This window comes from Curtobacterium sp. 24E2, assembly GCF_016925595.1.
GTDB lineage: Bacteria > Actinomycetota > Actinomycetes > Actinomycetales > Microbacteriaceae > Curtobacterium.
Genome location: NZ_CP068987.1, coordinates 1,417,753 through 1,475,423 on the forward strand (window position 1 = coordinate 1,417,753; position 57,671 = coordinate 1,475,423).

A 57,671-nucleotide genomic window follows, 5' to 3' on the forward strand; every position below is an offset into this window, starting at 1 on the left:
AGCACGTCGTCGTCGACGTCGAAGGCCTCGAGGACGGCAAGCAGATCACGGCCGCCGAGCTGACCCTCCCCGAGGGCGCCGAGCTCGAGACCGACGGCGAGGCGCTCGTCGTGCAGATCGTCACCCCGCGTGGCACCGCCGACGACGACGCTGCGGACGAGGCCTCGGCCGAGGCCGGTGCCGAAGCCGGTGCCGAGGGCGGCTCCGAGCCGGTCGACTCCGAGTAACACCCCCTTCGAAGGCATCTGGTCGACGCTGTGGCGGATCGAACGCTGGTCGTGGTCGGACTCGGGAACCCCGGGCCCGACTACGCCGGCAACCGTCACAACGTCGGCCAGATGGTCCTCGACGAACTCGCCGCCCGCATGGGTGCGCGGTTCAAGAAGCACAAGACGCCGAACCAGGTCGCCGAGGGGCGCCTGGTGCCCGGCGGTCCGCGCCTGGTGCTGGCGAAGCCGGGCTCGTTCATGAACACCTCGGGCGGACCGGTCTCGTCGGTCCTCGGGTTCTACAGCGCCACCCCGGCCGACCTCGTCGTCGTGCACGACGAGCTCGACCTGCCGTTCGACACCGTCCGCCTCAAGGGCAGCGGGGGTCACGGCGGCCACAACGGGCTGCGCGACATCATCAAGGCCACCGGCACGAACGAGTTCACGCGCGTGCGGGTCGGCATCGGTCGTCCGCCCGGTCGTCAGGACCCCGCCGACTACGTGCTGCGTGACTTCTCCGCAGCCGAGAAGAAGTCGCTGCCCATCCTGCTGGCCGACGCCGCGGACGCGGTCGAGGCGATCGCCGAGGTCGGACTCGTCGCCGCGCAGCAGCGGGTACACGCACCGTCCTGACCGGGCCGCCCGTGTTCGCCCGTCGCGCACCACGCGGGCGGTGTCGGTGGGGGCCGGTACCATCTCCTGAGTGACGATCTCGGGCATCATCCCTGCGCTCTCGCGCGCCTCCGCGTTCGATCGCGTGCTCCGCGCCGCGCCTCGTGACGCCGACTTCTCGGTCGTCGACGGCCTGCGGGTCCCGCTGCTCGGAGCACTGATCGCCGAGCGGAACGGGCCCCAGTGCGTGCTCGTGATCACGGCGACGGGGCGCGAGGCCGAAGCCGTCCGCGACGCCCTCGGCAGCTACGTCCCCGATGCCGACGTCCTCGAGTTCCCGGCGTGGGAGACCCTGCCGCACGAGCGGCTCAGCCCCAGTGCCCAGACCGTCGGCACCCGCATCGCGACCCTGCGCCGACTCGCGTCGTGGTCCGCTGCCGACGCCGCCGACCGCCGCACCACCATCGTCGTGGCGAGCGTCCGCGCAGCGCTGCAGCCGATCGCCGCCAACCTGACCTCGCTCGCGCCGGTCGTGCTGCGCACCGACTCGCGCGGCAACGACCTGGCCGCCATCGCCGCGAAGCTCGTCGACATGGCCTACGCCCGCGTCGACCTCGTCACGCGGCGCGGTGAGTTCGCCGTCCGCGGCGGCATCCTCGACGTCTTCCCGCCCACCGCGGACCACCCCGTCCGCGTCGACTTCTTCGGCGACGAGATCGAGGCCGTCAAGGCGTTCTCGGTCGCCGACCAGCGCACGACCGAGGACGACCTCGGCTCGGTCGAACTCACGGCCTCACGCGAACTCCTGCTGAGCGACGACGTCCGGCAGCGGGCGCGCGAGATGCTCCACGAGTTCCCGAACCTGTCGCAGATGCTCGCGAAGATCGCCGAGGGGATCCCGGTCGAGGGCATGGAGTCCCTCGCTCCCGCACTCGTGCAGGACCTCGTCCCGATGACCTCGTACCTGCCCGACGACGCCACCATCGCGGTGTTCTCGCCCGAGCGGGTGAACGGTCGCGCGAACAGCCTGGCCGAGACGAACACCGAGTTCCTGCAGGCCGCGTGGAGCGCCGCGGTCGCCGGGGCCCAGGCACCGATCGACCTCGACGCCGGCAACTTCCTGACGGTGCAGCAGCTCAAGAACACCCGTGGGCAGCGCACCTGGTGGACGGTGTCACCGTTCGACTCCGGTCTCGACGAAGGCGACACCGCGCGCGTGCTCACCGACGCCGAAGCAGCAGCCGAGGCGGGGAGTACATCCGCGTCCGTGCCGAGGCAGTGCCGAGCTTCGCGGGCAGCGCCGACGGCGCGATCGCGCACGTCAAGGCGCTCACCGACGACGGGTGGGCGGTCGTGGTGACCGCCCAGGGTCAGGGGCTGGTCGAGCGGGCGGTGCAGGTCCTCGCCGACGCCGGGGTCGCAGCCCGTGCCGAAGCCCTGCCCGCGCCTCCCGAACCGGGTGTCGCCATCGTCACGACGGCCACCGTCGAGCACGGCTTCGCCATCCCGGATCCGCGCATCGTCGTGCTCAGCGAAGCGGAGTTCTACGGCCGCAGCGTCCAGCAGGGCGCGCGCACCGTCAAGAAGCTCGCGAGCCGTCGCAAGAACGTGGTCGACCCGCTGCAGCTCAAGCCGGGCGACGTCGTCGTGCACGCGACCCACGGCATCGGCAAGTTCGTCGAGCTCGTCAGCCGCGAGGTCAGCTCCGGCGGCCGCAACGCGGTGAAGACGCAGCGCGAGTACCTCGTGCTCGAGTACGCGCCGTCGAAGCGGAACTACCCCGGCGACAAGCTCTTCGTGCCGACCGACCAGCTCGACCAGCTCTCGCGGTACGTCGGTGGCGAGTCCCCGACCCTGTCGAAGATGGGCGGTTCGGACTGGTCCGCCGCCAAGTCGAAGGCCCGCAAGGCCGTCCGTGACATCGCCGTCGACCTGGTGAAGCTGTACTCGGCGCGGATGGCGTCGAAGGGGCACGCGTTCGGCCCGGACACCCCGTGGCAGCGCGAGCTGGAAGAGGCGTTCCCGTTCGCCGAGACGGCCGACCAGCTCACCACCATCGACGAGATCAAGCGCGACATGGAGCGGCCGATCCCGATGGACCGCCTGCTGTCCGGCGACGTCGGCTACGGCAAGACCGAGGTCGCGATCCGTGCCGCGTTCAAGGCGGTGCAGGACGGCAAGCAGGTCGTCATGCTCGTGCCGACGACGCTGCTCGTCCGCCAGCACATGGAGACGTTCCAGGAGCGCTTCGCCGGGTTCCCCGTGCACCTGCGCGCCCTGAGTCGGTTCCAGTCCGAGAAGGAGTCGAAGGAGACCATCGCCGGGCTCGCCGACGGCACCGTCGACATCGTCATCGCGACCCACCGGATCCTGTCGCAGGGCATCACCTTCAAGGACGTCGGACTCGTCATCATCGACGAGGAGCAGCGGTTCGGTGTCGAGCACAAGGACCAGCTGAAGAAGTTCAAGACGAACGTCGACGTCCTGGCGATGTCGGCGACCCCGATCCCGCGCTCGCTCGAGATGGCGGTCACGGGGATCCGCGAGATGTCGACCCTCGCCACCCCGCCCGAGGACCGCCACCCCATCCTGACGTTCGTGGGGCCGCAGTCGGACCTGCAGGTGGCCGCCGCGATCCGCCGCGAGCTCCTGCGCGAGGGTCAGGTGTTCTACGTGCACAACCGTGTGCGGGACATCCAGGGCGTCGCCGCGCACCTTGCCGAGATCGTGCCAGACGCCCGCATCGCCGTGGCACACGGGCAGATGTCCGAGAGCACCCTCGAGCAGGTCATGGTCGACTTCTGGGAGCGCCGGTTCGACGTCCTCGTGTCGACGACGATCATCGAGACCGGTCTCGACATCGCGAACGCGAACACGCTCATCATCGACAAGGCCGACAAGTACGGGCTGTCGCAGCTCCACCAGCTGCGCGGTCGTGTCGGCCGAGGGCGCGAGCGCGGGTACGCGTACTTCCTGTACGACTCCGAGAAGCCCCTGTCCGAGACCGCACAGGACCGCCTCGAGACCATCGCGGCGAACAACGAGCTCGGCGCGGGCATGCAGGTCGCCATGAAGGACCTGGAGATCCGCGGCGCCGGCAACCTGCTCGGTGGCGAGCAGTCCGGGCACATCGCGGGCGTCGGATTCGACCTGTACCTCCGGATGATCGGCGAAGCCGTCTCGCAGTTCCGCGGTGACGTGGCCGAGGGGCAGACCGAGCTGCGGCTCGAGATCCCGGTCGACGCCCACATCCCCGAGGACTACGTCGAGTCCGAGCGGCTCCGGCTCGAGGCGTACCAGAAGCTGTCGGCGGCCTCGGCCCCGACGGCGCAGCGGGACGCCATCGACATGGTGCTCGACGAGCTCACCGACCGCTACGGGCAGCCGCCGCAGGCCGTGCAGACGCTGGTCGAGGTCTCCCGCCTGCGTCGCATGGCGCAGCAGGTCGGGCTGTCCGACGTGGTCGTCATGGGGTCGAACCTGCGCGTGGCGGGCAAGGAGCTCGCCGACTCGTCGCAGGTGCGGCTCAAGCGGATGTTCCCGGGCGCGAAGTGGTTCCCGCAGCAGAACGCGGCGAGCATCCCGATGCCGCGGCCGCACGACCAGGCGCTGCCGGACGACGCCCTGATCCAGTGGGTGGAGAGCATCCTCACCGCGGTGTACGGCGCGACGACGCCGGCGGAGGCCCCGGCCGCGTAGGGGGTGCAGTAGTCGCGAGCGGCGACGGACAGGAGGCACGGTGCGGGCTGGCACCGTGCCTCCCGTCCGCTCGTGGGCGCGTCCACCGCACGCACGCTGTTCGCGACGATCCACACGTCGATCGACGCGTGGATCGTCGCAACGGTGGTGCGCGCCCGGCCCGCGGCCCGCTACTCGGTCGCCTCGGCCTCGGACAGCTCGCGCCGCCCGCGGTACGCCCGCGCCCGCAGCGTGACCACGATCGCCGACGCGACGATGGCGATGCCCGAGCCGACGAGCACGGCGAGCACGCCCTCGTCGAGGACCTCTTCGTTCCGGGCGAACGCGAGCTCGTTCATGAGCAGCGAGACCGTGAAGCCGATCCCACCGAGCCCCCGACGGTGATGATCGAGAAGAACGACAACGACGACCGCCCGGGTGAGCGGAAGAGCCGTGTGGCGACGACGCCGAACAGCGTGATGCCGATGACCTTGCCGACCGGCAGCGCGATGACGACCGCCCAGAACGTGGGAGAGAGCTCGCCGATGCCGACCGACGGGATGACCACCGCGGCCGAGACGAACGCGAACACCGGCAGCACGATCGCGTTCGACCACGGCTCGACGTGCTCGTGCAGGGTGTGGCCCGGACGCCGGGGCAGGACGAGTCCGAGCGCGACGCCGGCGATCGTGGCGTGCACGCCGGAGTGGAAGACGAGCCACCAGGTGCCGAGCCCGACGACGATCATCGCCACGATGAGCAGCGTCTGCCCGTTGCGCCCTGGGCGGAGCATCCGGCCGAGCAGCCAGAACGCCGCGAGCGTGACGACGGCACCGGCGAGGGCCAGGAAGTCGGTGTCGTGCGCGAACACGACGGCGATGATGATGATGGCGATGAGGTCGTCGAGCACCGCGAGTGCGAGCAGGAACACCCGGATCCCGCTCGGCAGCCCGCGACCGAACATCGCCAGGACACCGAGGGCGAACGCGATGTCGGTCGCCGTCGGGATCGGCCAGCCGTGCGTGTACGGGGTACCCGCGGTCACCAGCAGGAACACCCCGGCCGGCACCAGCACGCCGCCGACCGCCGCGATCGCCGGCACGATCGCGGTCTTCGGGTTCGACAGCTCACCGTCGACGAGCTCCTGCTTCAGCTCGATCGCCACGAGCAGGAAGAAGACCGCCAGCAGACCGTCACTGACCCAGTGCGCGATCGACAGGTCGAGGCCGACGGCACCCAGGGGCGGATGCGCGTCGAGCAGTCGTTCGAGGCCGGGGCCGACGGGCGAGTTCGCGACGACCAGGCCGAGCACGGCGGCGGTCAGGAGCGCGACGGCGCTGAAACGGGGGAGCGGACGAGGGACGACATGGATCTCCGTCTCGAGGGGTCGGGTGGTTGTCCGTCGACCAGACTTCCCGACACACCACCGCCAGCATACGTGGGTGAGACGATGGCGCGATGACCGCCGTACCGGACCTCGTGACCGTCGTCGACCGCCTGCTCGCCGAGGACGGAGGCTGCGTCTGGAACCGCGCGCAGACCCACGCCACGCTCGCGCGGTACGCGGTCGAGGAGTCCTACGAACTCGTCGACGCCATCGACGACGGCGACCCGGACGACGTCCGCGAGGAGCTCGGCGACGTCCTGTACCAAGTCGTCCTGCACGCCGGGATCGCCGAACGCGCGGGGCAGTTCACCCTCGAGGACGTCGCCGCCGGGGTCCGCGACAAGATGGTCCGTCGGCACCCGCACGTGTTCGGCGACGAGACCGCGGACACCGTCGACGACGTGGTCCGGGTGTGGCGCGCGGCGAAGGCAGCGGAGAAGTCGGCCCGGACGAGCGCCCTCGACGGCGTCCCGCGCGCGATGCCGCCGCTGGAGCGAGCCGTCAAGCTGCTGGAGCGCCTGGAGGAGCACGGTGCGGCCGTCGCGGCCGTCGCGTCGGTCGTGGCCGCCGACCGGGAGGCCCGCGGCACGTCCGCCACGTCGGCTGCGGCACCCGGGGCGGGGACCGCTCGGGCCTCGGTCGGGTCGCCGGCACCGGCACCGGCCGACGGTGCGGGGGCGGTGGACCCGGCGTGGGGGATCGCGATGCTGGAAGAGGTCGCCGGAGCGGTGCGGGACGGGATCGAGCCGGTCGCGAGTCTCCGTGCTGCGGTCGCTGCGCTCGAGGAAGCCGGCCGCGCCGCGGAGTGAGTGTGCCGGGAGTCGCGGAGTGCGTGCGCAGGGAGTCGCGGAGTGCGTGCGCGGGCCGCCGCGTGCGTGCGTGCGCGGGGAGCCGTCGCGTGCGTGCGTGGGGAGCCGTCGCGTGCGTGCGTGCGCGGGAGAAGAGAAGGGCGCCCTCCTAACCCGAAAAAGGAGGGCGCCCGTGAGCGGGTGGGCACACCCCCAGGGAGAGGTGTGCACGCAGAACCCGCTCGAGTCGCGGGGCACACTGCAGCACGGTGCCCACGCGATCGGTCCGGAGCGTGGATCAGGCACGCTCCGAACCGAGGTACTGAATGCAGTATGCCAGTAGAGCGCATGCCGCGCAACTCGTCGATGCGCATCTGCCAGACTTGACGCCATGGCGACGACCGTGACGGCACCCCGTGGCATGCGCGACTTCCTCCCTGCGGACAAGGCCCGACGCGAGCACGTGCTCGGTGTCGTCCGCGACGTCTACTCGCGCCACGGGTTCGACGAGATCGAGACGCCCGTGGTCGAGGACGCTGCACGGCTGCACTCCGGGCTCGGCGGCGACAACGAGAAGCTGGCGTTCGCGGTCATGAAGCGCGGGCTCAGCACCGAGGACCTGCAGTCGGCCCAGGCACCGCTCGACCTCGCCGACCTCGGCCTCCGGTTCGACCTGACCGTGCCGCTCGCCCGCTTCTACGCCTCGCACCGTGCCGAGCTGCCCTCGGTGTTCCGGTCGGTGCAGATCGCGCCGGTCTGGCGCGCCGAGCGTCCGCAGAAGGGGCGCTACCGCCAGTTCGTGCAGTGCGACATCGACATCCTGGGGAGCCCGGGCAGCTGGCCGAGATCGAGCTGATCCGTGCGACGACCGCAGCGCTCGACGCGCTCGGGGTGACCGGCACCACGATCCGCATCAACGACCGGCGGATCCTGCTGACCCTGCTGGCGTCGTGGGGCATCGCGGAGCCGGCCGCCGACCGCGCGCTCATCACGATCGACAAGCTCGACAAGATCGGCCCGGACGGCGTGGCCGCCGAGCTCCGCAGCACCGTCGGACAGGAGCTGCCGGGGCTCGAGGACACCATCCGTGCGCTCGAGGCCGCGGACTGGACCACGGTCGACGGGGCTGCGTGGCTCGATGCCGAGGCGTTCTCCGACCTGCTGCGTCTGCGGGAAGCGCTGCCCGGGGTCGACCTGCGCTTCGACCCGACGCTCGTGCGCGGCATGGGCTACTACACCGGCACGATCTTCGAGGTCGCGCACCCCGACTTCGGCTACAGCCTGGGCGGCGGCGGTCGGTACGACGGCATGATCGGTCGGTTCCTCGGGCAGGACGTCCCCGCGGTCGGCTTCTCGCTGGGCTTCGAGCGCCTGGTCGACCTCGTGACACTCCCGGAGTCCGCCGAGTCGGACGCCGTGGTGCTCGTGTACGACAAGGACGTCGACCCGGTCCGGCTCGCGGCCCTCAAGACCGAGGCGCTCGGGTCGCACCGGCGCGTGCGGCTCGAACGACGCACCAAGAACACGAAGAACCTGCTCGCCGGTCTGGCCGCACAGGGGTTCTCCGCCTTCGCGACCGTCGGCGCCGACACGACGTCCCTCGAGGGTGTGGAGTTCCGCCCGCTCGACTGAGTCGTCCACACCGGGCGTCACGGTCGACGTCGTGTTCACCTCGGCTCGCTAGGATCGGTCCCGCAAACACCACAACCAATGTGTAGGGAGTACCCCGTGGCCCTGATCGATGCCGTAGGCGCACGCGAAGTCCTCGATTCCCGAGGCAACCCGACGGTCGAGGTCGAGGTCCTCCTCGACGACGGCGTCGTGTCCCGCGCGCTCGTCCCCTCCGGTGCCTCCACCGGCGCGTTCGAGGCGTACGAACTCCGCGACGGCGATGCCTCGCGCTACGGCGGCAAGGGCGTGCTCAAGGCCGTCGACGCCGTCCTCGACGAGATCGGCCCGGCGCTCGAGGGCTTCGACGCCACCGACCAGCGCCTCGTCGACGCTGCGCTCATCGAGCTCGACGGAACCGAGAACAAGTCCCGCCTCGGCGCGAACTCGATCCTCGGTGCCTCGCTCGCCGTGGCCCGTGCCGCCGCAGACTCGGCCGACCTGCCGCTGTTCCGCTACCTCGGTGGCCCGAACGCGCACACGCTGCCCGTTCCGCTGATGAACGTCGTCAACGGCGGTGCCCACGCGGACACCAACGTCGACATCCAGGAGTTCTTCCTCGTGCCCTACGGCGCCGAGTCGTTCTCCGAGGCGCTCCGTTGGGGCGTCGAGACCTACCACGCCCTCAAGGGCGAGCTGAAGAAGCAGGGCCTCGCGACCGGCCTCGGCGACGAGGGCGGCTTCGCGCCGGAGCTCGCGTCGAACCGTGCGGCGCTCGACTTCCTGCTGACCGCGATCGAGAAGGCCGGCTACACCCCGGGCAAGGACATCGCCGTCGGCCTCGACGTCGCGTCCACCGAGTTCTTCCACGACGGCAAGTACTCGTTCGAGGGCAAGCAGCTCTCGAGTCAGGAGTTCACCGCGTACTTCGCCGACCTCGTCGCGAACTACCCGCTCGTCACGATCGAGGACCCGCTGGCCGAGGACGACTGGGAAGGCTGGTCGCACCTGACCGCCGAGCTCGGCGACAAGGTCCAGATCGTCGGCGACGACCTGTTCGTCACCAACCCGAAGCGTCTGCAGCGGGGCATCGACGGGAAGGCCGCGAACTCGATCCTGGTGAAGGTCAACCAGATCGGCACGCTCACCGAGACCCTCGACGCGGTCTCGCTCGCGCACCGTCACGGCCTCACCTCGATCCTGTCGCACCGCTCCGGTGAGACCGAGGACACCACGATCGCGGACATCGCGGTCGCGGTCGACGGTGGTCAGATCAAGACCGGCGCCCCGGCCCGCTCGGACCGCGTCGCGAAGTACAACCAGCTGCTCCGCATCGAGGAAGAGCTCGGCGACGCCGCGGTGTACGCCGGCCGCTCGGCCTTCCCGCGCGCCAAGTCGCTGTAACCAGCTCGGCCAGCAGTACCGGCACCACCGAGACGCCGTCCTCTCCCGAGAGGACGGCGTCTCGTCGTGTGCGGGGCCTCGGCGAGTCGCTGCAAGGCCACCGAACGGCTCCGTGCCGGGTCAGGACCTGCTGCGCGCGCTGCGTCGAGTGGTCACAAGTCGTCGGCTGGCCCGGGCTTGGCCGACAGGACGTGACCGCCGGACGCACGCCGGGCGGTGTGTCGTGACCACTCGGTGTGCAGTCCGGACGGTGCGGACCGAAGCCGCGCCTCCCGGCAGCATCGAGCGGACGACGCGAGTCGCTGAGAGGCCACCGAACGGCCGCGCGCCGGGCGCTCCCACCGCGTCGGTCGGGTTATCGTCGGGACGTGCCCAGCCAGAAGCCCCGCGTCCGCCGCGTCCCCGTGGCGATGCCCGACGGCAGCACGTCGGCGCAGCCGTGGTACCGCTCGATCCACTTCTCCGGGTTCAGCCTGCTGATGCTCGCGATCATCGTGCTCTTCGTCGTGGTGCTCGCACCGTCACTCCGCACGCTCATCCAGCAGCAGGAGCAGATCGCTCAGCAGCAGCGTGAGGTCGCGAGCCAGAAGGCCGACGTCACGCAGAAGAAGAAGGACGTCGCCCGCTGGGACGACCCCGCGTACATCGAGGCGCAGGCGCGCGACCGCCTGCTCTACGTGTACCCGGGTGAGGAGAGCTACCTCGTGATGGGGGCCGAGGACCGTTCGGCCGAGACCACGCCGACCACGGACTCCGGCACGCCCGTCAGCACGAAGGTCCAGACGCCGAAGGTGGACTGGGTGCAGGCGATGCTGTCCTCGGTGCTGCAGTCCGGCCTCACCGACGAGACCGCCGCGGACCTCGTGGCCCCGGACGTCTCGGGTACCGGCGAGAGCAAGTAGCCCCGAGCCGGACCCGTCCGGCACGACGGTGCGCGGGGCACCGGGTCTCCGGTAGGCTCACGTTCCCGTGACGACCCTCCCTTCGACCCGCCCTCCGACCGCGACGTCCAGGTCGTGTCGGCGCAGCTCGGCCGACCGGCACGCGACGTCATCGGGATCGCGGCACGGTGCGTCTGTGGCAACCCCACGGTCGTCTCCACGAAGCCCCGACTGTCGAACGGCACCCCGTTCCCGACGTTCTACTACCTGTGCCACCCCGCGGCCACCGCCGCGGTCAGTACCCTCGAGGCCAACCAGGTGATGCCGGAGCTGGCAGCACTCCTCGAGGACGACACCACCGCGGCCGCGTACCTCGCGGCCCACGAGTCCTACCTGGCCGATCGCGAGTCGATCGAGCACGTCGACGAGATCGTCGGCATCAGCGCCGGTGGCATGCCCACCCGTGTGAAGTGCCTGCACGCCCTCGTCGGTCACGCCCTCGCCGCCGGACCCGGCGTCAACCCCATCGGCGACCTCGCGCTCGAGCGCGCGGACTGGTCGCCCTCCCGGTGTGAGTGCCGGGCGTATGATGACGGTGCAGACGCTGGAGTCGGGGCGGGTGGCGGCGAAGTCTGACTCGACTCCGAAACCCCCATCCAAGGAGATCATCCCCCGTGCCCAAGATCCTCGTCGTCGGCGGCGGTTACGCCGGTTTCTACACCGCATGGAAGCTCGAGAAGCACCTTCGCCCGGGCGAAGCCGAGGTCGTCATGGTGGACCCGCTGCCGTACATGACGTACCAGCCGTTCCTGCCCGAGGTCGCCGCCGGTTCGATCGAGCCGCGGCACGCGGTCGTCTCGCACCGCCGCCACCTCAAGAACACCCGCGTCGTCACCGCGAAGGTCACCAAGGTCGACCACGCGACGAAGACCGCCACGATCACCCCGGCCGAGGGCGAGGCGTGGGAGGAGTCCTACGACCAGATCGTCATGACCGCCGGCGCGGTGTCCCGCACGTTCCCGATCCCGGGTGTGGCTGACGAGGCCATCGGTCTCAAGACGATCGAGGAAGCCGCGGCGATCCGCGACAAGATCCTCACGAACTTCCACAAGGCGGCGAACCTGCCGGCCGGTCCTGAGCGTGACCGTCTGCTGACCGTCGTCGTCGTCGGTGGTGGCTTCGCCGGCATCGAGGTCTTCGCCGAGCTCCGCTCCTTCGTCACCGACCTGCTGAAGAGCTACCCGCAGCTCTCCTTCGACGAGACGCGCTTCCACCTGGTCGAGGCGATGGGCCGCATCATGCCGGAGGTGTCGCTCGAGACCTCGCACTGGGTGCTCAAGAACCTGGCGCAGCGCGGTGCGAACGTGCACCTCGAGACCCAGCTGGCCTCGGCCGTCGGTGGCGTCTGCGAGCTCAAGACGAGCGACGGCGCGATCGAGAAGATCGAGTCCGACCTCATCATCTGGACCGCCGGTGTCATGGCGAACCCGATGGTCAAGGGCACCGACTTCCCGCTCGAGCAGCGCGGTCGCATCCGCGTGCAGCCCGACCTGCGCGTCGTCGACGACAACGGCGTGATCGCGGACGCATGGGCCTGCGGCGACGTCGCAGCCGTGCCGGACCTCACCGGTGGTGGCGTCGGCGGCTTCTGCGTGCCGAACGCCCAGCACGCCGTCCGTCAGGCGAAGCAGCTCGCGAAGAACCTGGTCGCGACCATCCGTGGCGAGGCCACGACCGACTACAAGCACGAGAACCTCGGCGCCGTCGCGGGCCTCGGTCTCGGCATCGGCGTGTTCCAGTCCGGCAAGTTCGCCATGAAGGGCTTCCTGGCGTGGGGCGCGCACCGCGGCTACCACGGCATGGCGATGCCGTCGTGGGAGCGCAAGTGGCGCGTCATCGGCGACTGGGTCGGTGGCTTCTTCCTGGGCCGCGACATCGCGTCGCTCGACGACCGTGAGACCCCGCGCGCTGCGTTCGAGGCCTTCGCGTCCCGTCCGAAGCCCGCGGCCGAGGCCCCGGCAGCTCCGGCCGCTGCGCAGGCCCCGGCGGAGGGTCAGCCCGCCGGCGCCGCTGGCCCGGCGTACGGCGAGCCCGCCAAGGACGTCTCGAACGAGGCCGAGCCCGTGAAGGCCCCGGCCGACGCCAAGTAGTCCCAGCAGCAGTCCACGAGAGGCGGTCACCCTTCGGGGTGGCCGCCTCTCGCGCATCGGTAGGCTGTTGCGGCCCGCCCCCGTGGCCCAATCGGTAGAGGCATGCGACTTAAAATCGCCGAGTTGTGGGTTCGAGTCCCACCGGGGTACCACCGCGCGGCTCGCGAAAGCGACGTCGTGCCGCCAACTGTTCGCGGCACACTGTCGCCATGGCGGGCACGGCGGCGCATCTGTGCGCACATCTGTCGCTTTGACGCGTGCGAACCGCCCCCGCTCGAACCGGTCCGGTGGAACCGGCTTAGGGTTGCCTAACCTAACTCCTGTCCATATGCTCAGTGAGTTAGGTAAGGCTACCCAAACTTGGAGACCACCCGAATGCACCTGTCCTCTCCTCGCGCCCGGCGTCTGGCCGCCGGCGCGACCGCCGTCGCCCTCGGCGCGACGATCGCCGCAGCCGCCGCGCTCGGCGCCGCCCCCGCGAACGCCGCCTCCGCCGACGTCACCGACGCGTCGCTGTCCTGGAGCCTCAGCAACGAGGCCAACGCCGGCGCCTACTTCGGCGGCTGCAACTTCCTGTCCGCCGGGGTCGCCGGCAACTCGGGTGCCTCGGCTCCGTGGACCGCGACCAACCCGTCGCCCGGCTACGCCGCTTCGGCCGGCAACGTCTCGATCGCCTACCCGAAGGCCGCGGGGGTACCTCGACCCCGACCTTCGCCACGAAGTGCCAGACCGGCGACGGCGCCACGGTCCGCCCGGGCACCACGACCGCCGGGGTCCTGACGCTCGCCGCGGGGACCGGCACCGTCGACGCCGCTGGCGGCACCGCGGACATCGCGTGGGACGGCGGCTTCACGGTCGCGTTCTACGGCGGCCTGACCTACTGGTCCGCCGAGGACCCGGAACTGCACGTCGCAGCGGACGGTACGGGTGAGCTCACCGCCACGGTCTCGGGCTACGCGGCCTCGCGCGACGGGGGCAGCTGGGCGCCGCTGACGCCGCGCACGGTGCACCTCGCCACCCTCACCGACGTCGACGTCACGAGCTCGGGCATCACCGTGAGCCCGGACTGGCAGGGCGTCGAGCCCGCGTCGGCGACGAGCCTCAACAAGACGAACGCCGACTGGGGTTCGTGGCCGGCGGACTTCGTCGACTTCCAGAACGAGACCGGTCAGAGCTCGTACTGGTACACGTCCGGCGCGAACGACGCCGCGGCCAAGAAGCCGCAGCCGATCTCGATCGCCTACACGGCGGCCGAGGCACCCACGCCCGAGCCGACCACCCCGGTGACGCCGGAGCCGACGACCGAGCCGAGCGAGCCCGGCACCCCGGAGCCGACGACCGAGCCGAGCGAGCCCGGCACCCCCGAGCCCACGACCGGCCCGACCACCCCGGCCCCGTCGATCAGCACCGGTGGCACCACCACCTTCACGGTCGGCGACTCGGTGCCGCTGCGCGCCGAGGGCCTGCCGGCAGCGACGGAGTACTCGATCGTCCTGCACAGCGACCCCGTCGTCCTCGGCAGGGTGACCACGGACGCCGACGGCGCCTTCGCGACCTCGGTCGCGATCCCCGCGGACACCCCGGCCGGCGCACACACCATCGCGGTGGAGTCCTCGGACGGCACCGCCGTGGTCTCGCTCGCCATCACGGTCTCCGCTGACGGCACCGTCGTCGTCGACCCGGTCGACACCACCACGGCCGTCACCACCGGCGCAGCCGTGAACACCGGAGGCACCGTCTCCGGCACCTCGGCCCTGCCGTGGATCGGGCTGTCGGCCGTCGGCGTCGTCGCCCTCGGCTCGGTCGCGTTCATGGCGTACCGCCGCCGCGTCACCCAGCAGGACTGACGCACCGGGATCCGCGGGGCGGTCGACCCCGCCACGCGGATCCCGGCACCCAGGTGTCGGACTGGGCCCACGCCGCCGGTTCCGGAGCGACGCGCCAGCGGCGCTCCGGCCGTGCCGGTGGGGGAGGCGCGCCTCCCGTCCGACACGTCCGTCACCACCCACGGAACCCATCGTGACCACCCCACGCACCACGCCCCGCAGGCGGCGGCCCCGCCGTCGCGGCACCGCGCTGCTCTGGACGATCGCCGTGCTCGCCGCGGCGGCCCTCGTCGTCGGCGTGGTCGGTGTGGTCACGGCGACCACCGGAGCGGCCTCGCCGACGGCGATCACCGGCACGTCGCTCGACGGCAAGCAGGTAACGCTCGACCCGGGCGAGTCGGGGACGGCGGCTTCCGCGTCGAACGCCGTCGCCGACACCGGCGTACAGCTCGTGGTGCCGTCGGTCGGGCTCGACGTGCCGCTCGGCGAACTGGACGCCGTCGACGGGCAGATCACGCCGCCGGGGTTCAGCGAGGCCTACCGGGTCCGCAACCTGGGGGTACCGCTGGCGGACCGCGCCGACGGCACCGTGTTCGTCGTCATGCACTCGCTGCGGAACGGTGCGATCGGCCCGGGCAACCTGCTCATCGACATCGACGGGCAACGCTCCGAGGTCGCGGTCGGCAGCAGCGTCCGGATCGGCGACGCGCGGTGGACGGTGACCGGTTCCGAGCGGATCACGAAGGCGACCGTGGCCGCCGATGCCGACGTCTGGGCGGACGAGCCCGGCCGGCTCCTGCTCATCACGTGCCTGCAGCGGCCGGACGGCTCCGCCTCGGTCGACAACGTGGTCATCGAGGCCACGCTCGATCGCTAACATCGCCTGCGTGGTCGGACTCGGAAGCGCACTCGCGAACCTGCAGAACGCCCTCCGTCGGCCCGAGGCCCACGTCGAGGTCGTCGACGGCGAGACCGTTCCGGTCGGCATGCTCCTCGGCACGCTCGGTGCACTGCTGCTCGACGCGGGCAGCTCCGTCACCGACGTCCGCTCGGCGCTCGAGAAGGCCCGCGACGCCGCCGGAGTCGGTCCGACCCTGGCGATCGGGGTGCTGCCGGCGCTCGTGATGGTGAGCGAGGTCTCGACCGGTGCGGCGACGATCGTGAACGCCGAGGGCGTCGAGCTGTCGTCGCGACAGGCTGCACGGGCGAACCGGGTCGTGCTCGGGTTGGAGAGCGGCTCCATCGCCCTCGCCGAGATCCCCGCGCGGGTCCGGGCCATCCGTGCCGGCACCGTCCCGCCGCCCGCACTGCCGTGGATCCTCGGCAACGCGCTGACCTCCGCCGGGCTCGCGGTCGTCTTCCGGTGCCCGTGGTGGGCGATCCTGCTCGCGCTCCTGGTCGGTGCGCTCGTCGGGGTCATCGGCCTGCTGCTCCGGCGCTTCCGCGAGGCCGTCGCGATCATCCCGTTCCTGGCCGCCTTCGTGTCGACGGCCATCGTCGGACTCGTCGCCGCGGGTGCCGGGTTCGAGCAGGTCCCGCTGTTCGCCGTGTGCGCCCCGGTGGCGGTGTTCGTCCCCGGTGCCCTCATCACCAACGCCCTGCTCGAGCTGACCGCCGCCGACATCGTGACCGGGTCCTCGCGGCTGGTCCAGGGGCTCATCATGCTCGGCTTCATGGCGGCCGGCATCGCCTCGGGCAGCGCGCTGACCGGGCTGCACGTCGACCCGTCCTCAGCGGCGCTCGTCGGCGAGGTCGCCGGCATCGGCACGGACCTCGCCGGGTGGGAGTCCGTGCCGTCCTACTGGGTGTCGTGGGTCGCCGTGGTGGTCCTGGCGGTCGGCCTCGGCCTGGTGTTCCGCTCGGGCTGGCGGCTGACGCTCGTGTCGGTGGCGGTCATGGTCACCGCCTACGCCCTGGTGAGCGGGACGACGCCGGTGTGGGGGAGCGTCGTCGCGACCGGTGCGACGGCGGCGCTGCTGTTCGTCGCGACCCGGTTGCTCGAGCGGCTCGTGCCGGCGATCCCGGCGACGGTGTCGTTCTTCCCGGCGTTCCTGCTGCTCGTCCCCGGGACCGTCGGGCTGGTGGCGGTGGCCACGTTCGACGCCGAGTCCCTCGCGACACCCCTGGCGACCTTCGTCAGCCTGTGCATCGGGACGAAGATCGGCGGGCTGCTGCCGGGCCTGTTCGCCCGGAACGCGCCGAGCCACTCGTAGCGCCGGGTGACCGGGGAGTACCTGGCCGGATCGGGCGTACCTGGTCGGAAGTTTCGACCAGGTACGCCCGATCCCGCAAAGCACCGCGCGCGGGGTGGACGCGACCGGCTGACGGACAGGAGGCCCGTGGCCGACGCCGCCACGGGCCTCCCGTCAGACGCCGCGCACGTGCCGGGCCCGCTACGGCTCGAGCAGTCGGCCCGCCGCCTGGTCCTCCGCTGCCGTCGCCTTGGCGAGGTAGTGCACCTTCTTGCCCGTCGCGTTGTACGGCAGCTCGTCGACGAACCGGTACCGCCGCGGCCGCTTGTAGCGCGCGAGCCCCGGGTGCGAGCTCGTCCACTCCTCGAGCACGGCGGCGGCTGCGGCGTCGTCGTCGTCCGGCAGTCGTCCCGCGGTACGGACCACGTACGCCGTGACGACCTCGCCCCAGCGCTCGTCCGGGATCCCGACGACGATCGAGTCGGCGACGCCCGGGTGCTCCTGCAGGGCGGCCTCGACCTGGACGGGGTGCACGTTCTCGCCGCCGGAGATGATCATGTCGTCCTTGCGGCCGACGATCGTCACGCGTTCGTGCTCGTCCCACGTCGCGAGGTCGCCGGGGTAGAACCAGCCGTTCGCGAACTTCTCCGCCTCGAGCCCCGGGTTGCGGTACGAGTAGCCGGACTTCACGGTCCGGACCGCGAACTCGCCGATCTCGGAGCCGTCCTTCGGCACGGTGTCGCTCGGGTCGGCCAGGCGGTCCTCGTACACGCGCACCACGGCGACGTCGTCGTCCGTCGATGCACGGCCGGTGGAGCCGGCGCCGTCGGGGAAGTCCTCGGGACGCAGGAACGTGTTCCAGAAGGTCTCGGTCGTGCCGTAGCCGTTGAAGATCCGCGGGGACAGGAGCTCCTGGTAGCGGAGTGCGGCGGCGCGGTCGAGCGGTGCACCCATCGTGACGATGCCGTGCAGCGACGACAGGTCGCGGGGCCGCCCCTCCTGCGCGTTCGCGAGCTGCACCAGGTTCGGCGGCGCGCCGATCAGGAACGTCAGCCGCTCGGACTCGACCAGGTCGAGCACCCGCTCGGCGTCGAAGTGCCGCAGGGTGGTGAGCTCGGCCCCGACGTAGAACACCGGGTTCGGGCCGCCCGAGTACAGGCCGCCGCGGTGGAACAGCGGCGACATGTTGAGCGTCTTGTCGAAGGGGCTGAGCGGGAAGTGCATCACGACGTCGTGGGCGCTGAGCACCTCGACCAGGCTCGGCAGGGGCACCGGCTTCGGGCGCCCGGTGGTGCCGGAGGTGTAGAGCCGGGTGGTCTCGTCGTAGGTGCTGCGGGGTTCGGTCGCCGCGAGTTCAGCGGGTGTGACGCGGTCGGCGGCGAGGAGCGCGGTGAACGCGACGCGCGCGTCGTGTGCTGCGTGGTCGTCGTGCGCGTCGCGGTCCGGGTGCGCGGCATGACTGTCGCCACCGACGACGACCACGTGGTCGGGACGGTGCGGCGCGGTCTCGAGCGCTCGGACGATGTCGTCGCCGCGCGCGGCGTCGTGCACCAGCACCACCGGCGCGGAGTCCTCGATGACGAAGGCGACCTCGTCGGGCGCGAGCCGGAAGTTCGTCGGCGAGAACACCGCGCCGATGCGGTGGCACGCCAGGTAGAGCATCGCGAACTCCGGCGAGTTGAACAGCTCGACCATCACGACCGAACCCCGCCCGGCACCGTGCCGGACGAGCCAGCCGCCGATGCGGTCGACGACGTCCCCGAGTTCCGCGTAGGTCCACGACCGACCCGTGTCCGGGTCACGCAGCGCGGGCCGGTCCGCGAAGCGGTGGGTGTTCCGCGCGAAGCCGTTCGCGTACGTGTAGCTGCCCTCGAACACCTCGCGGAACCGCGTCGGGTCGTAGTCGGATCGGGTCTCGGTCATCATCGCTCCCTGGGGCGGTCGAACGGCGCGTCACGCACCGATCGTCACTGTATCCGCCGCGCGGGGACGGCGGACGGGAGGCCCGGTGCGGGTCAGACGGCGGTGTCCGGTCGCGTGGTGCGCGCCCAGAACCAGGCCCCGATCGCGCCCGCCACGCAGGCCGCGCCGACCGCGCCGAGCAACACCGGCGACGCGTGGGTCCCCGAGGGACCCGAGTAGACCGCGGCGGTGAGCGCGACCGCGACGACCGCCAGTGCCACGTACCGGCCACGCGAGGCCGCGAGGAGCGCACTGCCGGCGGAACCCGCGAAGGGCAGCAGCGTCGCCACGACGGCACCGACCCCGCCGACGCACAGGGTGATGGCGAACTCCGACGTCAACGCGGACCAGAAGCCCCCGCCCGCGGTCAGGCTGTGGAGCACCCACCCCGCGGTCGCGAGTCCGAGCAGCGCGACCGTCCGCCAGGTCGCGTTCCGGGCACCGGCAGCGATCCCGGAGCCGAGGCGCAGTGCGGCGGTGTCCAGGTCGGGGCGTGCCGACGGCACGAGCACCACCCCGACGATCAGGGCGGGGAGAGGTCTGCGGCCCGTGTGATCCCGCACGCCACGAGCGCCGCGAGCACCAGCCACGGGGACACCCGGAAGCCCACCGCACGGTGGTCGGGCCCCGCTGCCCACCGGGTCACGAGCACCACGGCTCCCGTGAGCACCGCGGTGCCGAGCAGCACGGCGATGGCGAGGCGGACGTAGCGGGCCTCGAGCGAGACGCCCACGCCGAGCAGCGTGCACAGCGCGGCGACGGTCACTGCGACCGTGATCGACACCCACGTCGGCAGCACGTCGTCGGACCCGGAGCGGTCCGAGCGCGAGCGGTTCCGCCCGAGCAGTCCGGCGAAGGGGGAGCGGATGCGCCCGCGGGCAGCGGCGGCGACGAGCGCGAGGGTGCGGCGATCAGCAGGAGGAACCCAGCGGCGACGGCCGTGGCGAGCAGGACGGTCCGCCACGAGAACGCGGCCTGGATCGTCGGAACGGTGCGGTCGTAGGCGGTCGCGGCGGTCCAGTCGCCCGCGGGGCCCGACCAGTCGATGTGGCTGCCGCCGGAGCCCGCGGCCCCGGGGGTGCTCGTGCCGGTCGGCTCGGTGCCGTCACCGGGCGCTGCCGCTGATCCCGGTCCGTCGTCGCCGGTGCCGCCTGCGTTCCCGGTTCCGGTGCCGGCCGGGGTCCCCGTGTCGCCGGGGCTCTGGCCGTCACCAGGTGCGGTCGTGGTGCCGTTGGTGCCGGCGCCGGTGCCGGTGCCGTTGGTGCCGGTGCCGTTGGTCGGCGCGTCCCCGCCGGTGCCGGGGGTGCCGTTCGGCGTGCCCGAGGTCGACCACGCTGTGACCTGCACGGCGGCGGACGACCGCGAGTAGTTGCCGGCGGCGTCGTGCTGCGTCGCGGTGAGGTCGTGTGCACCGGCCCGCAACTGCGAACCCGCGGTGGAACAGGACCAGGAACCGTTCGCAGCGACCTCGGCCCGGCAGACGGGTGCGCGGTCGACGTAGACGGTCACGTCGGCTCCGGGCTCGCCGGTGCCGCGGACGACCGTGGCGCGCGGACCGACGCGGTCGCCGTCGTCCGGCGAAGTGATCCGCGGGGCTGCCGGCGCGGTGCGGTCGACCGTGATGCGGACCGGGGCCGAGGACGCGCTGCGCAGGTCGGAGCGGTAGCCGCGCGCGGTGCTCGCGGTCTGCGACGCGGTCACCGTGACGGTCGCGTCGGACCGCAGCACGAGCGAGGTCGTCCACCGCCCGTCCGGACCGACCGGCGCGGACTGCTGCGTCGACGAGCCGGAGACCGACAGCACCACGGTGGAACCGGGGAAGCCCGTGCCGGAGAGCGCGCCGCTGGTGGGGTGGTCGGACGCGACGGTCGGCGGCACGATGACGTCGGACGCCGGGGCGCTCGCGGGCGGCTGGCTCGGTGCGGTGACGTCCCGCACCGTGAAGACCTGCTGCGGACCCGACCGCACCGTACCGAGGCACGCCCACGAACCGTTCGCCTGCACCTGGGCCGAGCACCCGGCCGAGCCGGTCGTCGCGGGCCCCGCGACGCCGACGACGTGCCCCGGGGTGCCGGTGCCGTGGAACCGGGCGGTGCTGCTCGTCACGTCCCCCGGGTCGGCGATGGTCGGTGCGACGGGCGGTCGCCCGGTGGACGCGGGCGGGGGCGTGGGAGTCCCGGGGCGGCCGCTGCTCGGCGGTCCCACGAGTTCGCCCGGTGCGGGGGTCGCGGTGCTGGCAGCACTGACGCGTTCGGTGCTCGCGGTGTTCGACTGCTCTGGGCTCGCGGCACCGGCGAACGCGGGTCCGGCTGCCGCCGCCAGCAGCGCCGCGGCGAGGACCGCGGTGGCCGAAGCGAGCGCGACGAACCGGGTACGACGTCGGGGGCCGTCGCCCCCGACGGCCCGGTCCTCCACGTTGTCCCCTCGCGTGCTCACCGACTCCATCCCACGTGATGTGGGCCGCTGGGTCAATACACCTCGCGGATGATGTCCCGCATCCGGTCGTCTTCCCCCTGCAGCCCGAACGCCCGGTGTGCGGGACTCGGGAATCGCCCGTGAACCCTGACGGTCGACGCGAGCACTGCGGACGCGTCGGTAGACTTCACGACGGCCGTTCAGGCCACGCAGCACCGCGGATCCGAACGCGAGAAGGAGCACCCACGCATGGACACCGGACTCGTCACGACGCTGATCGTCGTCGGAGTGGTGGTGGTGATCCTGGTCATCATCGGGATCTACCTCTGGGTGACGTACAACTCGCTCGTCACGCTCAAGGTCCGCGTGGACGAGGCCTGGAGCGACATCTCGGTGCAGCTGAAGCGGCGTGCCGACCTGATCCCGACCATCGTCGACACGGTCAAGGGGTACGCCACGCACGAGAAGGCCGTCTTCGACGACGTCACCAAGGCGCGCTCCGAGACCCTGACGGCCGGTGACGCCGGCACGGCCTCCGCGGCCGAGGGGCACATGCAGAAGGCGCTGAAGAGCGTGTTCGCGGTCGCCGAGGGTACCCGCAGCTGCAGTCGAGCCAGAACTTCCTGCAGCTGCAGACGGAGCTCGTCGACACCGAGGACAAGATCCAGTCCGCCCGGCGCTTCTACAACGGCGGCGTGCGCGAGCTGAACACGAAGATCCGGGTCTTCCCGAACTCCACGTTCGCCAAGCGACGGGGCTTCGCCGAGGCGACGTTCTTCGAGACCGCCGAGCCGGCAGCCATCGCCGAGCCGCCGCGCGTCCAGTTCTGACCCCAGCCTCGCAGCTGCCGTGTACAGCGCCATCGCGCGGAACAAGCGCAACACCGTCGTCATCGTCCTGGTCTTCCTGCTGATCATCGGCGCGCTCGGGTTCCTGGGCGGCTACCTTGCCGGGAACGTCTCGATCGGCGTCATCGTGCTCGCGGTCGCCCTGGGCTACGCGGTGCTGCAGTACTTCTTCGCCGCTCGCCAGGCGACCGCCATCGCCGGTGGCATCGAGATCGACCGCACCTCCGAACCACGGCTCTGGCGGACGGTCGAGAACCTCGCGATCTCGACCGGCATGCCGATGCCCCGGGTCTACGTCATCCAGGACCCGTCGCCGAACGCCTTCGCCACCGGGCGCGACCCGGAGCACGCCGTGGTCGCGGCGACGACCGGGCTGCTGCAGATCATGGACGACCAGGAACTCCAGGGGGTGATGGCCCACGAACTCGGGCACGTCCGCAACTACGACATCCGGGTGTCGACGATGGTGTTCGGGCTGGTGGTCGCCGTCGGCCTGATCGCCGACGTGCTCCTGCGCATCTCGGTCTTCAGCGGCCTGTCCGGCGGTCGGAACCGCAATTCGGACAACGGCGGCGGCGCGAACCCGGTGCTGCTCATCGCCGGCATCGTGGCCGTCGTCGTGGCGCCGATCGCCGCGGCGGGCGTGCAGGCCGCGGTGTCCCGGCAGCGCGAGTACCTCGCCGACGCCACCGGTGCGATGACGACCCGCCACCCCGAGGGCCTCGCCCGGGCGCTCGAGAAGCTCGGCGCGTACGGCCGACCGATGCAGACGCAGAACTCGTCGATGGCCCACCTGTGGATCGCCGACCCGATGCGCCCCGGTGTGATGGACCGGCTGTTCTCGACGCACCCGCCGCTGCCGGACCGCATCGCACGGTTGCGGGCGAACGCCGACCGTTTCTGACGCCCGGTCAGGCCTCGACGGCGTCGAGTTGCTCCGTGGATTCCGGGGCATCGGCGTCGTCAACGGCTTCGTGCGGGACCAGCGAGAGGCCGAGCGCCCCGGCGACAGCGGCCGCAGCCGTGCCCCGATCGGTGACCTCGAGCTCGTCGAGTCCCTGCCAGGCGGCGGTGCGTCGGAGGGTCTCGGCCAGCCGCTCGGCATCGAGGTGCTCGCCGGGCTCCTGCCACGCGGTCCGGACCCGCAGCACGCCGCGCTGCCGATCGCTCTTCAGGTCGACCCGGCCGACGAGGCGGTCGTCCTGCAGCACGGGCAGCACGTAGTACCCGAACACCCGCTTCGGCGCCGGTGTGTAGATCTCGATCCGGTAGTGGAACCCGTACATCCGCTCCGCCCGCCGGCGGAACCACACGACCGGGTCGAACGGGCTGAGCACTGCGTCGGCGGTCAGCTGTCGGGGCACCCGGGCATCAGGATGGAGCCAGGCCCGCTCACCCCAGCCCTCGACCCGCACGGGCAGGAGCTCGCCGGCAGCGGTGAGCTCCGCGATGGCGCCGGCGGTGTCGTCCGATCGCAGTCGGTAGTAGTCGGCGATGTCCGCCCGGGTGCCGACGCCGAGGGCGCGGGTTGCGTGCCGGACGAGTTCGAGCACTGCGGCGGCGCGCGGTGGGGCCGTCTCGAGGAACCCGGCCGGCAGGACCTGCTCGGGCAGGGCGTACACGCGCTCGAAGCCCGACCGTCCGGCGCTCACGGCCTCGCCCCAACGGAACATCTGCTCGAGCCCGAGTTTCACGTCGCTCCAGCCCCACCACGGTCCCCGGCGCACGTTCGACTCGTGCTCGACCGCGCTGGCCCGCATCGGCCCCTCGGCCCGCAGGAGCGCGTGCAGCTCGCGTCGGACCCCGGCGGTGCGGGTGACGCCGTCGATCCGGGTCGGACCGGCGTCGCGCTCCCGCAGGGCGTCCATCCGCCAGCGGAACAGCCGCAGGTCGTCGCGCGGGATGAGGGCGGCCTCGTGCGCCCAGTACTCGGTGTACGGCCCGGACCGGCCGAGGGTCAGACGGTCGAGCGTGGACCGGTCGTACGCCCCCAGCCGTGCGAAGAGCGGCAGGTAGTGGCTGCGCTCGAACACGTTCACCGAGTCGATCTGCAGCAGCCCGAGTCGGGCGAACGCAGCGTTCACCGCACGCGTCGAGACCTCCGTCGCCGGTGGCCGACCGAACCCCTGCGCGGCGAGGGCGACGCGGCGGGCTTCGGCGGCGGAGAGCGAGGACCTGACCATGCGGCGACGCTACCGAACCCCGCCGACAGCGCGGCGTCGGAACGTATGCCGTATCTGGAACGCGACGACGAGCGGATCGCTAGGATCGGCCCATGGCCTGGGGAAAGAAGACACCACACACGGATCCTGTCGTCGTCGATGACGCGGTGCCGCCCGGCATGCGGATCGCCGGTGCGTGGTCGTGGCGGATCCTCGTCGTGGTCGGCGTCGTCGCGGTGGTCATCTACCTGGTGACGCTGTTCAGCGAGATCCTCATCCCGTTCCTCATCGGCATCGTCGTCGCCGCGCTCCTGGTGCCGCTGTCGAACTGGATGCAGCGCCACCACGTGCCGAAGTGGCTCGCGGTCATCGTCAGCCTGGTCGGTGGGCTCGCCGCCGTCGGGGCGCTCATCTGGCTCGTCGTCGACCAGATCGCCGCCGCGTACCCATCGCTCCGCGACCGCACCCTGTCGCAGTACGACAACATCCGCGACTTCGTGCTCGGGTCCGGGCTCGGGATCAGCCAGAAGGACCTGAACTCCTACCTCAACCAGGCGACGGACTGGCTGCAGAGCAACTCCGGCTCGATCCTGTCCGGTGTGGCCAGTGCGGGGTCGTCGCTGACGCACATCCTCACGGGCCTGTTCATCGTCATCTTCACGGTGATCTTCCTGCTCATCGACGGCAAGAACGTCTGGCGCTGGACGGTCCGGCTCTTCCCGAAGAACGCCCGCAGCGCGATCGACGGCGCCGGGGTCGCCGGTTGGACGACGTTGACGAGCTTCATCCGGGTGCAGATCTTCGTCGCGTTCGTCGACGCGGTCGGCATCGGCCTCGGTGCGTTCTTCCTGCAGCTGCCGCTCGTCGTACCGATCGCGGTCTTCGTGTTCCTCGGGTCGTTCATCCCGGTCGTCGGTGCGATCGTCACCGGGTTCCTGGCGGTGTTCGTCGCCCTGGTCTTCAACGGCCCGGTCGCGGCGGTCGTCATGCTCGGTGTGATCCTCGTCGTGCAGCAGGTCGAGGGGCACATCCTGCAGCCGCTCGTCATGGGCAGCGCCGTCAAGGTGCACCCGCTCGCCGTCGTCCTCGGGGTCACTGCGGCGTCGGGGCTCGCGGGCATCGCGGGCGCGTTCTTCGCCGTCCCGCTCATCGCCACCGTCAACTCCATGGTCACGACCATCTCGAGCGGCCGGTGGAAGACGATGGACTCCGACCACGTGCGCGAGGCCAAGCAGGACGCGCACGACGAGAACGTCCGGACCAAGCGTCGGCGCAAGATCCTCAAGCTGCGCGCGCGCGCGGTGACGTCCCGAAGCCCGGCACCGACGAGCAGCCGACCGCGGTCAAGGGAACGGCAGGCTGACGCTGAACGATCCCTCGTGTCACGGGTTCGCCGCGGACGCCCGGAACGACGATGATGGGGGAGTGACCGACACCAGCGCCTCCCAGCACACGCTCGCCGCGATCCCCACCCTCGCGGACATCGAGACGGCGCGGGAGACCATCTCGGGCGTCGCGCGCGTCACCCCGATGGAGACCTCGCAGTTCCTGGCCGAACTGCTCGGGTCGCCCGTGCACCTGAAGTGCGAGAACCTGCAGCGCACCGGTGCCTATAAGGTCCGCGGCGCGTACAACCGTCTGTCGACCCTGTCCGAGGAACAGCGCGCCAAGGGCGTCGTCGCGGCCAGCGCCGGCAACCACGCCCAGGGCGTCGCCCTGGCCGCCCGCGAGCTCGGCATCCCGGCGACGATCTTCACCCCGGTCGGCGTGGCGCTGCCGAAGCTGCAGGCCACCCGCCACTACGGCGCCGAGGTCGTCCTGCGGGGCCACTCGGTGGAAGAAGCCCTGAGCGCCGCCAAGGACTTCGCCGCGCACACCGGAGCGGTCTTCATCCCGCCGTTCGACCACCCCGCCGTCATCGCCGGCCAGGGGACCCTCGGCCTCGAGATCATCGACCAGGTACCCGACCTGGACACCGTCGTCGTGCCGATCGGCGGCGGCGGGGTCATCTCCGGCATCGCCCTCGCCGTCAAGGGCATGGCCGAGCGGCTCGGACGACCGATCAAGGTCATCGGGGTGCAGGCCGAGAACGCCGCTGCCTACCCGTCGTCGATCCGCGCCGGCGAGCCCGTCACGATCACGACCACACCGACGATCGCCGACGGCATCGCGGTCGCCCGCCCCGGCGACCTGAACTTCCCGATCATCCGCGACCTGGTCGACGACATCGTCACGGTCTCCGACGACGACACCGCCCGCGCCCTGCTCGTGCTGCTCGAGCGCGCGAAGCTCGTGGTCGAGGCCGCCGGCGCCGTCGGCGTCGCCGCGATCATGTCGGGCGCCGTCCGCGACACCGGGCGCACCGTCGTGCTGCTGAGCGGCGGCAACATCGACCCGCTCATGATGGAGCGCGTGATCACCCGCGGTCTGGTCGCCGCGTCGCGCTACATCGGCATCCGCATCATGCTGCCGGACCGTCCGGGCCAGCTCGCCCGGGTCGCCCAGGTGATCTCGGACGCCGGCGCGAACGTGGTCGAGGTCCTGCACACCCGCCACGGACAGGGCCTGGTCATCAACGAGGTGGCCCTCGACCTGTCGATCGAGGCGCGCGGCCCCGAGCACGCGCAGGAGGTCATCCAGCGCCTGCACGAGGTCGGCTTCCGCCCGGAGCTCCTCGAGCACTAGCCCCGCGACGATCCACGAGTTCTTCGACGCGTGTCCCGTCGCATCCGTGGTGCGCCCCGGCGAGCGGGGCCGTGGACGCGACCGACAGACGGACAGGAGGCCCGTGGCGGTGTCGCCCCGGGCCTCCTGTCCGACTGAGGTGCTGCCTACGGCTCGTAGCGCTCGATCTTGACGACCTCGACCGCGATCTCCTTGCCGTTCGGCGCCGTGTAGGTGGCTTCGTCGCCGGCCTTGAGGCCGACGATCGCCGCGCCGACGGGGCTGACCGGGCTGTAGACCGTCAGGTCGGAGCCCTCGGCGACGATCTCGCGGCTGCCGACCAGGAACGTCGACTCGTCGCCCGCGATGACCGCGGTGACGACGGTGCCGGGCTCGACCGTGCCGTCGAAGACGGCTTCGCTGACGGTCGCGTGCTTGAGGAGGTTCGTGAGGACGCGGATGCGCGCCTCGATCTTGCCCTGCTCGTCCTTGGCGGCGTGGTAGCCGCCGTTCTCCTTGAGGTCGCCCTCTTCGCGAGCGGCCTCGATGCGGCGCGCGATCTCGGCACGGCCCTCGCCGCTCAGCTCGTCGAGCTCCGCCTGGAGACGGTCGTGCGCCTCCTGGGTCAGCCAGGTGACCTGCGTGTCGTTGCTCATCTTCTGTCCCTTCGACCATGAAAAACGAGACCGGCCGAGTGGTCGGTCTCGAGAGGCGAATCAGGACAGTCTAGGGAATCCAGCAGTCGTGGATCAAGCCGGTGACGCCACGGGTCGTGGTCGTCACCTCGGTGCTGACACTGCGGGTGCGCTGCTCGGACGGAGCGAGGGTGATCTCCTTCCAGCCCACGATCGAGTAGCTCTTGTCGAGGACCTGGACGGCGCACTTCGCGCGGACCCCGGGTCGACGGAGACCTGCGAGTGCACGACCGTGCTGTGCTGGGAGAGGACCTCGTACCCCACGACGTCGTCGGTCAGGCCGCGGTCGGACTGGTCGAGACCCGCCCAGATCACCCAGGCGGCGAAGACCACGACCACGGCGATGGCGGCGGTGATCGCGACGGCCTTGCTGCGGCGCGCGCGGGCCGGGGTGCGGCCGTAGCGGTCGTCGAGGGTGGCGGTGTGGTGCTGTTCGGACAGTTCGGGGCTCCCGGGGTGATTATCCTGATCCCAGGGTAGTTCACGCGTCGCTGTGCACTTCCCGTCCCCGCTCGTCCTCCGCTCGCCCACGCTCACCCACGTGAGGAAGTCCCGTGCCGTACCGCTTGCTGGCCGTCCACGCCCACCCCGACGACGAGTCGAGCAAGGGGGCGGCGACCGCGGCGAAGTACGTGGCCGAAGGGCACGAGGTGCTGGTCGTGTCCTGCACCGGGGGCGAGGCCGGCGACATCCTCAACGACCAGCTCGGCGAGCCCGCGACGAGCCGCGCGCACCGCGACATGGCCGGGTACCGCCGCGGAGAGATGGCCGCCGCACAGGCGGCCCTCGGCATCGACCACCTGTGGCTCGGCTACCACGACTCCGGGCTGCCCGACGCCGAGAAGGGCGAGACCGTCCGACCCGGCACGTTCTCGACCGTGCCGCTCGAGTACAGCACCGAGGCGCTCGTCCGGGTGATCCGCCGGTTCCGTCCGCACGTGCTCGTCACCTACGACGAGAACGGTGGCTACCCGCACCCCGACCACATCCGCACGCACGAGGTGTCCGTCGCCGCGTGGAGCGCCGCGGCCGACCCCGCTGCGTACCCCGCGGCCGGCGAACCGTGGTCGATCGCGAAGCTCTACTACGAGCGCACGATGAACCCGCGCCGCTTCCGGACGATCTTCGAGGCGCTGCAGGACCGCGACCCGGACAGCCCCGCGATCGAGCAGCTGCGCGAATGGGTCGAGCGGTTCGCCGACCGGCCCGACCTCGCCACCACGCACGTCGACGTGCACGAGTACTTCGACCAGCGCGATGCCGCGCTCCGTGCCCATGCCAGCCAGGTGGCTCCGGACAGTGCGTTCTTCTACTGGCCGAACGACCTCCTGGCCACGGTGTGGCCGACTGAGGACTACCAGCTCGTGGAGGCCCGCGTGCCGACCGAGCTCCCGGAGACCGATCTGTTCGCCGGGATCCCTGCCGACAAGGAACCGACCCCGTGAGCTCCATCGCGGCGGCACTCGCCGCCACCCCCAGTCCCAGCCCCAGCGTCGTGCCGGACGTGAACGTCACCCCCGGTGTCGTCGGGTTCATCGCCATCGCGCTCGTGGCCGTCGCGACGATCGTCCTGGTCGTCGACATGACCCGGCGCATCCGGCGGACGCGCTACCGGTCGGAGATCCGCGAGCGTCTCGAGGCAGAGGCGAACGGCACCGCCGTCGACGGTCCGGCGACGGACGAGTCGGAGCGGCGTGCGGCCGAGGACGGCCGAGCCGACGTCGGGGACGACACCGAACGCGGTTGACCCGCACCCGCGCGCCTGCCGGATCCGGGCGTACCTGATCGGATCGGGCGTACCTGGTCGGAAGTTTCGGGTGAGTACGCCCGGAACGACCAGGCATCGCAACCGTTCTGGGAAGGAACGTGCGACGGACGGTCAGCGCACCGGGTCCAGGGCGACGATGAGCACGCCGACCCACTGCGCGCCGAAGGCCACGACCGTCAGGGCGTGGAACACCTCGTGGAAGCCGAACTGGGTGGGCACCGGGTTCGGCCGCTTGAAGCCGTAGACGAGCGCGCCGATGATGTACGCGACGCCCCCGGACAGGATGAGCACGGTCATCGGGACGCTCGCCGCGAAGAACTGCGGCAGCAGCCCGAGCGCCGCGCACCCGAGCACCAGGTAGATCGGCACGTAGAGCCACCGGGGCGCGTTGATCCACAGCACCCGGAACGCGATGCCGAGGGCGGCGCCGGACCACATCACCCAGAGCACGACCACCATCAGGGTGTGCGGCAGGGCGCAGATCGCGATCGGTGTGTAGGTGCCGGCGATGAGCAGCAGGATGTTCGTATGGTCGATGCGCTTGAGCACCGCCTTGACGGTCGGCCCCCACGGGAACCGGTGGTACGTCGCGGAGACCCCGAACATGGCGAGCGACGTGGCCATGAACACCGCGCTGCCGACCTTCGCCGCGGTGCTGTCCGCCAGGGCGATGAGGACGATGCCCATCGCGATGGCGAACGGGAACGCGCCGAGGTGGATCCACCCGCGCCAGGCGGGGCGGGTGTCCTCCGTGGTCGTCGCGGCTTCTTCGGTGAACGGGACGTGGGGGAGGGTGGCGGTCTCGTGCTCGTCCTGCATGTGCCGACTGTAAGCCCCGCGCCCGAACGGATGCCACGAGTCCTGGGGGAGCCGCACTCGGGACGCTCCGACCGACGGTGCACTACGCTCGGTGCGTGACCGGCAGGGTGGGATGGGCAGGACGAGGGATCCTCTACCGCGCCTACCAGAGCCGCATCCGCCGCCAGATCGAGGGCAGCGCGAAGCCGAAGCACGTCGCCATGATCGTCGACGGCAACCGTCGGTGGGCGAAGCAGCTCGGGCTCGAGTCCGCCGCGCACGGCCACCGCGCAGGCGCCGCGAAGATCCCCGAGTTCCTGACCTGGTGCGACGAGCTCGGCATCGAGGTCGTGACGCTCTACCTGCTCTCCGCCGACAACCTGACCGGTCGTGCCGGAGCGGAACTCAGTGAGCTCGTCGGGATCATCGGCGACCTGGCCGGGGTGCTCGCGGACACCACGGACTGGCGCGTCCAGCACGTCGGGTCGAACGAGGGCCTGCCCGACTCGCTCGTGTCCGCGCTCGCGCAGGCCGAGGAGCGCACCGCCGGCCGCACCGGACTCCACATCAACCTGGCCGTCGGGTACGGCGGACGCCGCGAGATCGCCGACGCCATGCGCAGCATCGTGGAGTCGCACGGCGCGGGTGGCGGCACGATCGACACCCTGGCCGAGGTCCTGACCCCCGAGCTCATCGGCGACCACCTGTACACGCAGGGCCAGCCCGACCCCGACCTGGTGATCCGGACCTCGGGCGAGCAGCGACTGTCCGACTTCATGCTCTGGCAGAGCGCGCACAGCGAGTTCTACTTCGTCGAGGCGCTCTACCCCGACCTGCGCGAGGTCGACTTCCTGCGCGCCGTCCGCGACTTCGGGCTCCGGTCGCGACGCTTCGGCGGCTGAGGCGGCTGAGGCGGCTGAGGCGGCTGCCTCCGGGACCCGACTGACGCTGACGAGCTGGCTGGCCAGGTCCCGCGTCGCGTCGGCCGCGGCAGCCCCGTCCCAGTAGGCTCTCAGGGTTCGACACTGTGAAAGGTGCACCCCTGTGAACATCGACGAGTACGCCGCCGGCTTCTCCGAGGACCCCGGCTACCTCGACCACGCTGCGTTCGGCCCCGTGCAGACCGCCGTGCTCGAGGAGCAGCGCGTGCTCGGCACGATCCAGGAGCACATGCGCTTCGGCGCCATGGAGACCCTCGACGAGCAGGACGCCCGCGTCCGAACGGTCGCCGCCCGCTTGGTCGGTCGCCGCGAGGACCAGGTCGTCTCGCAGACCGCGACGACGCCCGGCCTGCTCCACACCGCCTTCGGCCTGACCGGCGGCGTGCTGGTGTCGGCCGACGAGTACCCCTCGCTGCCGCTCGCACTGGCGAGCGCCGCCTCGGCGACCGGCGGCCGCGTCCAGCCGGTCGTCATCGAGTCCGGTGCCGGGTGGATGACGCCCTCGCTCATCCAGGAGCGCCTGACCGACGACGTGACGGCCGTGGCGGTGTCGCTGGTCGACTGGCGCACCGGCTACCTGGCCGACCTCGCCGGCATCCGCGAGGTCATCGGCGACCGCCTGCTGATCCTCGACGCGATCCAGGGCTTCGGGGTCGTCGACGCGCCCTACGAGATCGCGGACGTCGTCGCGACCGGCGGCCAGAAGTGGCTGCACGCCGGCTGGGGCACGGGCTTCACCGCCTTCAGCGACCGTGCCCTGAACCGCCTGCGTCCGGCCCTGTCCGGCCCGCACGGCACCACCGGCTGGCCCGTGGACGTCCCCGCCGTGCGCCCGGGTGCCGCCGGGTACCAGATGACCCGCATCGACCCCATCGCGCAGGCGCGCCTCGCGGTGTCGCTGGACCGGCTGACCGCCGTCGGTGTCGCCGCCGTGCAGGAGCGCGTCACCGAGCGCGTCGAGCGCGTGTTCGCCATCGCGGACGAGTTCGGGCTCGAGGTCGAGTCCAGCCGCGACCCGCGCGAGCGCGCCGGCATCGTCGTGCTGCGGCCGGCCGAGGGGCGCCTGACCGCGCTGTCCGCGGCGCTGCACAACCACGGCGTGACCGCGACGACGCGGCTCGGCGTCGCGCGAGTGTCGGTGTTCGCCTCGACGACGGACGAGACGCTGGACATGTTCCGGGACGCCTGCGTCTCGTACGCCACGCTGCAGTAGCGCGCGCTCCACCGGCGGACGGGAGGCGCGGGGCGGCGCCGCCACGGGCCTCCCCTCCGTCGAGTGGTCACGACCTGTCGGCTCGCGCGGTCGCAGCCGACAGCTGGTGACCACTCGACGCCGTCCGCGCGACGAGTCGCGACCAGCGGGCAGCCTGGAGGCGCGGTGCCAGGCTGCCTCGGGCCTCCCGTCCGCCACCCGCGAGCGGTCACGACGCACCGCGCACGTCCGCCGGCTGGTCGCCGTCTGTCGGGCGGCACGTCCGCAGCCGACAGCTCGTGACCGGTCGACTGCCGGTGTCACGTTGTTCACGTGACCGTAACGCCGGAAACCGCGTGTCGCTGGCGGGGTGTCGGAGGGCGGACGTACGTTGTCCCCATCGGGCACCGCGCCCGATCGAAGCGGCCACAGTCGGTGCTTCGGGACCCGCTCCACGGCCGCGTTCGAGGACATGGACCGGGCTGCTCGCGGCCCGGGGATGGAGTGGTCGTGACCTCTCAGAACGTCTCTCGCGGAACCCAGCACCAGCACACCGCGGACTCGTCCACATCGGTCGCCCAGCGCACGTACGTGCTCGACACATCGGTGCTCCTCAGCGATCCGCGGGCGTTGTTCCGCTTCGCCGAGCACGCGGTGGTCCTGCCCGTGGTGGTCGTCAGCGAACTCGAGTCGAAGCGCAACGACCCGGAGATCGGGTACTTCGCGCGGCAGGCGCTGCGGCTGCTGGACGAGATGCGCATCGAACACGAACGGCTCGACTTCCCGATCGCGCTCGGTGACGGCGGTTCCTTCCGCGTCGAGCTGAACCACTCCAACCAGTCCGTCCTGCCGTCCGGGCTGCAGCTCGGCGACAACGACTCCCGCATCCTCGCCGTCGCCTCGAACCTGCAGAACGACGGGCTCGACGTGGTGGTCGTGTCGAAGGACCTGCCCCTGCGCGTCAAGGCGTCGTCGATCGGCATGGCAGCCGAGGAGTACCGCGCCGAGCTCGCCGTCGACTCCGGCTACACGGGCATCGCCGACCTGCAGGTGTCCGGCGAGCAGATGGCCGACCTGTACGAGAAGGAGGAGATCCGCTCCGTCCAGCTCGACGGCGTGCCGGTCAACACCGGTGTCGTCATCCACTCCGAGCGCGGTTCGGCCCTCGGTCGCGTGCACACCGCCGGTTCCGTCGCCCTGGTCCGCGGCGACCGTGAGGTCTTCGGGCTCCGCGGCCGGTCCGCCGAGCAGCGGCTCGCGATCGACGCCCTGCTCGACTCCGAGATCGGCATCGTGTCCCTGGGTGGCAGCGCCGGTACGGGCAAGTCCGCGTTGGCCCTGTGCGCCGGGCTCGAAGCGGTCCTCGAACGACAGCAGCACAAGAAGATCATGGTGTTCCGGCCGCTGTACGCCGTAGGTGGCCAGGACCTCGGGTTCCTGCCGGGCGACGCCGGCGAGAAGATGAACCCCTGGGCGCAGGCGGTCTACGACACCCTCGGCTCGGTGGTGTCCGACAACGTCCTCGACGAGGTCGTCGAACGCGGCCTGATCGAGGTCCTTCCGCTCACGCACATCCGCGGTCGGTCCCTGCACGACGCGTTCGTGATCGTGGACGAGGCCCAGTCGCTCGAACGGAACGTGCTGCTCACGATGCTCTCCCGCATCGGGCAGAACTCCCGCGTGGTGCTCACCCACGACGTCGCGCAGCGCGACAACCTCCGGGTCGGACGGCACGACGGCATCGCGAGCGTCATCGAGCGGCTGAAGGGCCACCCGCTGTTCGCCCACGTCACACTGACCCGGTCGGAGCGCTCCGCGATCGCCGCCCTCGTGACGGACCTGCTGGACTCGCCCGACCTGGTCTAGCGCCCGGCTGTTCCCCACACGCGAAAGCGACAGATCTCCGCGAACGGTTCGCGGAGATCTGTCGCTTTGCCGAAGGGACAGCGCTGAGGGCTCAGTGCGGAGAGCTCAGTTCGGGTGGGTCATGGACAGGACGTCCAGTGCGGCGTCGAGCTGCTCCTCGGTGACCTCGCCACGCTCGACGTGTCCGAGCGCCACGACGGCCTGGCGGACGGTGATGCCCTCGGCGACGGCGTACTTCGCGACCTTCGCGGCGGCCTCGTAGCCGATGACCCGGTTGAGCGGGGTGACGATCGACGGCGACGACTCGGCGAAGGCCCGGGCCCGCTCGAGGTTCGCCTGCAGCCCGTCGATGGTCTTGTCGGCCAGCACCCGCGAGCTGTTCGCCAGCAGGCGGATCGACTCGAGCAGTGCCGTGCCCATGACCGGGATCGCGACGTTGAGCTCGAACGCACCGGACGCACCTGCCCAGGCGATGGTGGCGTCGTTGCCGATGACCCGCGCGCCCACCATCAGGGTCGCCTCGGGGATGACCGGGTTGACCTTGCCGGGCATGATCGACGAGCCCGGCTGCAGGTCGGGGATGTGCAGTTCGCCGAGCCCGGTGTTCGGGCCCGACCCCATCCAGCGCAGGTCGTTGTTGATCTTCGTCAGGCTGACCGCGAGCACCTTGAGGGCCCCGGAGGCCTCGACCAGTGCGTCGCGCGCGCCCTGGGCCTCGAAGTGGTCGACGGCTTCGGTGATCGGCAGGTCGGTGTCGCTCGCGAGCTGGGCGATGACCCGCTGCGGGAAGCCGTTCGGGGTGTTGATGCCGGTGCCGACGGCGGTGCCGCCGAGCGGGACCTCGGCGACGCGGGGAGCGTCGCGGTGACCCGCTCGATGCCCAGGCGGATCTGGCGTGCGTAGCCGCCGAACTCCTGGCCGAGGGTGACCGGGGTGGCGTCCATGAGGTGCGTGCGGCCGGACTTCACGGCGTCGGCCCACAGCGTCGCCTTGGCCTCGAGGGACTCGGCGAGGTGCTCGAGCGCGGGGACGAGGAGCGCAGCAGGGCTTCGGTGACGGCGATGTGCACCGAGGTCGGGAACACGTCGTTCGACGACTGCGAGGCGTTGACGTGGTCGTTCGGGTGCACCGCGGTGCCGCCGATGTCCGACGCCAGCGTGGCCAGGACCTCGTTCATGTTCATGTTCGACGAGGTGCCGCTGCCGGTCTGGTACACGTCGACCGGGAACTGGTCGTGGTGCTGCCCGCCGATGATCAGGTCTGCTGCGCCGGCGATGGCGTCGGCGACGGCGGGTTCGACGATGCCGAGCTCGCCGTTCACGATCGCCGCGGCGCGCTTGATGCGGGCGAGCGCCACGATCTGGGCCGACTCGAGCCCGGTGCCCGAGATGGGGAAGTTCTCGACCGCGCGCTGGGTCTGGGCGCGGTACAACGCCGACTTCGGCACCCGCACCTCGCCCATGGTGTCGTGCTCGATGCGGAACTCGGTCTCGGTGGTGTCGGTCACGTCGTCGTGGTCCTTCCTGGGGTGCTCGCCGGACGCGGTCGCGTCAGGGGACTGCGCCGCCGCACGAGGTCTCCGTGGGTCACGGAACCGGCGCCGGGCGTCTCGTTCGACTGTACCGGTGCGACGGATGTGGGACGTGTGGGTGCGGCGCCGCGGGGGCGTCAGGCGTTGCCGACCACCGTGTCGATGGTGACCTCGCCCGTGCCGAGGTCGTAGGTCGCGCCGACGACGGCCAGCCGGCCCTCGGCGATCGCGTCGGAGACGGCACCGGAGCGCTCGAGCACCTGGCGGAGCGTGGCCTCGAGGTGGGCGGCGCCGATCGCCTCCTGCGGAGCTCGGCGTCGGTGGCACGGACCTTCTCGACGCTCGGGGCGATGGCGTCGACCAGGGCCTGCAGGTGCGGCGCGGGGACCGGCTCACCCGAGCGGGCGGCAGCGACGGCACCGCACCGGGTGTGGCGCAGGACGACGACGAGCGGAGTGCCCAGCGCGACGACCGCGAACTCGATCGACCCGAGCACGACGTCGTCGACGATCTGCCCGGCGTTGCGGATGGCGAAGAGGTCACCGATGCCCGCATCGAACACGTGCTCGAACGGCACGCGCGAGTCGGAGCAGCCGAGGACGGTCGCGAACGGCGCCTGCGAGCCCTGGAGCTCGGTGCGGCGGTCGGGGTCCGTGCGACCCATGCGGCGCTTGTCGGCGGCGAAGCGGGCGTTGCCGTCGACCAGCAGGCGCAGGGCGTCGGACGGGGTGGAGGCGGCGCGGTCGGGCATGGGGCTCCTCGGATCGGGTCGGATCAGGTCGAGTGGTCGGGCTGCGGGGTGTCCGGCAGGATCCGTCTGGCGGTCGCTACTGCGAGAACTGCTTGGTCACGGCCGTGGCCACGGTGCGGTACGACGAGTCGTCGGCGGTGCCGGAGAGCACGATCGTGTTGGTGCCGAACGTCGACACGAGCGAGTACGCGTGGTTGCCGGCGTCGGAGCCCTCGGCCCGTCGGTCGTAGACGGTCCACTTCGTGCCGTCGATGACGCGCGTGCCGGTCGACGGTCGCTGGTCGAGCTGGTTCGACACCCACGAGCCGTTGGCGGCCACGCCCTGCTGCAGGCTGAGGTACTGCTTGTCCGGCGTCACGAACCCGACGGTCCAGACGTCGACGTCGTCCGAGGTCTTGTCGGAGAAGTCGGCCCGGTTCGACGTGAAGCCACTCGGCAGGTCGGGGGCGGCGAGGGTGATGTCACCGACGTGGGCGTCGGCCGCGATCTGCTGGTAGTCGACGGTGCGGTCGACCGTGGTGTTCGGCCGCACGACCACGGCGACGAGGAACAGCACGATGCCGAGCGACGCGATCAGCGCGATCACGAGGTTGAAGGCCGTCTGGTGCTGGCGGCGAGCGGTGCGTGCGGCGTCCTTGCGCGCCCAGGTCTCCTCTGCCGTCTCGGGGCGGCCGAGCTCGGCGACGATCGGGCGACCGTTCGCGTCGGTCATCGGCTGGAGCCGTCCTCGGCACTGCTGGCCGCACGGGCCGCGTCGAGCCGGGCCCGGGCGCCGACGAGCCACTCTTCGCAGCGGGCGGCCAGGGCTTCGCCGCGTTCCCAGAGCGACAGCGAGCGCTCGAGGGTCGCAGAGCCCTGTTCGAGCTCGCTCACGACGCGCACGAGTTCGTCGCGGGCTGCTTCGTAGCTCAGCGACTGGACGTCGGTCTGCTCGGGTTCCTGCTGGGATGGCACGACTCGATCCTACCGAGCGTCCACCGACTGACCGACGTGCCCGCTGCGCCTGGGGAGAACACCGGCCGGTAGGGTCGCGCCATGACGGATCTCCCCGAGGGCGTGGACTGGTACCCGGCACCGCACGGAACGAGCGCGGATCGCGACGGGCGGCCGGACCGCCCCTCGCTCGCGGTCGTCCTGCCCGGGGGCGGGTACGGCATGCACGCTCCGCACGAGGGTGAGGGGTACGCCCGCTGGCTGAACGGGATCGGTGTCGACGCGGTCGTCTTCGCGTACCCGCTCGCCCCGCACCGCCACCCGGACGCCGTGGTGGCGACCCGAGCGCTCGTCCGCGACCTGCGTGCCGGACGCTGGGCGGGCCTCCCGTCCGATCCGCGGATCGTCGTGATCGGTTCGTCGGCAGGCGGGCACCTGGCGGCCCTCGTGTCGAACGCACCGACGCCGGCCGAGCGCGCCGTGTCGGACGTCGACGACCGACCCGACCTGACGGTGCTCTGCTACCCGGTGACGTCGATGACGGACCACCCGCACGTCGGCAGCGCCGACAACCTGCTCGGACCGGGCGCGAGCGTCCGCGAGCGGTCCGCGGTCGACGCGGACCTGCTCGTCGACGACCGGACTCCGCCGACCTTCCTCTGGCACACGGCCGAGGACGAGCACGTACCGGTGACGCACTCGCTGTCCTACGCACACGCGCTGGCGCGGCACGGGGTGCCGTTCGACCTGCACGTGTTCGAGCGCGGGGTGCACGGCATCGGGCTCGCCGAGGGTCTCGGGCCGGCCGAGGCGTGGAGCACACTGGCGACGGCCTGGCTGCGCGACCGCGGCTGGTGAGCAGACCGTCGGCGACCCCGACGTGTCAGGCGGCCTGACCCGAGCCGGCGGGACCCGACCCGGCCGAACCCGACCCGGCCGAACCCGCACCGTCCGGACCCGGTCCGTCCGGCTCGAGCGTTCCGGTCGCCGTCCCCGCGCCGAGCGTGACGTGTACCGGCGTCTGCCCGGTCAGGTCGTCGGACGACCGCACCACGCCGCCGTCGGCCCGCTGCACGATCGCGTAGCCGCGGCGCAGGGTGTCGCGCGGGGACAGTGCACGGAGCCTGGCGGTCAGGTGCCCGACCTCGGAGTGGCCCCGCTCGAGCCGACGGTCGAGCAGCTCCCGCGATCGGGAGAGGTCGCGGGCGACCTCTTCCGCACGGGTGTCGACGAGCCACGCCGTGGACGCGAGCGCCGGGCGCGACCGGAGCGCGGCGATCCGGTCGGCCTCGACCGCGAGCGTCTGCGACAACCGCAGGCCGATGCGGGCACGGGCCTGCCGGACGTTCGCGAGTTCTTCCGCGACGTCGGGCACGACGCGCTTGGCGGCGTCGGTGGGGGTGGAGGCGCGGAGGTCCGCGACCTCGTCGAGGATGGGACGGTCCGCCTCGTGCCCGATGGCCGACACGATCGGGGTGCTCGCCGCTGCTGCTGCGCGGACGAGCCCTTCGTCGCTGAAGCCGAGCAGGTTCTGGAAGTCGCCGCCGCCACGGGCGATGATGATGACGTCCACCGTCGGGTCGGCGTCGAGCTCGAGGATCGCCGCCGTGACCTCGCCCACGGTGCGCTCGCCCTGCACCGCGGTGTGGACGGTGCGGAACTCGACCTGCGGCCACCGGAGCTGCGCGTTGCGCTTGACGTCCTTCTCGGCGTCGGAGTCCTTGCCCGTGATCAGGCCGATGCGGTGCGGCAGGAACGGCAGCCGCTTCTTGCGTGCGGGGTCGAACAGTCCCTCTTCGCCCAGGGTGCGGCGCAGGCGTTCGAGCCGTTCGAGCAGGTCCCCGAGGCCGACGTGCTTCATCTCGACGACCTGCATGGTGAGCGAGCCGCCCTTGACCCAGTAGTTCGGCTTGACGGCCGCGACGACCCGGTCGCCCTGCTTGATGTCCGCCGGCACCCGGGACCGCACGCTCGACCAGATCGAGAACGACACCGTCGCATCGACCTCGACGTCCTTGAGCTTGCCGTAGACGTTGCCGCCCGCGACGTTCCACTGCGTGATCTCGCCCTCGATCCACGCGGTGCCGAGGCGGTCGATCCAGTCGCGGAGCTTCGCGCCGAGGAGCGCGACCGGCCACGGGTTGTCGGCCGTCGGCGGGCCCTGTTCGATCGCCATGTCGCTCCTTCTCGTGCGGGACGTCCATCGTGCCCGACACCGGTGACAGCGGGCGCGCGGTGGGTTCTCCACCGACGGTGCCCGCGCCCAGGTCGCGCGCGTCCCGCTCACCTATCATCGGGGACGTGACGATCACCAACGGCCACACGGTCCCGCTCGCCCCTCCGCGTGTGCACGCGGCGCGTGGGCGACTGCGTGACGAGCCGGTCGCCGGTCCGAAGAAGGTGCTGCTCGCGGCACCACGCGGCTACTGCGCCGGGGTGGACCGAGCGGTGGTCGCGGTCGAGAAAGCGCTCGAGCAGTACGGCGAGCCCGTCTACGTCCGCAAGCAGATCGTCCACAACGTCCACGTCGTGTCGACGCTCGAGCAGCGCGGTGCGGTGTTCGTCGACGACGTCGCCGAGGTCCCGCGCGGTTCGCACGTCGTCTTCAGCGCCCACGGCGTCTCGCCGGCCGTCGTCGCCGGTGCCGCCGACCGCGACCTGCACGCCATCGACGCCACCTGCCCCCTGGTCACCAAGGTCCACCGCGAGGCCACCCGGTTCGCCAAGGCGGAGCGCACCATCATCCTGATCGGGCACACCGGCCACGAAGAGGTCGAGGGCACGATGGGACACGCCCCCGACCGCACGATCCTCGTCAACGGACCGGACGACGTCGCCGCGCTCGACGTCCCCGACCCCGACAACCTCGTCTGGCTGTCGCAGACCACGCTGAGCGTCGACGAGACGATGGAGACCGTCCGCCTGCTGCGCGAGAAGTACCCCACGATCGCGAACCCGCCGTCCGACGACATCTGCTACGCCACCCAGAACCGCCAGGTCGCGATCAAGAAGGTCGCCCCGGGCACCGACCTGGTGATCGTCGTCGGCTCCGCGAACTCGTCCAACAGTGTCCGTCTGGTCGAGGTCGCCCTGGAGCACGGGGCGAAGGCCGCGCACCGCGTCGACTACGCCGAGGAGATCCGCCAGGAGTGGCTCGACGGCGTCGCCACCGTCGGTGTCACGAGCGGTGCGTCCGTCCCCGAAGAGCTCGTCGCCGAGGTCCTCGAACAACTCGCCGACGCCGGGTACGGCGCCGTGGAAGAAGTCGTGACCGCACACGAAGACCTGATGTTCTCGCTCCCGAAGGAGCTCCGCACCGACGCGTCGGGCAACCCGACGCGCGCGCTCGGCGGGCGTCGGGCATGAGCGGCGCGGACGGCTGGGGCTCGGTGCCGCAGCGCGAGCCGGGTCACGTCGACGACACGGCGGCAGCCGGCCAGGAGGCCCGGGGCACGTCCCCGACGACGGCCGCCGGTGCCGCGAGCGGCCGGGTCCACGGCCGACCCGCCCCCGCGTACGGCGAGTACGCACCCGAGGGATGGGTCAACCCGGTCCTGGTCGAACAGGAACGTCAGGAGCGCGAGCAGCAGGAGCGCGACCGCCGCCAGCAGGCGGCGAGCCAGGCCGGGCAGGACAGCGCGACCGCGTACCGGTCCGGTGCCGGTGCGCCGACCGGCACCGTGCCTCCGGGCCGACCCGGCGCAGCAGGAGACCCGGCCACCGGCGGGCCGCAGCGTTCCGCGTCGACGAGCCGGTTCGGACGCACGCCCGCCGACTTCGTCCTGACGGTGGGGCTGCTCGCCTTCGGACTCATCTCCGTGGTGCAGTCCCTCGCGGTGACCAACGTCGCGTCGACGGTGCGTCGGACCCTCGAGACGCAGTACACGGCGCTGAACGACCCGAGTGCACTGAGCGGTGCCGCGGTCATCGGAGCGATCACGAACGTCGTGGTCTTCGCGCTCGTGGCGTGGTGGTCGATCCGCCGGCTCCGTGCACGCAAGCGCACGTTCTGGGTACCGATCGTCGGCGCGGTCGTGGCCACGTTCGTGAGCACCATCGCGTTCGTCGTCGTGGTGTTCCAGGACCCGCAGTTCGTCGAGTTCATGATGCGCCAGGCCGGCGCCTGACCTCCTGACCGCCGGGCTGCTCGCGGCGCCGGGGTGCTCGCGGCGCCGGGCTGCGCGCTGCGCCGGCATCCGCGCGTCGAGTGGTCGCAACACCCCGCGGCCCCGCCGTCGAGCGGTCACGAAGTGTCGTCCGGCACCGGCGTGACCGACAGTTCGTGACCACTCGGTGCTGCGCGCGCGGGGAGTCGTGACCACCCCGGCCCGTGGACGCCGGCCCGCGGACGCCGGCCTGGGCTCAGCCGGCCCGCGGACGCCGGCCAGGGCTCAGCCGGTCCGCGGACGCCGGCCAGGGCTCAGCTGGCCAAGAAGGCGGCGACGGCACCGTGCAGTGAGGCCAGGTCCTCGACGTGCACGAGCTCGCGGACCGAGTGCATCGACAGCAGCCCGACGCCGATGTCGATCGTCGGGATCCCGAGCCGGGTCGCGGCGATCGGACCGATGGTCGAGCCGCCGGGGATCGTGTTCACGTTGACGAACGGCTGCCACGGCACCCCGGCCGTGTCGCACGCGGCGGCCCAGACGGCCTCGCCCTTCGCCTCGGTCATGTAGCGCTGGTTCGCGCTGATCTTCAGCAGCGGACCGGCACCGGGGCGCGGGCGGTTCGTCGGGTCGTGCTTCTCCGGCTGGTTCGGGTGCACCAGGTGGCCGGCGTCGCTCGACAGCAGCCACGAGGCGCGGAACGCCCGTGCGGCCTCGGAGCGGGAGGCGCCGAGGCCCTCCTGCACGCGGCCGAGGACGTCCTCGAGGAACGGGCCACCGGCACCGGACGGGGTCGAGGAGCCGATCTCCTCGTGGTCGAACGCCGCGAACACGGGGATGTGGTCACCGTCGACCGGGGCGTCCACGATGCCGCGGAGTCCGGCGTGCACGCTCGTCAGGTTGTCCATCCGGCCCGACGCCAGGAACTCGCGTTCGATACCGATGCGGGCGGGGGCTGGGTGTCGGCGAGGAAGAGGTCCCACGACACGGCATCGTCTCCGAGCCGAGCGCGCAACCACTCCACGGCCGAGGTCCCGCCGGCGTCGCCTTCCACGCCGACGATCGGCAGCGTGTGGCGCTGGCGGTCGATCTCCTTGCCGTCGTTCACCCCGCGGTCGAGGTGGATCGCGAGGTTCGGGATGCGGGCGACGGCGTCGGTGCTGACGAGCCGCACGCTGCCGTCGGCGTCGACGACCCGGCCGGCGATGCGCAGGTCGCGGTCGAACCACGTGGACAGGAGCGCGCCGCCGTAGACCTCGACGTTCAGCTGCTCCCACCCGCCGGTGCGGACCCCGGGGTTCGGCTTGATGCGGAACCCGGGGAGTCGGTGTGTGCGCCGAGGATCCGGAACGGGGTCGTCGCCGTCGCACCCTCCGGCAGTCGCCACGCGATGACCGCACCGTCGCGGACGACGACGTACGCACCGGGTTCGGTCGGCCAGGCGTCGAGCTCGGACAGCTCGGTGAACCCGGCTGCGACGAGGCGGTCGCGCGCTGCCGCTGCCGCGTGGAACGCGGTGGGCGACTCGGTGACGAACTGGGCGAACTCGGAGGCGATGGCGTCGACGGTCACCCGCCCATCGTGGCATGCGGTGGAGTCGACCGGATGCAGAACGGGGCACGTCCGTCGGACGCGCCCCGTTCCTCCTGGCAGTCGCCCCCGGTGTCAGCCCTGGGTGTGACCGGCGGAGCCGAGCACCTTCGCGGCCTCGCCCACGCGAGCCGCCATGGCGGACTCGGCGACCTTGCCCCAGGCGCGGGGGTCGTACTGCTTCTTGTTGCCGACCTCGCCGTCGATCTTCAGGACGCCCTCGTAGTTCCGGAACATCGAGTCGGCGATCGAGCGCGTGAACGCGTACTGCGTGTCCGTGTCGATGTTCATCTTGATGACGCCGTTGCGGACGGCCTCGTGGATCTCGTCGTCGGTCGAGCCGGAGCCGCCGTGGAAGACGAGGTCGAGCGGGTTCTCGCCCGTGCCGTGCTTGGCCGCGACCGAGGCCTGGATCTCGCCGAGGAGCTCGGGGCGGAGCTTGACGCCCCCGGCTTGTAGACACCGTGCACGTTGCCGAAGGTGAGCGCGGCGATCCAGCGCCCCTCGTCGCCCAGGCCGAGCGCGTCGACGACCCGCTCGACGTCGTTCGGGGTCGTGTAGAGGGCGTCGTTCGTGCCCTCGTGCTCGACGCCGTCCTCTTCGCCGCCGACGACGCCGATCTCGACCTCGAGGATCGCGTTGATGTTCCGCGTCTTCGACAGCATGGTCTTCGCGATCTCGATGTTCTCGTCGAGCGGCACCGCCGAGCCGTCCCACATGTGCGACTGGAAGATCGGGTTGCGGCCCTGCCGGACCTCTTCTTCGCTCGCCGCGATGAGCGGCAGGACGAAGCCGTCGAGGGCGTCCTTCGGGCAGTGGTCGGTGTGCAGCGCGACCGTGATGTCGTAGTTCTTCGCGACCTCGTGGGCGAACTTCGCCATCGCGAGGGCACCGGCGGCACGGTTCTTGATCGTCTGGCCGGCGAAGTAGTCGGCACCGCCCGTCGTGACCTGGAGGATGCCGTCCGAGCCGGACTCCTGCAGGCCCTGGAGGACCGCGTTGATGGTCTGCGACGAGGACACGTTGACCGCGGGGTACGCGAACTTGCCCGCCTTCGCGCGTTCGATCATCTCGGCGTACTGTTCCGGCGTTGCGATGGGCACGTGGATCTCCTTCGACTTCGGTGATGTCCCCGCCGATCGTAGTCAGCCGGACTGGAGTGTGACTCGACGGCGGTCGGTAAGCTCGGGTCGTGACTCCCACTACGGAAACCGGCTCCCTGTTCCTCCAGCCCGACCGCAACCTGGCCCTCGAGCTCGTGCGTGCGACGGAGGCCGCCGCGATCCGTGCGCAGCCGTGGGTCGGGCGCGGCGAGAAGAACCTCGCCGACGGCGCTGCGGTCGACGCGATGCGCAAGTTCCTCGGCACGGTGAACTTCGACGGCGTCGTCGTCATCGGTGAGGGCGAGAAGGACAACGCCCCGATGCTCTACAACGGCGAGCACGTCGGCAACGGTCACGGCCCGGCCTGCGACATCGCGGTCGACCCGATCGACGGCACCTCGCTCACCGCCGCCGGTCGTCAGAACGCCATCTCCGTCATGGCCGTCTCGGACCGCGGTTCGATGTACGACCCCTCCGCCGTGTTCTACATGGACAAGATCGCCGCCGGGCCCGAGGGCCGCGGGGTCCTGGACCTCGAGAAGCCGATCGGTGACAACATCCGTGCGCTGGCGAAGGCCAAGGGCAAGGACCTCGAGGACATGGTCGTGGCCGTGCTCGACCGTCCCCGCCACGACGAGCTGATCCGCGCGATCCGTGCGACCGGTGCCGGCACGCGTCTGCTGCTCGACGGTGACGTCGCCGGTGGCATCGCCGCCGCCCTGCCCGGCTCGACGATCGACATGTGCGTCGGCGTCGGTGGCACCCCCGAGGGCATCATCACGGCGTGCGCGATCAAGGCGCTCGGCGGCGTGATCCTCGGCAAGCTCCAGCCGAAGGACGACGAGGAGCGCGAGCGCGCCATCGCCGCAGGGCACGACCTGGACAAGGTCCTCGACCAGGACGACCTGGTCACGGGCGACAACACGTTCTTCGTCGCCACCGGAGTCACCGACGGCGTGCTGGTCGACGGTGTCCGCCGCTCGCGCGGCGTCATCCACACCGACTCGCTCGTGCTGCGGTCCCGCTCGAACACCATCCGCCGGATCCAGGCGGACCACCGTGCGGAGAAGTGGTTCTGATCCGCTGATTCGCTGAGCGGCGGTTCGCCCGCCGGGGCCGGGCGAGTCGCGGTTCGGACTGACTCCGCCCGACCACAAGCCGCCCGAACCGCGCAAACGCCTGGTTCGGGCGGCTTTTGGTTGCGCGGCGCGCGCCGCGCGGCGCGTCGTCCGCGCGGGCTCGCGTGCCGCGTGCCGCGTGCCGCGCGAGGCCCCGCGTCAGTCGACGTCGTGCACGTCGGACACGCCGACGAGCTCCGGCGCCGTCAGCAACCGCGGCTCGTCCTCGATCGACGCCGGGTCCGCGATCACCTTCGACTCGTCGAGCAGCGACAACCGACGGGCGCTCGGCAGCACCTGCCGCTCGAGCGACCCCACGAACCGGTTGTAGTCGACGACGGAGCCCCGGATCGAACGACCGAGCTTGTCGACGTGCCCCGCCATCGTGGACAGCCGCCCGTAGAGCTCGCGCGAGACGCGGAAGAGCTCGTGCGCCTCTTGCGAGACGACGTCCTGTTGCCACGAGAAGGCCACCGTCTTCAGCACGGACCACAGGGTCACGGGTGAGGCGAGGGCGATGCGCTTGCGGAAGGCGTGGTCGAGCAGGCCTGGGTCGGCGGCGAGGGCGCTCGAGATGAGCGACTCGGACGGGATGAAGGCGACGGTGAGCTCAGGGGAGGCGTCGTACCCGGTCCAGTACTCGCGCGCGGCCAGGGCATCGACGTGCGCGCGGAGCGCCTTGACGTGCTGTCCGATGAGCGCCTCGCGGCGAGCACCTTCAGCGCCGGTGGCGGTCGCCGGGATCTCGGCGGCCTGCAGGTAGGCGCTGAACGGCACCTTGGCGTCGACGGCGATGGTCTTGCCGCCGGGCAGGTGCACGACCATGTCGGGCCGGGCGGTGCCGGCTGAGGTGGTGACCGAGGACTGCACGTCGAAGTCGACCCGTTCGAGCAAACCGGCGGCCTCGACCACGTTGCGGAGCTGCGTCTCGCCCCACACCCCGCGGGTGCTGTTCGACGACAGGGCGCTGGCCAGGGTGTCGGCCGTGGCGCGCAGGCGTTCCTCGGACTCGGCGGCCGACCGGAGCTGCGCGGACAGGGCGCCGTACTGCTCGCTGCGGGACTGCTCGAGTTCGGCGATCTTCGTGCGCATGACGTCGAGGGTCTGCGCGACGGGGCTGAGGGCGGAGAGCACCTTCGACTCGTTCTGGTTCCGGGCCGAGTCGGCGCCGTGCATGCGCTGCACGAGGTGCTCGAGCTCGGCCGAGCGCCGTTCGAGGGAGTCGACCTGTCGGCGGTACTGGGCGTCCTGCGCGTCGAGGCGTTCCTCGGCGTCGCGGCGGACCTCGTCGAGCCGCGTGCGGAGTGCTTCGGCGCTCGCGCGCGACGCGGCGGCGTCGGCGCCGGCGCGCGACCGCGCGAGCGACCAGGCGACGACCGCACCGACGGCGATGCCGATCACGAGACCGATGACCAGGGCGAGGATCTGCATGTCGTGACCCTGGCAGGACCCACCGACACCGGGCCTCCCGGCCCACCGACACGCCCACGGGCCCGGCGGGACCAGCCCCGAAACCATGTCATGACATTAGGGCAAACACGGTGTACAGTCGTGAACGTCCGCCGATGAAGCCGCACGGAAGGTCCACCACGTCGCATGACGAACCACGCTCCCCACGCCTACGACGTGATCACGATGGGACGCGTCAGCGTCGACATCTACCCGCAGCAGACCGGCCCGCTCGAAGACGTCACGACGTTCTCGAAGTCCGTCGGCGGCAGCGCGACCAACGTCGCCATCGCCGCAGCGCGCCACGGGGCCGACGCCGCGGTCATCACCCGCACCGGCAACGACCCCTTCGGCCGGTACATCGCCCGCACGCTGCCGGAGTTCGGCGTCGCGAACGCCTTCGTCGAGACGGTCGAGGGGCTGAACACCCCCGTCGCGTTCTGCGAGGTCTTCCCGCCGGACGACTTCCCGCTCTACTTCTACCGGGCCCCGAAGGCGCCGGACCTGATGATCACGGCGAAGTCCCTGCCGCTGCACGAGATCGAGCGCGCGAAGATCTTCTGGACCACGGTGACCGGCCTGAGCGAGGAGCCGAGCCGGCAGGCACACCACGTCGCGTACGAAGCGCGCACAGCCGCGCAGAACAGCACGAAGACGCACACCGTGTTGGACCTGGACTACCGCTCGATGTTCTGGTCGAGTCCCGAGGCTGCGACGCGCGAGGTCGCCGTCGCCCTCGAGCACGCCACGGTCGCCGTCGGCAACCGCGAGGAGTGCGAGGTCGCCGTCGGTGAGACCGACCCGGTCCGCGCTGCCGACGCCCTGCTCGAGCGCGGCGTCGAGATCGCCATCGTCAAGCAGGGCCCCAAGGGCGTGCTGGCGAAGACCCGCGACGAGTTCGTCGAGTTCCGGCCGCACCACATCGACGTCGTCAACGGGCTCGGCTCGGGCGACGGCTTCGGCGGCGCGCTGACCCACGGCCTGCTGCAGGGCTGGGGCCTCGAGCGGATCCTCGCCTTCTGCAACGCCGCCGGCGCCATCGTCGCGACCCGGTTCGAGTGCTCGACGGCGATGCCCACGAGCGACGAGATCGAGCAGTTCCTGACCGACAACCCCGCCGAGGGAACGACGCACACCGAGGAGAAGACCCATGCCTGAGATCAGCCCCGCTGACTTCCAGCGCCTCCGGGACATCCGCGCCGGACAGCCCGAACTGGTGCGGTCCGTGCTCGACGCTCGGCACAGGCGCTCCCTGCTCGCCGACGACGGCAAGCTCTTCATCGTCGCCGCCGACCACCCGGCACGCGGTGCCCTGGCGGTCCGGAACGACGAGTCCGCGATGGCCGACCGCTACGACCTGCTCGAGCGGCTCGTCACGGCGCTCGGTCGCCCCGGCGTCGACGGGGTGCTCGGCACCCCCGACATCCTCGAGGACCTGGCACTGCTCGGCGCCCTCGACGGCAAGGTCGTCGTCGGGTCGATGAACCGCGGCGGGCTGCGCGGGGCGACGTTCGAGATGGACGACCGCTACACGGCGTACTCGGCGCAGGCCATCAAGGACTCCGGACTCGACTTCGCCAAGCTCCTGGTGCGCATCGCGCTCGAGGACGCGGGCACGGCCCCGACGCTCGAGGCCACGGCCCGCGCCGTCAGCGAGGCCGCCGCGCTCCAGCTGCCGATCATGCTCGAGCCGTTCATGTCCGCATGGCAGGACGGCCGGGTCGTGAACGACCTGACCGCCGACGCCGTCATCACCTCGATGGCGATCGCCGCGGGCCTGGGGAGTCCAGCGCCTACAGCTGGCTGAAGATCCCGGTCGTCGACGACATGGAGCGGGTGATGGCCGCGACGACGCTGCCGACGCTCCTGCTCGGTGGCGACCCGGCTTCGCGCCCGCTCGAGACCTACGCGAAGTGGGCCGACGCCCTCGCACTCCCCGGCGTGCGCGGTCTGGTCGTCGGCCGCACCCTGCTCTACCCGCCGGACGGCGACGTCGCCACCGCGGTCGACGTGGCCGCCGGTCTCGTCCACAGCCAGGAGGCCCGGGGTGGGTTCTCCACAGATGCTCACGACCCAGCCGCTCGGCTCGCGGGCGCCACCACCATGGACTCGTCCATCTCGGAAGGAAGCAACGCATGACGCTCACCGACACCACCACCACCACCGTCGGGCACTGGATCGGCGGGGCACGCGTCCCGTCGTCGTCGGGGCGGACGGCGCCGGTGTACGACCCGGCCCTGGGCGTCGCGACGAAGCAGGTCGCCCTGGCGAACGAGGACGAGATCCAGGCCGCCATCGCGAGCGCCAAGGCGGCGTTCCCGGCGTGGAGCAACCTGTCGCTCACCAAGCGCCAGCAGATCCTGTTCTCGTTCCGCGAGATCCTGAACCGCGACAAGGGCGAGGCTCGCCGAGATCATCACGAGCGAGCACGGCAAGGTCATCGACGACGCGCTCGGTGAGATCGCCCGCGGGCAGGAGGTCGTGGAACTCGCGACGAACATCCCGAGCCTGCTCAAGGGCGAGTTCAGCGACCAGGTGAGCACCGGCATCGACGTGTACTCGATCCGGCAGCCGCTCGGTGTCGTGGGCATCATCAGCCCCTTCAACTTCCCGGCGATGGTGCCGCTGTGGTTCCTGCCGATCGCGATCGCTGCGGGCAACACCGTCGTGCTGAAGCCGTCCGAGAAGGACCCGAGCGCCGCCATCTGGCTCGCCGAGAAGTTCTCCGAGGCCGGTCTGCCCGACGGCGTCTTCAACGTCCTGAACGGCGACAAGCTCTCGGTCGACGGCCTGCTCACGAGCCCCGACGTCGAGTCGATCTCGTTCGTCGGTTCCACGCCGATCGCGCAGTACGTCTACGAGACCGGCACGAAGCACGGCAAGCGCGTGCAGGCCCTGGGCGGCGCGAAGAACCACATGCTGGTGCTGCCGGATGCCGACCTCGACCTGGTCGCGGACAACGCCATCAACGCGGGCTTCGGCTCCGCCGGTGAGCGCTGCATGGCGATCTCGGTCGTCGTCGCCGTCGAGCCGGTGGCCGACGAGCTCATCCAGAAGATCAAGGACCGCGCGGCCACCCTGCGCATCGGCGACGGTCGTCGCGGATGCGACATGGGCCCGCTCGTCACGAAGCAGCACCGTGACAAGGTCGCCTCGTACATCGAGGTCGCAGAGCAGGACGGTGCGGTGGTTGTGGTGGACGGCCGCACCGTCCGACCCGACGGCGACGAGAACGGCTTCTGGCTGGGCCCGACGCTGATCGACCAGGTCCCCACCACGAGCCGCGTCTACACCGAGGAGATCTTCGGCCCGGTGCTGAGCGTCGTCCGTGTCGCCACGTACGAAGAGGGCCTCGAGCTCATCAACAGCGGTGCGTACGGCAACGGGACCGCCATCTTCACCAACGACGGCGGCGCCGCCCGTCGCTTCCAGCGCGACGTGCAGGTCGGCATGATCGGCATCAACGTCCCGATCCCCGTGCCGGTCGCGTACTTCTCGTTCGGCGGCTGGAAGAACTCGCTGTTCGGTGACCACAAGGCGTACGGCGCCGACGGCGTGAGCTTCTTCACCCGCCAGAAGGCGATCACGAGCCGCTGGCTCGACCCGTCGCACGGCGGCATCAACCTCGGCTTCCCGTCGAACAACTGAGCCGCAGCATGGCGAACGAACAGCACGAGCACGACCAGTGGTTCATCCCGAAGGGAGCCGGCCGGAGGCCGGCTGGACCGACGTCGTCGACGGCCGCATCGCAGGATGGGTGCACACCGGGCTCCGGACCGGCACCCTGACGGACGGTGACCCGACCGGCACGCGCGAGTTGCGCCTCCCGTCCGACGCCGTGGAGCGCATCGTCGTGCCGCTCGCCGGGTCGTTCCACGTGACCTACGCAGGCGCCGCCGGCGACGGCGAGCAGGCCCTGCAGGGGCGCGCGAGTGTCTTCGAGGGCCCCACCGACGTCCTGTACCTGGGGTCCGGCACCGCGGCGACGATCACCGGCGCAGGCCGGTTCGCGGTCGCCGAGGCGCCCACCGACACCGTCAAGCCGACCACGTACGTGGCCCGGCAGGACGTGCCGGTGGAGCTCCGCGGTGCCGGGCAGTCGAGCCGGCAGGTGCACAACTTCGGCACCCCGGCCGCTCTCGACGCGGACAAGTTCATCGTGTGCGAGGTGATCACGCCGGCCGGCAACTGGTCGTCGTACCCGCCGCACAAGCACGACACGAACGTGCCGGGCAAGGAGTCGAACCTCGAGGAGATCTACTACTACGAGTCCGCGGTCGCGCGCGGCCTCTCCGCTCCGGCCTCCGCCGACCCGTTCGCCCTGCACCGGACCTACGCCTCGGACGATCGTCCGATCGACGAGTTCCGCGAAGTGCGCACCGGCGACGTCGCGCTGGTGCCGCACGGCTGGCACGGTCCCGCCGTCGCCGCTCCGGGCTACGACATGTACTACCTCAACGTGATGGCCGGGCCCGACCCGGAGCGCGTCTGGAACATCACCGACGACCCGGCCCACGGCTGGGTCCGCCAGGCATGGGCGAGCGAGCAGCTCGACCCGCGCCTGCCCTACGAGAAGGAGTCCGCGTGACCACCACCACGCGCGAAGCCGGCGCGACGCGCCGGATGACCGTCGGCCAGGCACTCGTCGAGTTCCTGGCGAACCAGTGGACCGTCGACGGCGACGTCCGCGAACGCACCATCCCGGGGATCTTCGGCATCTTCGGGCACGGCAACGTCGCCGGCGTCGGACAGGCCATCAAGCAGCTCCACGTCGAGCAGCCCGGCCTGCTGCCGTACCACCAGGCGCGCAACGAGCAGGCGATGGTGCACGAGGCCGTCGGCTTCGCCCGCATGCACCGCCGCCGTGCGACCTTCGCGGCGACGGCGTCGGTCGGCCCGGGCGCCGCGAACATGCTCACCGCTGCCGCACTCGCGACGACGAACCGCCTGCCCGCACTGCTGCTGCCGTCGGACACGTTCGCGACGCGGACCACCGACCCGGTGCTCCAGCAGATCGAGCTGCCGCACGACACCTCGATCCAGGTGACGGACGCGTTCCGTCCGCTGTCGCGCTACTTCGACCGCGTCGAGCGCCCCGAGCAGCTGTTCTCGATCGCGCTCGCCGCGATGCGGGTGCTCACCGACCCGGCCGAGACCGGTGCCGTGACGATCGCCCTGCCCGAGGACGTGCAGGCCGAGGAGTTCGACGTCCCCGTCGCGTTCCTGCAGCCGCGCGAGTGGCACATCCGTCGGCCGCTGCCCGAGCACGGGCCGCTGGCGCGTGCGGTCGCCGCGATCCGGGGCGCGCAGCGTCCGGTGATCGTCGCGGGCGGTGGCGTGCTGTACTCCGGCGCGGAACACGAGCTCGCTGCCTTCGTCGAGGCCACCGGCATCCCGGTCGGCACCTCGCAGGCCGGCGGCGGCTCGCTCGTCTGGGACCACCCGCAGTACCTCGGTGGCATCGGTGCGACCGGCACGGCCGCCGCCAACGCGGTCGCCGCGCAGGCGGACGTCGTGATCGGGATCGGCACGCGCTACAGCGACTTCACGACCGCGTCGCGGACCGCGTTCCAGAACCCGGACGTCACGTTCGTGAACGTCAACGTGGCCGCGTTCGACGCGTACAAGCACGGTTCGCAGCTGCCGCTGGTCGCGGATGCCCGGGAGGCCCTGGTCGCGCTGACCGCGTCGCTCGCGTCGTCCGGATCGTCACCTGCAGAGCCCGCGTTCGTCGTCGACGCCGCCTACGCTGCGGAGATCGCGTCGCTGAAGGCGGCGTGGGACGCAGCCGTCGACGGCGCGTTCGCGCCGTCCGGCGCGGACCTGCCCGGTCAGCCGGAGATCATCGGCGCCGTGCAGTCGGTGTCCGACCCGCGCGACGTCGTCATCCAGGCGGCCGGCTCGCTGCCCGGCGACCTGCACAAGCTCTGGCGCGTGCAGGACGCCCTCGGCTACCACGTCGAGTACGCCTTCTCGTGCATGGGTTACGAGATCGCCGGCGGCATCGGCGTCCGTCGCGGCGCCCCGGACCGCGACGCGATCGTCATGGTCGGCGACGGCAGCTACCTCATGCTGCACACCGAGCTCGTCACCGCCGTGGCCGAGGGCATCAAGATCATCGTCGTGCTCATCCAGAACCACGGGTACGCGTCGATCGGGCACTTGTCCGAGACCGTCGGGTCCGAGCGCTACGGCACGAAGTACCGCTACCTGGACGAGACGCAGTCGTTCGACAACGGCGACCCGCTGCCGGTCGACCTCGCGGCGAACGCGCGGTCGTACGGCGTCGACGTGATCGAGGTCCAGCCCGGCCCGGACAGCATCGAGGACCTGAAGGCCGCGGTGCGCCAGGCGAAGGCGAACGACCACACCACCCTCGTGCACATCAACTCGGACCCGCTGGTCTACGCCCCCGAGGGCGACGGCTGGTGGGACGTGCCGGTGGCGCAGACCTCGACGCTGTCGAGCACGCAGACCGCCCGCGCCGAGTACGAGCAGCAGGTCGCCGCCCAGCGCCCGCTGCTCGGCTGAGCACCACCGTCCACCACACACACCACACGCAGAGAGCAGACGACGACGTCATGACCGACACCGCCACCGCCACCGACGCCATCCGGATCGGCACCGCCCCCGACTCGTGGGGCGTCTGGTTCCCCGACGACCCCGGCCAGGTGCCGTGGAAGCGCTTCCTCGACGAGGCGGCCGCCGCCGGGTACGAGTGGATCGAGCTCGGACCGTACGGCTACCTGCCGACCGATCCGTCGCAGCTGTCGGACGAGCTCGAGTCGCGCGGGCTGAAGCTGTCCGCCGGAACGGTGTTCACCGGGTTCCACAAGGGCGAGGACCAGTTCCAGCGCGCCTGGGACCAGGCCGTGGCGGTCGCGGGTCTGGCGGCGAAGCTCGGCGCCCAGCACCTCGTGACGATCCCGGACCTGTGGCGCTCGGACGCCACGGAAGAGGTCCTTGAGTCGCGCACCCTGACCGACGAGCAGTGGGACCGCCTCGGCAAGGGGCACGACCAACTCGGCAAGGCGCTGCTCGAGGAGTACGGCGTCCACCAGCAGTTCCACACGCACGCGGACAGCCACGTCGGCACCTACAAGGAGACCGTGCGGTTCCTGTCGGAGACGGATCCGGCCTACACGAACCTCTGCCTCGACACCGGCCACTTCGCGTACTACGGCGGCGACAACCTCAAGCTCATCGCCGCGCACCCGGAGCGCATCGGCTACCTGCACCTCAAGCAGGTCGACACCGACCTGCTGTTCGACGTGCTGAAGAACGACGTGCCGTTCGCCACCGCCGTGTCGCAGGGGATCATGACCGAGCCGCCGCACGGTACCCCCGAGCTCGCCCCGATCATCGAGGCCGTCGCGAAGATCAACCCGGACGTCTTCGGCATCGTCGAGCAGGACATGTACGGCTGCTCGGTCGACGCCCCCGGCCCGATCGCGGAGCGCACCTTCCAGCACATCTTCGGATCCACGTCCGCCGCCCGCGTGTCCTGACCGGCCCCAGCAGCCGACCACGCAGCGTCATCTACCCCAGGAGCACCGCCATGAGCACCACTGACAACCTCCGCGTCGCCGTCGTCGGCGCGGGCGCCATGGGCAGCGACCACATCCGTCGCATCACCTCGACCATCGCCGGCGCCGACGTCGTCGCGATCGTCGACCCCGACGCCGGCCGCGCGACCGCCGCCGCGGCGAAGGCGCCCGGCGCGATCACCGCAGCGTCGTTCGAGGAGGCGCTCGACGCCACCGCGATCGACGCCGTCATCGTCGCGACGCCCGGCTTCCTGCACGAGCCGGTCCTGGTGCCGGCGATCGAGCGCGGTCTCGCCGTCCTGTGCGAGAAGCCGCTGACGACCTCGGCCGAGGACTCGTTGCGGATCGTCGAGCTCGAGCAGGCGACGTCCGACCGCCCGAAGATCCAGGTCGGCTTCATGCGCCGATTCGACAAGGGCTACCAGGAGCTGCGCGCGCTGCGCGAGTCCGGGGCCAACGGCGCCCTGCTCGCGCTGCACCACGCGCACCGCAACCCGACCACGCCGCCGAACTTCAGCGAGTCGATGCTCATCCACGACTCGGTGATCCACGAGATCGACATCATCCCGTTCATCACGGGCGAGGCGATCACGAGCGTCGAGGTCAAGAAGCCGCGCAAGAACTCGCTCGCGCCGGCCGACCTGCCCGAGCCGCAGTTCGTGCTGTTCACCACCGAGTCCGGCACCATGGCGATCGTCGAGATCAACGTGAACGCCCAGTTCGGCTACCAGGTCACGACCGACGCGGTGTTCGAGTCCGGGGTCGCGTACATCGGCCGCGAGACCTCGCTCAACCTCGTGTCGCAGGGCGTCTCCGGGCAGGGCGTCACCCCGTCGTTCGTCGAGCGCTTCGGTGCCGCGTACGACGAAGAGGTGCAGCGCTGGGTCGACGCGGCGCGCACCGGTGGCATCGACGGCCCGAGCGCCTGGGACGGGTACACCGCCTCGGTCGTCGCCGAGGTCGCCGTGCGAGCGCAGCAGTCCGGTGCGCTCGAGCCGATCACGTACGCCACCGCGAAGCCCGCGTTCTACGAGACGGCCTGATCGATGCCGAAGATCGCACTCGACCCCACGCCGTACCACCACGACCTGTCGCTGCTGGAGTTCCCGCAGAAGGTCGCCGACCTCGGCTACGAGTACCTGCAGCTCACCCCGCACAAGGACTTCATCCCCTTCTACCGGCACCCCACGGCCGACGACGACCTCGTCGACGCGTTCGCCGCGGCGTGCACGACGGCCGGGGTCCAGGTCGCGTCGGTCCTGCCCGTCCTGCGCTGGGCCGGCCCGGACAAGGAGGCCCGCGAGGCCGCCGTCAAGAAGTGGAAGCGGGTCATCGAGATCACGAAGCGCCTCGGCGTGGACACGATCAACACGGAGTTCTCCGGCCGCCCCGAGCGCGCCGAGGAGTCCGAGGACCAGTTCCACTGGGCGATGGAGGAGCTCCTGCCGATCATCGAGGACTCCGGCATCCGGGTGCTCATCGATCCGCACCCCGACGACTTCGTCGAGGACGGGCTCGAGGCACTCCGGGTGATCCGCGGGCTGAACTCGAAGAGCATCGGCTTCGTCTACGTCGCCTGCCACACGTTCCACTACGGCGGGAACATGGACGAGATCATCGACGCCGCAGGCGACTCGCTGCAGCTCGTGCACGTCGCCGACGCCTACGACCACCACCGATCGCACGGCCTCCGCTACATCACCAACCCGCCCGGCAACCCGGTCCGCGTGCACCAGCACCTGCCGCTCGGCCAGGCGGACGTCGACTTCGACGCCTTCTGGGCTGCTCTCGACCGGGTCGGCTTCACGGCACGCGAGGACACCGTCGCGGTGTCGAGCGTCTTCGCCGAGGACGAGAACGCCGACCAGGTCTCGCGCTTCCAGCTCGACACGATCAAGAAGGGACTCACACGATGACCGACACCCTCTCGTCACCGGCGATCACCGACGCCGACGTCCGACCCGTCACCCTGCAGGCCGCGTCGCAGACCATGACCGCCCTGTGGAACGACTCCGCCGACCCGCGCGAACTGTCCACCGCGATCCACGAGTACGGCGCCGTCGGGGCGACCTGCAATCCGGTGATCGCGTACACCTGCATCAAGCAGGACCCGGAGACCTGGGTGCCGCGCATCCGCGAGATCGCCGCGGAGCACCCGACGGCGGGGAGTCCTGGATCGGTTGGAAGGCCGTCGAGGAGCTCTCCATCGCGGCGGCCGAGCAGCTGCTGCCCGCGTTCGAGGCATCAGGGGGCCGCAACGGTCGCCTGTCGATGCAGACCGACCCGCGCTTCCACCGCGACGCCGATGCCCTGGTCGAGCAGGCCGTGCGGTTCTCGCAGCTCGCCCCGAACATCATCGTGAAGATCCCCGCCACCAAGGTCGGAATCGCCGCGATCGAGGAGGCCGCCTACCGCGGGGTCTCGATCAACGCGACGGTGTCCTTCACGGTGCCGCAGGTCGTCACCGTCGGTGAGGCCATCGAGCGTGCGCTCGACCGTCGTGCCGCCGACGGGCTGCCCGACCAGGAGTTCGGCCACGTCGTCACGCTGATGGCCGGCCGGTTCGACGACTGGCTGAAGACCGTCGTCAAGCGGGACCACGTCATGGTCGACCCCGGCATCCTCGAGTGGGCCGGTGTCGCCGCGGTGAAGAACGCTTACCGGGTGTTCCAGGAGCGTGGCTTCCGGTCGCGTGTGCTCGTCGCTGCTTTCCGCAACGCGCTGCAGTGGTCGGAGTTCCAGGGCGGGGACCTCGTCGTCTCGCCGCCGTTCCAGTGGACGAAGGACATCAACGCGAACGCGTTCCCGTTCCGTCCGGACGCCATCGACGACGAGGTGCCGGCCGACGTCATCGACGCCCTGCGTGCAGCGACGCCCGAGTTCGCGCGCGGCTACGACGTCGACGGCATGACGATCGACGAGTTCGACCGGTTCGGGGCCACGGTGACGACGCTGCGCCAGTTCCTCGACGCCGACGCGCAGCTCGACGCCCTGGTGCGGGACATCATCTTCCCGCCGAACTGAGCCGAGCCACTTCGTGAGCAGACGACGTCGGGTCGCCCCAGGTGACCCGACGTCTTCTGCTCACAGCGTTTGTACTGACAAACCGCGAGCGATCCCGTACGATGATTGGCGCGCTCCAATCGGCGCCCACGAACGAAGGAGTTCCCATGGACAGCATCGGCGTCGGCCTCGTCTCGGTCGGCTGGATGGGGCGGCTGCACTCCCGCGCCTACCGCGCCCTGCCCGATCACTTCCCCGAGCTCGGCGTGCAGCCACGGCTCGTCGTCGCCGCGGACCCGATCGAGGCCGCACGCGACCAGGCCGTGACCCGCCTGGGCTACGAGCGGGCGGTCGCCGACTACCACGAGGTCCTCGCCGACCCGGCCGTCGACGTCGTCTCGATCTGCTCGCCGAACTTCCTGCACCGCGAGATGGCGGTCGCCGCTGCCGAGGCCGGCAAGCCGTTCTGGATCGAGAAGCCGATGGGCCGCTAC

The 57,671-nt window shown here is 71.2% G+C and carries 43 protein-coding genes, 1 tRNA gene and 10 pseudogenes (2 of these 54 only partly in view); 36 read left to right on the forward strand and 18 right to left on the reverse strand.

The annotated features are described in order from the left end of the window. The 3 genes and pseudogenes from JN350_RS07115 to mfd all read left to right on the forward strand — a co-directional run. Positions 1-227, forward strand: the final stretch of a protein-coding gene (locus JN350_RS07115) for a 50S ribosomal protein L25/general stress protein Ctc (RefSeq protein WP_205464064.1). It extends 406 nt beyond the left edge of the window; only the last 227 of its 633 coding nucleotides appear in the window; its start codon lies off the left edge, out of view; it ends in the stop codon at positions 225-227. Between the two features lie 30 nt (positions 228-257). Beyond that, on the forward strand, positions 258-842 hold the full coding sequence (gene pth, locus JN350_RS07120; RefSeq protein WP_131845277.1) for an aminoacyl-tRNA hydrolase: 585 nt from the start codon (positions 258-260) through the stop codon (positions 840-842). 70 nt (positions 843-912) lie between these two features. Next, positions 913-4,520 (forward strand): annotated as a pseudogene (gene mfd / locus JN350_RS07125) (transcription-repair coupling factor). Between the two features lie 170 nt (positions 4,521-4,690). On the opposite strand, the gene JN350_RS20100 reads toward mfd, so the two are convergent. Both JN350_RS20100 and JN350_RS07130 read right to left on the reverse strand, forming a co-directional pair. Then, on the reverse strand, positions 4,691-4,858 hold the full coding sequence (locus JN350_RS20100; protein ID WP_275898020.1) for a hypothetical protein: 168 nt from the start codon (positions 4,856-4,858) through the stop codon (positions 4,691-4,693). Continuing rightward, positions 4,855-5,811 (reverse strand): Na+/H+ antiporter NhaA, encoded by a 957-nt coding sequence (locus tag JN350_RS07130; RefSeq protein WP_275898021.1) that lies wholly within the window; start codon positions 5,809-5,811, stop codon positions 4,855-4,857. Before JN350_RS07130 ends, JN350_RS20100 begins: the two co-directional genes overlap by 4 nt. 146 nt (positions 5,812-5,957) lie before the next feature. Here JN350_RS07130 and JN350_RS07135 point away from each other — a divergent pair, with 146 nt between their 5' ends. The 10 genes and pseudogenes from JN350_RS07135 to JN350_RS07180 all read left to right on the forward strand — a co-directional run bounded on the left by JN350_RS07135 (position 5,958) and on the right by JN350_RS07180 (position 16,756). Beyond that, positions 5,958-6,695, forward strand: coding sequence for a MazG family protein (locus tag JN350_RS07135; RefSeq protein WP_205464065.1), 738 nt, complete (start codon positions 5,958-5,960; stop codon positions 6,693-6,695). Positions 6,696-7,065: 370 nt separating this feature from the next. Continuing rightward, positions 7,066-8,306, forward strand: a pseudogene (gene hisS, locus JN350_RS07140) (histidine--tRNA ligase). Between the two features lie 96 nt (positions 8,307-8,402). Continuing rightward, entirely contained in the window at positions 8,403-9,686 is a 1,284-nt protein-coding gene (eno, locus tag JN350_RS07145) for a phosphopyruvate hydratase (RefSeq protein ID WP_205464066.1), read from the forward strand. Between the two features lie 368 nt (positions 9,687-10,054). Beyond that, a complete protein-coding gene (locus JN350_RS07150) occupies positions 10,055-10,588 on the forward strand; it encodes an FtsB family cell division protein (protein ID WP_205464067.1) in 534 nt (177 codons plus the stop codon). Positions 10,589-10,702: 114 nt separating this feature from the next. Beyond that, positions 10,703-11,203, forward strand: coding sequence for a DUF501 domain-containing protein (locus tag JN350_RS07155; protein WP_205464068.1), 501 nt, complete (start codon positions 10,703-10,705; stop codon positions 11,201-11,203). A gap of 38 nt (positions 11,204-11,241) precedes the next feature. Then, a complete protein-coding gene (locus tag JN350_RS07160) occupies positions 11,242-12,717 on the forward strand; it encodes an NAD(P)/FAD-dependent oxidoreductase (RefSeq protein WP_205464069.1) in 1,476 nt (491 codons plus the stop codon). Between the two features lie 76 nt (positions 12,718-12,793). Further along, positions 12,794-12,869 (forward strand) — tRNA-Leu (locus JN350_RS07165). 462 nt (positions 12,870-13,331) lie between these two features. Further along, positions 13,332-14,564: an HtaA domain-containing protein gene (locus JN350_RS07170; protein ID WP_205464070.1), complete on the forward strand. Its 1,233-nt coding sequence runs from the start codon at positions 13,332-13,334 to the stop codon at positions 14,562-14,564. Between the two features lie 172 nt (positions 14,565-14,736). Continuing rightward, positions 14,737-15,420 carry a class F sortase gene (locus JN350_RS07175; protein WP_205464071.1) on the forward strand — a complete coding sequence of 228 codons (684 nt, stop codon included), beginning with the start codon at positions 14,737-14,739 and terminating at the stop codon, positions 15,418-15,420. Between the two features lie 10 nt (positions 15,421-15,430). Beyond that, positions 15,431-16,756, forward strand: a complete 1,326-nt coding sequence (locus JN350_RS07180; protein WP_205464072.1) for a threonine/serine exporter family protein — start codon at positions 15,431-15,433, stop codon at positions 16,754-16,756. A gap of 180 nt (positions 16,757-16,936) precedes the next feature. On the opposite strand, the gene JN350_RS07185 is transcribed toward JN350_RS07180, so the two are convergent. The 4 genes from JN350_RS07185 to JN350_RS07200 all read right to left on the reverse strand — a co-directional run bounded on the left by JN350_RS07185 (position 16,937) and on the right by JN350_RS07200 (position 21,133). Then, positions 16,937-18,658, reverse strand: coding sequence for a class I adenylate-forming enzyme family protein (locus JN350_RS07185; protein WP_205464073.1), 1,722 nt, complete (start codon positions 18,656-18,658; stop codon positions 16,937-16,939). Between the two features lie 92 nt (positions 18,659-18,750). Beyond that, on the reverse strand, positions 18,751-19,209 hold the full coding sequence (locus tag JN350_RS07190) for a hypothetical protein (RefSeq protein ID WP_205464074.1): 459 nt from the start codon (positions 19,207-19,209) through the stop codon (positions 18,751-18,753). Between the two features lie 11 nt (positions 19,210-19,220). Next, positions 19,221-19,463 carry a hypothetical protein gene (locus JN350_RS07195; RefSeq protein WP_205464075.1) on the reverse strand — a complete coding sequence of 81 codons (243 nt, stop codon included), beginning with the start codon at positions 19,461-19,463 and terminating at the stop codon, positions 19,221-19,223. Continuing rightward, positions 19,460-21,133, reverse strand: a complete 1,674-nt coding sequence (locus JN350_RS07200; protein WP_205464076.1) for an Ig-like domain-containing protein — start codon at positions 21,131-21,133, stop codon at positions 19,460-19,462. Before JN350_RS07200 ends, JN350_RS07195 begins: the two co-directional genes overlap by 4 nt. Before the next feature lie 228 nt (positions 21,134-21,361). Here JN350_RS07200 and JN350_RS07205 point away from each other — a divergent pair. Both JN350_RS07205 and JN350_RS07210 read left to right on the forward strand, forming a co-directional pair. Beyond that, a pseudogene (locus JN350_RS07205) lies at positions 21,362-21,942 on the forward strand (LemA family protein). Between the two features lie 19 nt (positions 21,943-21,961). Then, complete coding sequence (locus JN350_RS07210; protein ID WP_205464077.1) at positions 21,962-22,864, forward strand: M48 family metalloprotease; 903 nt, start codon at positions 21,962-21,964, stop codon at positions 22,862-22,864. 7 nt (positions 22,865-22,871) lie between these two features. Here the strand turns inward: JN350_RS07210 and JN350_RS07215 are convergent, their stop codons facing one another. Continuing rightward, complete coding sequence (locus JN350_RS07215) at positions 22,872-24,143, reverse strand: winged helix-turn-helix domain-containing protein (protein WP_205464078.1); 1,272 nt, start codon at positions 24,141-24,143, stop codon at positions 22,872-22,874. Positions 24,144-24,235: 92 nt separating this feature from the next. Between JN350_RS07215 and JN350_RS07220 the strand changes: the two genes are divergently transcribed. Both JN350_RS07220 and ilvA read left to right on the forward strand, forming a co-directional pair. Continuing rightward, positions 24,236-25,540, forward strand: coding sequence for an AI-2E family transporter (locus JN350_RS07220; protein ID WP_240347603.1), 1,305 nt, complete (start codon positions 24,236-24,238; stop codon positions 25,538-25,540). 7 nt (positions 25,541-25,547) lie between these two features. After that, positions 25,548-26,807 (forward strand): threonine ammonia-lyase, encoded by a 1,260-nt coding sequence (ilvA, locus tag JN350_RS07225; protein WP_205464079.1) that lies wholly within the window; start codon positions 25,548-25,550, stop codon positions 26,805-26,807. A gap of 146 nt (positions 26,808-26,953) precedes the next feature. On the opposite strand, the gene greA is transcribed toward ilvA, so the two are convergent. After that, entirely contained in the window at positions 26,954-27,442 is a 489-nt protein-coding gene (gene greA / locus JN350_RS07230; RefSeq protein WP_123673031.1) for a transcription elongation factor GreA, read from the reverse strand. A gap of 70 nt (positions 27,443-27,512) precedes the next feature. Continuing rightward, positions 27,513-28,018, reverse strand: a pseudogene (locus JN350_RS19125) (DUF4307 domain-containing protein). A 17-nt stretch (positions 28,019-28,035) separates the two neighbouring features. Between JN350_RS19125 and mca the strand changes: the two are divergent. Together mca and JN350_RS07245 are read left to right on the forward strand one after the other, a co-directional pair. Continuing rightward, entirely contained in the window at positions 28,036-28,926 is an 891-nt protein-coding gene (gene mca, locus JN350_RS07240; protein WP_205464080.1) for a mycothiol conjugate amidase Mca, read from the forward strand. Beyond that, the gene (locus JN350_RS07245) at positions 28,923-29,228 is read left to right on the forward strand and encodes a hypothetical protein (protein WP_111084812.1); all 306 of its coding nucleotides are present in this window, start codon (positions 28,923-28,925) and stop codon (positions 29,226-29,228) included. The genes mca and JN350_RS07245 overlap by 4 nt, the downstream gene beginning before the upstream one ends. 132 nt (positions 29,229-29,360) lie before the next feature. Here the strand turns inward: JN350_RS07245 and trhA are convergent, their stop codons facing one another. Beyond that, the gene (gene trhA, locus JN350_RS07250) at positions 29,361-30,068 is read right to left on the reverse strand and encodes a PAQR family membrane homeostasis protein TrhA (RefSeq protein ID WP_123294746.1); all 708 of its coding nucleotides are present in this window, start codon (positions 30,066-30,068) and stop codon (positions 29,361-29,363) included. A 95-nt stretch (positions 30,069-30,163) separates the two neighbouring features. Here trhA and JN350_RS07255 point away from each other — a divergent pair, with 95 nt between their 5' ends. From JN350_RS07255 to JN350_RS07265, 3 genes are all read left to right on the forward strand, one after another. Next, positions 30,164-30,949, forward strand: coding sequence for an isoprenyl transferase (locus JN350_RS07255; protein ID WP_173170760.1), 786 nt, complete (start codon positions 30,164-30,166; stop codon positions 30,947-30,949). Between the two features lie 142 nt (positions 30,950-31,091). Beyond that, the gene (locus tag JN350_RS07260) at positions 31,092-32,201 is read left to right on the forward strand and encodes an aminotransferase class V-fold PLP-dependent enzyme (protein WP_111084809.1); all 1,110 of its coding nucleotides are present in this window, start codon (positions 31,092-31,094) and stop codon (positions 32,199-32,201) included. 483 nt (positions 32,202-32,684) lie between these two features. Continuing rightward, complete coding sequence (locus tag JN350_RS07265) at positions 32,685-34,046, forward strand: PhoH family protein (protein ID WP_181437469.1); 1,362 nt, start codon at positions 32,685-32,687, stop codon at positions 34,044-34,046. 105 nt (positions 34,047-34,151) lie between these two features. On the opposite strand, the pseudogene JN350_RS07270 reads toward JN350_RS07265, so the two are convergent. From JN350_RS07270 to JN350_RS07285, 4 genes and pseudogenes are all read right to left on the reverse strand, one after another. Further along, a pseudogene (locus JN350_RS07270) lies at positions 34,152-35,508 on the reverse strand (class II fumarate hydratase). Positions 35,509-35,632: 124 nt separating this feature from the next. Beyond that, a complete protein-coding gene (locus JN350_RS07275; protein WP_205464081.1) occupies positions 35,633-36,328 on the reverse strand; it encodes a carbonic anhydrase in 696 nt (231 codons plus the stop codon). A gap of 76 nt (positions 36,329-36,404) precedes the next feature. Further along, positions 36,405-37,040 (reverse strand): DUF4245 domain-containing protein, encoded by a 636-nt coding sequence (locus tag JN350_RS07280; protein ID WP_205464082.1) that lies wholly within the window; start codon positions 37,038-37,040, stop codon positions 36,405-36,407. Next, complete coding sequence (locus JN350_RS07285) at positions 37,037-37,282, reverse strand: exodeoxyribonuclease VII small subunit (protein ID WP_194652321.1); 246 nt, start codon at positions 37,280-37,282, stop codon at positions 37,037-37,039. The genes JN350_RS07280 and JN350_RS07285 overlap by 4 nt, the downstream gene beginning before the upstream one ends. Before the next feature lie 81 nt (positions 37,283-37,363). Here JN350_RS07285 and JN350_RS07290 point away from each other — a divergent pair, with 81 nt between their 5' ends. Beyond that, complete coding sequence (locus JN350_RS07290) at positions 37,364-38,119, forward strand: alpha/beta hydrolase (protein ID WP_205464083.1); 756 nt, start codon at positions 37,364-37,366, stop codon at positions 38,117-38,119. A 25-nt stretch (positions 38,120-38,144) separates the two neighbouring features. Here JN350_RS07290 and xseA read toward each other — a convergent pair whose 3' ends face one another. Beyond that, positions 38,145-39,437: an exodeoxyribonuclease VII large subunit gene (gene xseA, locus JN350_RS07295; RefSeq protein ID WP_205464084.1), complete on the reverse strand. Its 1,293-nt coding sequence runs from the start codon at positions 39,435-39,437 to the stop codon at positions 38,145-38,147. A gap of 125 nt (positions 39,438-39,562) precedes the next feature. On the opposite strand from xseA, the gene JN350_RS07300 reads away from it, so the two are divergent. Together JN350_RS07300 and JN350_RS07305 are read left to right on the forward strand one after the other, a co-directional pair. Beyond that, positions 39,563-40,627, forward strand: coding sequence for a 4-hydroxy-3-methylbut-2-enyl diphosphate reductase (locus JN350_RS07300; protein ID WP_374102062.1), 1,065 nt, complete (start codon positions 39,563-39,565; stop codon positions 40,625-40,627). Next, positions 40,624-41,388, forward strand: coding sequence for a DUF6264 family protein (locus tag JN350_RS07305; protein WP_205464085.1), 765 nt, complete (start codon positions 40,624-40,626; stop codon positions 41,386-41,388). Before JN350_RS07300 ends, JN350_RS07305 begins: the two co-directional genes overlap by 4 nt. Before the next feature lie 293 nt (positions 41,389-41,681). Here the strand turns inward: JN350_RS07305 and JN350_RS07310 are convergent. After that, positions 41,682-42,939, reverse strand: a pseudogene (locus tag JN350_RS07310) (M18 family aminopeptidase). Positions 42,940-43,032: 93 nt separating this feature from the next. Beyond that, positions 43,033-44,060, reverse strand: a pseudogene (gene fbaA / locus JN350_RS07315) (class II fructose-bisphosphate aldolase). A gap of 89 nt (positions 44,061-44,149) precedes the next feature. Here fbaA and glpX point away from each other — a divergent pair. Beyond that, positions 44,150-45,139, forward strand: a complete 990-nt coding sequence (glpX, locus tag JN350_RS07320; protein ID WP_017886722.1) for a class II fructose-bisphosphatase — start codon at positions 44,150-44,152, stop codon at positions 45,137-45,139. A gap of 198 nt (positions 45,140-45,337) precedes the next feature. On the opposite strand, the gene JN350_RS07325 is transcribed toward glpX, so the two are convergent. After that, positions 45,338-46,609: a DNA recombination protein RmuC gene (locus tag JN350_RS07325; RefSeq protein ID WP_205464086.1), complete on the reverse strand. Its 1,272-nt coding sequence runs from the start codon at positions 46,607-46,609 to the stop codon at positions 45,338-45,340. Between the two features lie 165 nt (positions 46,610-46,774). On the opposite strand from JN350_RS07325, the gene iolC reads away from it, so the two are divergent. The 10 genes and pseudogenes from iolC to JN350_RS07375 all read left to right on the forward strand — a co-directional run. Continuing rightward, positions 46,775-47,785, forward strand: coding sequence for a 5-dehydro-2-deoxygluconokinase (iolC, locus tag JN350_RS07330; RefSeq protein WP_205464087.1), 1,011 nt, complete (start codon positions 46,775-46,777; stop codon positions 47,783-47,785). Further along, positions 47,778-48,766: pseudogene (locus tag JN350_RS07335) on the forward strand (class I fructose-bisphosphate aldolase). Before iolC ends, JN350_RS07335 begins: the two are co-directional and overlap by 8 nt. Then, a pseudogene (locus JN350_RS07340) lies at positions 48,763-50,275 on the forward strand (CoA-acylating methylmalonate-semialdehyde dehydrogenase). Before JN350_RS07335 ends, JN350_RS07340 begins: the two co-directional pseudogenes overlap by 4 nt. A 37-nt stretch (positions 50,276-50,312) precedes the next feature. After that, entirely contained in the window at positions 50,313-51,215 is a 903-nt protein-coding gene (gene iolB / locus JN350_RS07345; protein ID WP_205464088.1) for a 5-deoxy-glucuronate isomerase, read from the forward strand. Between the two features lie 35 nt (positions 51,216-51,250). After that, a complete protein-coding gene (gene iolD / locus JN350_RS07350; RefSeq protein ID WP_205464391.1) occupies positions 51,251-53,158 on the forward strand; it encodes a 3D-(3,5/4)-trihydroxycyclohexane-1,2-dione acylhydrolase (decyclizing) in 1,908 nt (635 codons plus the stop codon). Between the two features lie 50 nt (positions 53,159-53,208). Continuing rightward, the gene (locus tag JN350_RS07355) at positions 53,209-54,135 is read left to right on the forward strand and encodes a sugar phosphate isomerase/epimerase family protein (RefSeq protein WP_205464089.1); all 927 of its coding nucleotides are present in this window, start codon (positions 53,209-53,211) and stop codon (positions 54,133-54,135) included. Between the two features lie 50 nt (positions 54,136-54,185). Next, on the forward strand, positions 54,186-55,217 hold the full coding sequence (locus tag JN350_RS07360) for a Gfo/Idh/MocA family protein (protein ID WP_205464090.1): 1,032 nt from the start codon (positions 54,186-54,188) through the stop codon (positions 55,215-55,217). Between the two features lie 3 nt (positions 55,218-55,220). Then, positions 55,221-56,090, forward strand: a complete 870-nt coding sequence (locus tag JN350_RS07365) for a sugar phosphate isomerase/epimerase family protein (RefSeq protein WP_205464091.1) — start codon at positions 55,221-55,223, stop codon at positions 56,088-56,090. Positions 56,091-56,175: 85 nt separating this feature from the next. Beyond that, positions 56,176-57,198 carry a transaldolase family protein gene (locus JN350_RS07370; RefSeq protein WP_240347605.1) on the forward strand — a complete coding sequence of 341 codons (1,023 nt, stop codon included), beginning with the start codon at positions 56,176-56,178 and terminating at the stop codon, positions 57,196-57,198. Between the two features lie 185 nt (positions 57,199-57,383). Then, a pseudogene (locus JN350_RS07375) lies at positions 57,384-57,671 on the forward strand (Gfo/Idh/MocA family protein) (its annotated part continues 747 nt past the right edge of the window); the annotation flags it as partial.

What these genes read in the sequence shown, in the direction of transcription:
- JN350_RS20100 (WP_275898020.1), bottom strand. Translation starts at nt 4,858, where the DNA reads ATGAACGAGCTCGCGTTCGCCCGGAACGAAGAGGTCCTCGACGAGGGC.
- JN350_RS07135 (WP_205464065.1), top strand. Translation starts at nt 5,958, where the DNA reads ATGACCGCCGTACCGGACCTCGTGACCGTCGTCGACCGCCTGCTCGCC.
- JN350_RS07185 (WP_205464073.1), bottom strand. Translation starts at nt 18,658, where the DNA reads ATGACCGAGACCCGATCCGACTACGACCCGACGCGGTTCCGCGAGGTG.
- JN350_RS07215 (WP_205464078.1), bottom strand. Translation starts at nt 24,143, where the DNA reads ATGGTCAGGTCCTCGCTCTCCGCCGCCGAAGCCCGCCGCGTCGCCCTC.
- JN350_RS07220 (WP_240347603.1), top strand. Translation starts at nt 24,236, where the DNA reads ATGGCCTGGGGAAAGAAGACACCACACACGGATCCTGTCGTCGTCGAT.
- greA (WP_123673031.1), bottom strand. Translation starts at nt 27,442, where the DNA reads ATGAGCAACGACACGCAGGTCACCTGGCTGACCCAGGAGGCGCACGAC.
- trhA (WP_123294746.1), bottom strand. Translation starts at nt 30,068, where the DNA reads ATGCAGGACGAGCACGAGACCGCCACCCTCCCCCACGTCCCGTTCACC.
- JN350_RS07275 (WP_205464081.1), bottom strand. Translation starts at nt 36,328, where the DNA reads ATGCCCGACCGCGCCGCCTCCACCCCGTCCGACGCCCTGCGCCTGCTG.
- JN350_RS07280 (WP_205464082.1), bottom strand. Translation starts at nt 37,040, where the DNA reads ATGACCGACGCGAACGGTCGCCCGATCGTCGCCGAGCTCGGCCGCCCC.
- JN350_RS07290 (WP_205464083.1), top strand. Translation starts at nt 37,364, where the DNA reads ATGACGGATCTCCCCGAGGGCGTGGACTGGTACCCGGCACCGCACGGA.
- xseA (WP_205464084.1), bottom strand. Translation starts at nt 39,437, where the DNA reads ATGGCGATCGAACAGGGCCCGCCGACGGCCGACAACCCGTGGCCGGTC.
- JN350_RS07305 (WP_205464085.1), top strand. Translation starts at nt 40,624, where the DNA reads ATGAGCGGCGCGGACGGCTGGGGCTCGGTGCCGCAGCGCGAGCCGGGT.
- JN350_RS07325 (WP_205464086.1), bottom strand. Translation starts at nt 46,609, where the DNA reads ATGCAGATCCTCGCCCTGGTCATCGGTCTCGTGATCGGCATCGCCGTC.
- iolC (WP_205464087.1), top strand. Translation starts at nt 46,775, where the DNA reads ATGACGAACCACGCTCCCCACGCCTACGACGTGATCACGATGGGACGC.
- iolD (WP_205464391.1), top strand. Translation starts at nt 51,251, where the DNA reads ATGACCGTCGGCCAGGCACTCGTCGAGTTCCTGGCGAACCAGTGGACC.
- JN350_RS07355 (WP_205464089.1), top strand. Translation starts at nt 53,209, where the DNA reads ATGACCGACACCGCCACCGCCACCGACGCCATCCGGATCGGCACCGCC.
- JN350_RS07360 (WP_205464090.1), top strand. Translation starts at nt 54,186, where the DNA reads ATGAGCACCACTGACAACCTCCGCGTCGCCGTCGTCGGCGCGGGCGCC.
- JN350_RS07365 (WP_205464091.1), top strand. Translation starts at nt 55,221, where the DNA reads ATGCCGAAGATCGCACTCGACCCCACGCCGTACCACCACGACCTGTCG.